This window comes from Mesorhizobium sp. M0189 (assembly GCF_040322135.1).
Taxonomy (GTDB): Bacteria; Pseudomonadota; Alphaproteobacteria; order Rhizobiales; family Rhizobiaceae; genus Mesorhizobium.
Genome location: NZ_JAMYSW010000028.1, coordinates 1 through 41,343, shown reverse-complemented (window position 1 = coordinate 41,343; position 41,343 = coordinate 1). Strand labels below are relative to the sequence as shown.

General features: G+C 64.4%; 34 protein-coding genes. 18 read left to right on the top strand and 16 right to left on the bottom strand.

Annotated features, from left to right (window positions below):
* Positions 1–359 precede the first annotated feature (359 nt).
* Both NKJ09_RS30005 and NKJ09_RS30000 read left to right on the top strand, forming a co-directional pair.
* Positions 360–2,387, top strand: a complete 2,028-nt coding sequence (locus NKJ09_RS30005; RefSeq protein ID WP_352495452.1) for a hydantoinase/oxoprolinase N-terminal domain-containing protein — start codon at positions 360–362, stop codon at positions 2,385–2,387.
* A gap of 290 nt (positions 2,388–2,677) precedes the next feature.
* Positions 2,678–4,849 (top strand): malate synthase G, encoded by a 2,172-nt coding sequence (locus tag NKJ09_RS30000; RefSeq protein WP_352495453.1) that lies wholly within the window; start codon positions 2,678–2,680, stop codon positions 4,847–4,849.
* Positions 4,850–5,051: 202 nt separating this feature from the next.
* On the opposite strand, the gene NKJ09_RS29995 is transcribed toward NKJ09_RS30000, so the two are convergent.
* From NKJ09_RS29995 to NKJ09_RS29970, 6 genes are all read right to left on the bottom strand, one after another.
* Positions 5,052–5,339 (bottom strand): GNAT family N-acetyltransferase, encoded by a 288-nt coding sequence (locus NKJ09_RS29995; RefSeq protein WP_352515833.1) that lies wholly within the window; start codon positions 5,337–5,339, stop codon positions 5,052–5,054.
* Complete coding sequence (locus tag NKJ09_RS29990; RefSeq protein WP_352495471.1) at positions 5,243–5,566, bottom strand: hypothetical protein; 324 nt, start codon at positions 5,564–5,566, stop codon at positions 5,243–5,245. Before NKJ09_RS29990 ends, NKJ09_RS29995 begins: the two co-directional genes overlap by 97 nt.
* Positions 5,567–5,658: 92 nt before the next feature.
* On the bottom strand, positions 5,659–7,191 hold the full coding sequence (locus NKJ09_RS29985; RefSeq protein WP_352764391.1) for a YifB family Mg chelatase-like AAA ATPase: 1,533 nt from the start codon (positions 7,189–7,191) through the stop codon (positions 5,659–5,661).
* A 160-nt stretch (positions 7,192–7,351) separates the two neighbouring features.
* Positions 7,352–8,293, bottom strand: a complete 942-nt coding sequence (gene gshB / locus NKJ09_RS29980; RefSeq protein ID WP_352495455.1) for a glutathione synthase — start codon at positions 8,291–8,293, stop codon at positions 7,352–7,354.
* Positions 8,294–8,509: 216 nt separating this feature from the next.
* Positions 8,510–8,884 carry a GtrA family protein gene (locus tag NKJ09_RS29975; RefSeq protein WP_352495456.1) on the bottom strand — a complete coding sequence of 125 codons (375 nt, stop codon included), beginning with the start codon at positions 8,882–8,884 and terminating at the stop codon, positions 8,510–8,512.
* Positions 8,885–8,891: 7 nt separating this feature from the next.
* A complete protein-coding gene (locus NKJ09_RS29970) occupies positions 8,892–9,899 on the bottom strand; it encodes a glycosyltransferase (protein ID WP_352495457.1) in 1,008 nt (335 codons plus the stop codon).
* Between the two features lie 130 nt (positions 9,900–10,029).
* Between NKJ09_RS29970 and NKJ09_RS29965 the strand changes: the two genes are divergently transcribed.
* The 6 genes from NKJ09_RS29965 (at position 10,030) to NKJ09_RS29940 (ending at position 16,413) form a co-directional block, all read left to right on the top strand.
* On the top strand, positions 10,030–11,829 hold the full coding sequence (locus tag NKJ09_RS29965) for a GtrA family protein (RefSeq protein ID WP_352764388.1): 1,800 nt from the start codon (positions 10,030–10,032) through the stop codon (positions 11,827–11,829).
* 132 nt (positions 11,830–11,961) lie between these two features.
* A complete protein-coding gene (locus NKJ09_RS29960; RefSeq protein WP_352495458.1) occupies positions 11,962–12,729 on the top strand; it encodes an SDR family NAD(P)-dependent oxidoreductase in 768 nt (255 codons plus the stop codon).
* Positions 12,729–13,679, top strand: coding sequence for a 2-dehydro-3-deoxygalactonokinase (locus tag NKJ09_RS29955; protein ID WP_352495470.1), 951 nt, complete (start codon positions 12,729–12,731; stop codon positions 13,677–13,679). Before NKJ09_RS29960 ends, NKJ09_RS29955 begins: the two co-directional genes overlap by 1 nt.
* Positions 13,676–14,314: a 2-dehydro-3-deoxy-6-phosphogalactonate aldolase gene (locus NKJ09_RS29950; protein ID WP_352495459.1), complete on the top strand. Its 639-nt coding sequence runs from the start codon at positions 13,676–13,678 to the stop codon at positions 14,312–14,314. Before NKJ09_RS29955 ends, NKJ09_RS29950 begins: the two co-directional genes overlap by 4 nt.
* Positions 14,314–15,195, top strand: a complete 882-nt coding sequence (locus tag NKJ09_RS29945) for an SMP-30/gluconolactonase/LRE family protein (RefSeq protein WP_352495460.1) — start codon at positions 14,314–14,316, stop codon at positions 15,193–15,195. Before NKJ09_RS29950 ends, NKJ09_RS29945 begins: the two co-directional genes overlap by 1 nt.
* Before the next feature lie 159 nt (positions 15,196–15,354).
* Positions 15,355–16,413 carry a D-alanine--D-alanine ligase family protein gene (locus NKJ09_RS29940; protein WP_352481402.1) on the top strand — a complete coding sequence of 353 codons (1,059 nt, stop codon included), beginning with the start codon at positions 15,355–15,357 and terminating at the stop codon, positions 16,411–16,413.
* Here the strand turns inward: NKJ09_RS29940 and NKJ09_RS29935 are convergent.
* The 6 genes from NKJ09_RS29935 to dnaK form a co-directional block, all read right to left on the bottom strand.
* Positions 16,410–16,697 carry a DUF1330 domain-containing protein gene (locus NKJ09_RS29935; RefSeq protein WP_023718908.1) on the bottom strand — a complete coding sequence of 96 codons (288 nt, stop codon included), beginning with the start codon at positions 16,695–16,697 and terminating at the stop codon, positions 16,410–16,412. The two genes, NKJ09_RS29940 and NKJ09_RS29935, sit on opposite strands and share 4 nt — an antisense overlap.
* A gap of 23 nt (positions 16,698–16,720) precedes the next feature.
* A complete protein-coding gene (gene pyrF, locus NKJ09_RS29930) occupies positions 16,721–17,434 on the bottom strand; it encodes an orotidine-5'-phosphate decarboxylase (protein ID WP_023718909.1) in 714 nt (237 codons plus the stop codon).
* Positions 17,431–18,027, bottom strand: a complete 597-nt coding sequence (locus NKJ09_RS29925; protein WP_352495461.1) for an NADPH-dependent FMN reductase — start codon at positions 18,025–18,027, stop codon at positions 17,431–17,433. The genes pyrF and NKJ09_RS29925 overlap by 4 nt, the downstream gene beginning before the upstream one ends.
* A 62-nt stretch (positions 18,028–18,089) precedes the next feature.
* Positions 18,090–18,695 carry a phospholipid N-methyltransferase PmtA gene (gene pmtA / locus NKJ09_RS29920; protein WP_352481404.1) on the bottom strand — a complete coding sequence of 202 codons (606 nt, stop codon included), beginning with the start codon at positions 18,693–18,695 and terminating at the stop codon, positions 18,090–18,092.
* Positions 18,696–18,811: 116 nt separating this feature from the next.
* Positions 18,812–19,942, bottom strand: coding sequence for a molecular chaperone DnaJ (dnaJ, locus tag NKJ09_RS29915; protein WP_023679852.1), 1,131 nt, complete (start codon positions 19,940–19,942; stop codon positions 18,812–18,814).
* 212 nt (positions 19,943–20,154) lie between these two features.
* On the bottom strand, positions 20,155–22,071 hold the full coding sequence (gene dnaK, locus NKJ09_RS29910) for a molecular chaperone DnaK (protein WP_023718912.1): 1,917 nt from the start codon (positions 22,069–22,071) through the stop codon (positions 20,155–20,157).
* Positions 22,072–22,392: 321 nt separating this feature from the next.
* Here dnaK and NKJ09_RS29905 point away from each other — a divergent pair, with 321 nt between their 5' ends.
* From NKJ09_RS29905 to NKJ09_RS29890, 4 genes are all read left to right on the top strand, one after another.
* Positions 22,393–24,600, top strand: coding sequence for a hypothetical protein (locus tag NKJ09_RS29905; RefSeq protein WP_502901327.1), 2,208 nt, complete (start codon positions 22,393–22,395; stop codon positions 24,598–24,600).
* Positions 24,601–24,610: 10 nt separating this feature from the next.
* The gene (locus tag NKJ09_RS29900; RefSeq protein WP_352609574.1) at positions 24,611–28,255 is read left to right on the top strand and encodes a DUF7929 domain-containing protein; all 3,645 of its coding nucleotides are present in this window, start codon (positions 24,611–24,613) and stop codon (positions 28,253–28,255) included.
* A gap of 230 nt (positions 28,256–28,485) precedes the next feature.
* The gene (gene rpe / locus NKJ09_RS29895) at positions 28,486–29,160 is read left to right on the top strand and encodes a ribulose-phosphate 3-epimerase (RefSeq protein WP_352495464.1); all 675 of its coding nucleotides are present in this window, start codon (positions 28,486–28,488) and stop codon (positions 29,158–29,160) included.
* Positions 29,161–29,200: 40 nt separating this feature from the next.
* On the top strand, positions 29,201–30,724 hold the full coding sequence (locus NKJ09_RS29890; RefSeq protein ID WP_352495465.1) for a malonate--CoA ligase: 1,524 nt from the start codon (positions 29,201–29,203) through the stop codon (positions 30,722–30,724).
* Positions 30,725–30,726: 2 nt separating this feature from the next.
* On the opposite strand, the gene nagA is transcribed toward NKJ09_RS29890, so the two are convergent.
* From nagA to NKJ09_RS29870, 4 genes are read right to left on the bottom strand one after another with little or no spacing between them, the layout of a single operon-like run.
* On the bottom strand, positions 30,727–31,899 hold the full coding sequence (gene nagA, locus NKJ09_RS29885) for an N-acetylglucosamine-6-phosphate deacetylase (RefSeq protein ID WP_352495467.1): 1,173 nt from the start codon (positions 31,897–31,899) through the stop codon (positions 30,727–30,729).
* Entirely contained in the window at positions 31,896–32,927 is a 1,032-nt protein-coding gene (locus NKJ09_RS29880) for an SIS domain-containing protein (protein WP_352764382.1), read from the bottom strand. The genes nagA and NKJ09_RS29880 overlap by 4 nt, the downstream gene beginning before the upstream one ends.
* Complete coding sequence (locus NKJ09_RS29875; protein ID WP_023718918.1) at positions 32,924–33,706, bottom strand: GntR family transcriptional regulator; 783 nt, start codon at positions 33,704–33,706, stop codon at positions 32,924–32,926. Before NKJ09_RS29875 ends, NKJ09_RS29880 begins: the two co-directional genes overlap by 4 nt.
* Positions 33,703–34,584, bottom strand: a complete 882-nt coding sequence (locus tag NKJ09_RS29870) for a glucosamine kinase nucleotide-binding domain-containing protein (protein ID WP_023718919.1) — start codon at positions 34,582–34,584, stop codon at positions 33,703–33,705. The genes NKJ09_RS29875 and NKJ09_RS29870 overlap by 4 nt, the downstream gene beginning before the upstream one ends.
* Positions 34,585–34,783: 199 nt before the next feature.
* On the opposite strand from NKJ09_RS29870, the gene NKJ09_RS29865 reads away from it, so the two are divergent.
* The 6 genes from NKJ09_RS29865 (at position 34,784) to NKJ09_RS29840 (ending at position 41,092) form a co-directional block, all read left to right on the top strand.
* A complete protein-coding gene (locus NKJ09_RS29865; RefSeq protein WP_023718920.1) occupies positions 34,784–35,743 on the top strand; it encodes an N-acetylmuramic acid 6-phosphate etherase in 960 nt (319 codons plus the stop codon).
* 2 nt (positions 35,744–35,745) lie between these two features.
* Positions 35,746–37,005, top strand: a complete 1,260-nt coding sequence (locus NKJ09_RS29860; protein WP_023718921.1) for an ABC transporter substrate-binding protein — start codon at positions 35,746–35,748, stop codon at positions 37,003–37,005.
* Between the two features lie 239 nt (positions 37,006–37,244).
* Positions 37,245–38,168, top strand: a complete 924-nt coding sequence (locus NKJ09_RS29855) for a carbohydrate ABC transporter permease (protein ID WP_023718922.1) — start codon at positions 37,245–37,247, stop codon at positions 38,166–38,168.
* A 12-nt stretch (positions 38,169–38,180) separates the two neighbouring features.
* On the top strand, positions 38,181–39,020 hold the full coding sequence (locus tag NKJ09_RS29850) for a carbohydrate ABC transporter permease (protein WP_023718923.1): 840 nt from the start codon (positions 38,181–38,183) through the stop codon (positions 39,018–39,020).
* The gene (locus NKJ09_RS29845) at positions 39,017–40,078 is read left to right on the top strand and encodes a Gfo/Idh/MocA family protein (protein WP_023718924.1); all 1,062 of its coding nucleotides are present in this window, start codon (positions 39,017–39,019) and stop codon (positions 40,076–40,078) included. The genes NKJ09_RS29850 and NKJ09_RS29845 overlap by 4 nt, the downstream gene beginning before the upstream one ends.
* Positions 40,079–40,093: 15 nt before the next feature.
* On the top strand, positions 40,094–41,092 hold the full coding sequence (locus tag NKJ09_RS29840; RefSeq protein ID WP_023718925.1) for an ABC transporter ATP-binding protein: 999 nt from the start codon (positions 40,094–40,096) through the stop codon (positions 41,090–41,092).
* Positions 41,093–41,343: the final 251 nt, after the last annotated feature.

Below are 41,343 nucleotides of genomic sequence, written 5' to 3'. Positions count from 1 at the left end.
CACTCCGCCAACAAGCCGTTCTGCGATGGCAGCCACAAGCGCGTGGGGTTTGTCGGGTAATTGCCAAGGTTGCGATCCGTCACACCCCCCTCTGTCCTGCCGGACATCTCCCCCTCAAGGGGGGAGATTGGCAGCTTCGCCGGCGGCCACCCTGTTTGCAGCGTTGAAAATTTGCGAGAGCGTGGGTGACACCCAATCTCCCCCCCTTGAGAGGGAGATGTCCGGCAGGACAGAGGGGGGTGCTGTCCCGCCGGCATTGGGCGAGCCTGCAGCGTGTTCGCCCGTGGCCCAGCCATCGCGGCTTTATCGATCGGCCGGTATCCGCTAAGGGGCGGAGACGAATTCTCCGGACCCAAAATATGACTGCCAAGACCAAACCCTCCCCCCTGTTCCTCGGAATAGACACCGGCGGCACCTACACCGACGCCGTGTTGTGGTCTGAAGCCGGCGGCCCCGGCGGAAAAGTGCTGGCCAAGGCCAAGGCGCTGACCACCCGTCACGACCTGGCGGTCGGCATATCGGGCGCGGTCGATGCGGTGCTGCAAAAAGCCGGCACCGACCCGGCGGCGATCAAGCTGGTGTCGATGTCGACGACGCTTGCCACCAATGCGCTGGTCGAGGGCCAGGGCGGGCGCGTCGCGTTGGTGATGATCGGCTTTGCCGAAGGCGATCTGGCCCGCGACGGGCTGAAGGCGGCGCTCGGCACCGATCCGGTGGTGTTCTGCCCCGGCGGCCACGATGTCCATGGCAATGCGGCAAAACTCGATCTGTCCGGGCTGGAGGCAGCTTTGCCGGAACTGGAAGAATCGGTGTCCGGCTTTGCCGTCTGCGCCTATTTCGCCACCCGCAATCCGGCGCATGAGCTTGCCGCCCGCGACCTGATCCGCGACAGGACCGGCCTGCCGGTCACCGCCAGCCACGAGCTGTCGGCCAAGCTCGGCGGCCCGCGCCGGGCACTGACGACATTGCTCAACGCCCGGCTGATCTCGATGATCGACCGGCTGGTCGCGGCAACCGAAGGTTTTTTGGCCGCGCGCAAGATCGCCGCCCCGCTGATGGTGGTGCGCGGCGACGGCGCGCTGGTCTCGGCCGCCTTTGCCCGCCAGCGGCCGATCGAGACGATCCTGTCCGGCCCGGCCGCCAGCCTTGTCGGCGCCCGCCACATGACCGGCCTCGACAATGCCGTGGTCTCCGATATCGGCGGCACCACCACCGACGTCGCGGTGTTGGACAAGGGCCGGCCGCGGCTCGATCCGGAAGGCGCCACCGTCGGCGGCTTCCGCACCATGGTCGAGGCCGTCGCCATGCGCACTTTTGGCCTCGGCGGCGATTCCGAAGTGGCGCTGGAGGACGGCGCGCTCAACCCGAAGATCCTGCTCGGGCCGCGCCGCCTGGTGCCGCTGGCGCTGGCCGGCATGATGCATGGCGACGCGGTCACATCAGAACTGGAACGCCAGCTGCGCGCACCCAATCCCGGCCGCATGGATGGCCGCCTCGCGGTGCGCACCGGCGTGCCGGAGCGGCTCGCGGCCGGACTGACCGGTGCCGAAGCCAAGCTTTACGAGCTGATCGGTGCCGTGCCGCAGGCTCTCGACAGATTGCTGACTTCGAATGCCCAGAACGCCACCTTGAACCGGCTGGTGTCGCGCGGGCTGGTGCATGTCGCCGGCTTCACGCCGTCGGATGCCGCGCATGTGCTGGGCAGGCAGGCCAATTGGGATCTGGCTGCGGCGCGTCTGGGTGCCGAGCTGTTCGCGCGCAGGCGTGACGGCCGCGGCCAGTTCATCGCCGCCTCGCCGGAGGCGATCTCGGAACGGGTGCTGACCACGCTGACCCGCCTGTCGGCGGAAGTCATCCTCGAGACCGCCTTCGCCGAGGATGGGCTGGATGGCGCGGCGACCGTCGCCCACGCGCTGGTCCAGCGCGCCGTCGACGCCCATCCCGGCATCGCCCGGCTCAGCGTCGCGCTCGACCGTCCGGTCATCGGCCTCGGCGCCTCGGCGCCGTTGCACTATGCCGGCCTGGCCGAGCTGGTCGGCAATGACTGCGTGGTGCCTGAGGATACCGATGTGGCCAATGCGCTCGGCGCCGTCGTCGGCCAGGTCCGGGTTTCGGCCGAGGCGCGGGTCAGCCAGCCCAAGGAAGGGCTGTTCCGTGTCGCCTCAGGCGAAAGCGTGCGCGATTTCAACGACGAGGCGGCGGCGATCGCCGCGGCGGAGAGAGATGTGCGCGCTATTGCCGCCGGGCGGGCGAAGGACGCCGGCACCGACAGCGCCGAGATCGAAATCGCCAGCGAGTTCCGCGTCTCCACCGTCGAGGGCCAGCGCATGTTCATCGAGGCGCATGTCGTGGCGGTCGCGTCGGGCAGGCCAAGGATGGCGGTGTGATTAGCCGATCTCCCCCCTCGAGGGGGAGATGTCCGGCAGGACAGAGGGGGGCGCTGTCCCGCCAACGTCTCAGTCTTTCGCGGTAACACCTCAGACTTGCGGCTGGTCGTAAATGGCAAGGTCGGCGATCCTTCACGCCCCCCTCTGCCCTGCCGGGCATCTCACCCACAAGTGGGGAGATTGGCAGCTCCTGCAACGGCGAAAACGCCCTACCTTCACCTATGCCGAATTGACCCTGCAACCGCGACATGCCAAAGGCCCGGCCTAGCCTTTCGTCTGGAGAAGCCCTGATGACCGATCGCGTCGAGATCGCCGGATTGCGGATTGCCCGCGAGCTTCACCATTTTGTCGTGAACGAGGCGTTGCCGGGCACCGGCATTGAAGCGGAGGCATTCTGGAGCGGTTTTTCGGCGATCGTCCATGATCTCTCGCCAAAAAACCGGGCGCTGCTCGAAAAACGCGATGCCATGCAGGACAAGCTCGACCGCTGGTACCGCGACAATGGCGCGCCCGTCGACATGGAGGCCTACAAGAGCTTCCTCCGCGAGATCGGCTATCTCCTGCCCGAGGGGCCGGCCTTCAGCGTGACGACCGAAAATGTCGACCCGGAAATCGCGCTGGTCGCCGGGCCGCAGTTGGTGGTGCCGGTGATGAATGCGCGTTATGCGCTGAATGCCGCCAATGCGCGCTGGGGCTCACTGTATGATGCGCTCTACGGCACCGACGCCATCCCGGAGACGGACGGCGCCGAGCGAGGCAACAAATTCAATCCGGCGCGCGGCGCCAAGGTCGTCGCCTGGGCGAAAAGCTTCTTCGACGAGGCGGTGCCGCTCACGACAGGCAAATGGGCCGGCGTGAACGGGCTTTCGGTCGCCAACGGCATGTTGCGGCTGGGCGAGGGCGGCGGCGCCACCACGCTTGCCGACCCCAAGCAGTTTGCCGGCTATCGCGGCGATGCCGCCGACCCCGAAGCCGTCTTGCTGGTCAGGAATGGCTTGCACATCGAAATCGCCATCGACCGCAACAACCAGATCGGCCGCACCGATCCGGCCGGCATTGCCGATGTCGTGCTGGAATCGGCGCTGACAACCATCCAGGACTGCGAGGATTCGGTGGCGGCCGTCGATGCCGAGGATAAGGTGCTGGTCTACCGCAACTGGCTCGGCCTGATGAAGGGCGACCTGGCTGAAGAGATCACCAAGGCCGGCAAGAGCTTTGTCCGAAGGCTCAACCCCGACCGCACCTATACCGCGCCCGATGGCGGCACGCTGACCGTGCCCGGCCGCTCGCTGATGCTGGTCAGGAACGTCGGCCACCTCATGACCAATCCGGCGATATCGGACCGCGACGGCAATGAGGTGCCGGAAGGCATCATGGATGCGGCGCTGACGGCGCTGATCGCGCTGCACGATGTTGGCCCCAACGGGCGCCGCGCCAATTCTCGCGCCGGCTCGATGTATATCGTAAAACCCAAGATGCACGGGCCGGAGGAAATTGCCTTTGCCGTCGAGATTTTCGACCGCGTCGAGGCGCTGCTCGGCATGGCGAAAAACACCATCAAGATGGGCATCATGGACGAGGAGCGGCGCACCACCGTCAACCTCAAGGAGGCGATCCGCGCCGCCAGGGACCGCGTCGTCTTCATCAACACCGGCTTCCTCGACCGCACCGGCGACGAGATACATACCTCGATGGAAGCCGGCCCGATGATCCGCAAGGGCGACATGAAGCAGGCCGCCTGGATTGCCGCCTATGAAGCCTGGAACGTCGATACCGGGCTCGAATGCGGGCTGGCCGGCCACGCCCAGATCGGCAAGGGCATGTGGGCGATGCCCGACCTGATGGCGGCGATGCTGGCCGAGAAAATCGCGCACCTTAAGGCCGGCGCCAACACCGCCTGGGTGCCGTCGCCGACGGCGGCAACCCTGCACGCCACGCACTACCACAAGGTCGATGTCCAGGCCGTGCAGAAGGCGCTGAAAAGCCGGCCCAAGGCCAGGCTCGACGACATCTTGTCGGTGCCGGTAGCAAGGCGGCCGAACTGGTCGCCTGAAGACATCCAGAAGGAGCTAGACAACAACGCGCAAGGCATTCTGGGCTATGTCGTGCGCTGGATCGACCAGGGCGTTGGCTGCTCGAAAGTGCCTGACATAAACGACGTCGGCCTGATGGAGGACCGCGCCACGCTGCGCATCTCCTCGCAGCACATCGCCAATTGGCTGCATCACGGCGTCTGCACGCCCGATCAGGTCATGGAAACGATGAAACGCATGGCGGCGATCGTCGACCGCCAGAACGAAGGCGATCCACTCTACCGGCCGATGGCACCGGACTTCAACAATTCAATCGCGTTCCTCGCCGCCTGCGACCTCGTCTTCAAAGGCCGCGTCCAGCCCAACGGCTACACCGAGCCGGTGCTGCACGCGCGGCGGCTGGAACTGAAGGCGAAGCAAGGCGCCTGAAGCGAAGGCGCGGGAGCCGGCGTCCCCCTCCCCTTGAGGGCAGGGTGACCCGAAGGGCCGGGAGGGGTCCTGCATGAAGTGCGCCAACGCCCATTCTGACGATGCGCCTCAGGAAGAGGATCATCGGGGCCCAGGTTCGATTTCCAAAAATAGGGCAAGTCGAGGGACGCCGCGTCCTCCACACCGCGGACTGCCTCTAACCTCACGCGGGCGAGATCGAGCACGACATGAAAATATCGGTATGTCTGACCGGCTCCGGGGTTTCACGGAAGGGCGGGCAGGGCCTGAAGCCGAACGACTCATACACGGCAATGGCGTTTTTCATGTAGAACGTCGTGTGGATCAATACCGTCCGGATTCGGCCTTTCCGGATCTCCGCCAGCGCGGCCCCCATCAGCGCCCGGCCGATTCCTTTTCCGCGAAACGACGCGTCGACAAAAAACTTGTGAATCTCCGCCGTATGGTCGTCGAACTGGTCAAGGCGAGGCAGCCCGCCGGTAGGTTCTCCGATCGCGCGATAAACGCCATGGCATCTGGCGCGCCGAACTTCGCTGCCAGCGAACTGCCGCTCCTTTCGGGGTGGAAGATGGTCCTCACGTCCTCCTCCGAGACGCCGTAAGGCTGCACGGCGTCGACATCCCATTGTGCAAGCTTGCGGCAAAGCCCGGCCATGGTCTCGAAGTCTTCGGCACTGCGTGCCGGCGAAACAGAAATCATCCCCGCCTCAGCCCCGGTTAGGTGCATGACCGTAACATATGCGATCATCGGGCGCGAACCCGCAACCGTACTTCCAGCGAGCAGCAGAAGCACTACGCCGCCTGTGCCATCCGCTCCGAGCTCATGCGGTAGGAAATCGCCTCGGCCAGATGGATGCGGCCGACCGTTTCGCTGGCCTCGAGATCGGCCAGCGTCCGCGCCACCTTCAAGACGCGGTGGTAGGCTCTTGCCGAAAAGCCGAGCTTTTCGCTGGCGTCCCTCAGTAGCGACAGGCCGGCGGCATCGGGCATGGCGATCTCCTCGATAACCGACGGTGAGCAATGCGCGTTGGTGGTGGCGGAGGTCGCGCCGAGCCGCTCGAAACGCTCACGCTGGATCATACGGGCACGAGCGACGCGCAGTGCCACGGCTGCACTCTTCTCCGCCCGGTCCGGCCGGATCAGATCGCTGGCCGAAACCGCCGGTACCTCGATCCTGAGATCGATGCGATCGAGCAGCGGGCCGGAAATGCGCGCCTGGTAGTCGGTGCGGCAGCGGTCGCCGCGCAGGCAGCGATAGCCTGGCTCGCCGGCCATGCCGCAGCGGCACGGGTTCATCGCCGCGACCAGCTGGATGCGCGCCGGATAGGTGACGCGATGGTTGGCGCGCGCGATCATGCAGTCGCCGGTCTCCAGCGGCTGGCGCAGCGCATCGAGCGCCTGCGGCGAGAATTCGGGAAACTCGTCGAGGAACAGCACGCCGTGATGGGCAAGCGAGGCCTCGCCCGGCCGCACGCGCAAGCCGCCGCCGACCATCGCCGCCATCGAGGCCGAATGATGCGGCGCGCGGAACGGCCGCCGGTCGGTGAGCTTTCCTTCGCCGAGTTCGCCGGCCACCGACGCGATCATCGAGACTTCGAGCAATTCCTTCGGCGCAAGCGGCGGCAGGATCGACGGCAGCCGCTGGGCCAGCATCGATTTTCCCGACCCCGGCGGCCCGACCATCAGCAGATTGTGGCCGCCGGCCGCCGCCACTTCCAGCGCCCGCTTGGCGGTCTCCTGGCCCTTGATGTCGGCAAGGTCGGGCAAGTCGCGCGCCGAGGCGTGGATGCCGGCTTCCGGCCGCGACAGAACCTGCGTGCCGCGAAAATGATTGGCGATGGCGATCAGGCTGCGCGGCGCCAATATGTCGAAATCCTTGCCGGCCCACGCCGCTTCCGGCCCGCAGGCAAACGGGCAGATCAGGCCCTTGCCTTCGGCATTGGCGCCGATCGCCGCCGGCAGCGCGCCGGCCACCGCGGCAATGGTGCCGTCGAGCGATAATTCGCCAAGCACGACATAGCCGGCCAGCATGTCGCCCGGAATGGCGCCGAGTGCCGCCATCAAACCGAGCGCGATCGGCAGATCGTAATGGCTGCCCTCCTTGGGCAGGTCGGCAGGCGCCAGATTGACGGTGACCTTCTTCGACGGCATCGACAGGCCGGATGCATGCAGCGCCGCCTGCACCCGCTCGCCGCTTTCGGCTACAGCCTTGTCGGCCAGGCCGACGATGTGCATGTTGACCTTGCCCGGCGCGATCATCACCTGCACGTCGACCGGCACGGCCTCGATGCCCTGGAAAGCAACCGTGCGAACCCGCGCCACCATGTCTTCACCCCGGCTGCAGGCTTGCCCCAAGCCCTTGCGATCATGCCGCGAACGGCGTCACCGGAGACAACCACAGATTTCCGGCGAAGGCAAGAACATTTGGGGAACGGCTGAACGCAGCGGCTCCAATGGGTTGCAACGCGGCCGCTCCGAAGCGAGACTAGTTACGCTTGCCCTCCACCGCATCCCAGAACAGGCTGCCGATGTCGGCGCCGCCGAAGCGCTTCACTTCGCGTATGCCGGTCGGTGAGGTCACGTTGATCTCGGTCATGTAGTCGCCGATGACGTCGATGCCGACGAGGATGAAGCCGCGCTCCCTCAGCCACGGGCCGATGCGGGCACAGATCTCGCGTTCGCGCTCTGTCAGCTCGGTCTTTTCGGCGCGGCCGCCGACATGCATGTTGGAGCGCGAATCGTGCTCGGCCGGCACGCGGTTGATGGCGCCGACCGGCTCGCCGTCAATCAGGATGATGCGTTTGTCGCCGGCGCGCACCTCCTTGAGGTAGCGCTGCACGATGTAGGGTTCGCGGAACATCTGGCCGAACATTTCGAGCAGCGAGGCGAGGTTGCGGTCGGCCTCGTGCAGGTGGAAGATGCCGGCGCCGCCATTGCCGTAGAGCGGCTTGACGATGATGTCGCCAAACTCCTTGCGGAAGGCGGCGACTTCGAGCGGATCCTTGGTGATCAGCGTGTCCGGCATCAGGTCGGGAAATTCGGTGACGAAGATCTTTTCCGGGCTGTTGCGCACCCAGGCCGGGTCGTTGACCACCAGCGTCTTCGGATGGATGCGCTCGAGGATATGCGTGGTGGTGATGTAGTTCATGTCGAAGGGCGGATCCTGCCGCAAAAGGATGACGTCCATCTCCGAAAGATCGGTACGGATTTCTTCGCCCAGTGAATAATGGCTGCCCTTCTCGTCGCGGACCTGCATCGCCTCGATGCGGGCAAACACCTTGCCGTCGCGCAGCGACAGCCGGTCGGGCGTGTAGTGGAACAGCTGGTGGCCGCGCCGCTGCGCTTCCAGCGACAGCGCAAACGACGTGTCGCCGGCAATCGACACGGTGGAGATGTGGTCCATCTGGACGGCGACTTTCAGGGGCATGGCAGCTCTCCGGCGCACTTGCAGCGATCCACTTGGATGCACAAAGTACGCTCCAACACTTTTGAATCCATGCATCGTGCTGTCCGAAAATCGATTCCGATTTTCGCGCCGATGCATCGACGACAGCGATATAAGGAAATCGGCGGCTTCTGCCAATCGGCCAAGGTCATGATGAGGCTGCGCTTCGTTTGGCGCAGATCCCAATGCGATGTGCCGTCAGCGATCGAAGACCAGCTTGGAATAGCCGAGGAAGGACAGCGCCATGGCAATCAGCGAGGCGACCGCAAGGGCGATGAGCGGCGACACCGTCGGCAGCGCGAACAGGATGGCGCAATAGACGAGATAATTGACGACGCTGGTGGCAATGCCGACGCCGCCATAGCGTGCGCCCTCTTGCGCGATGCCGCGGCTGGAAGGCGAAAACGTCAGATGGCGGTTGATCAACCAGGTGACGGACAGGGCAAAACCGATCGAAATGATGCGAGCCGCGAATGGTCCGAGCGGCGCTATCGTCAGCACCAGCCAAAGCGCCGCCGCGTCGGCGACGAAGCCGATGCCGCCGGCGAAAATGAAGCGGGCGAGGCGTCCCATTCAGGCTCTAGGCCGCGCGCGGGGTCTTGCCCGGTCCGGCCTTCAAAGTCGCGAGGGCGCTTGCACGTTCACGTTCGACGCGACCGGAAGGCATCGACAGATAGAAGATGCGCTTCTGCTCGGCCCGGCCGCGCGACACCGAATCGAGGATTACCCCGGTCACCGCCGCCAGCATCGACAGCAGCAGCAGCCCGACCGACAGCACCCAGGTCGGCATGCGCGGCACAAGCCCGGTTTCGGCGAACTCGATCAGCACCGGCGCCATCAGGAACAGGCTCGATGCCAGGAAGAACACCGAAAAAGCGCCGAAGAAACGCAGCGGCTGTGTCTCCTTCATCAGCATGGCGAACATCCACAGGATCTTCGCGCCGTCGCGAAAGGTCGACAGCTTCGACGAGGAGCCTTCCGGCCGGCGGCCATAGTCGAGCCCGATCTCGCTCACCGGCAATTTGAGCTGCGAGGCGTGCACCGACATTTCGGTCTCGATCTCGAAACCGCCGGAAACGGCGGGAAAGCTCTTGACGAAGCGCCTGGTGAAGGCGCGGTACCCCGAGAAGATATCGGTAAAGTCCGAGCCGAACAGCCGCTTGTAGAGGCTGTTGAAGATGCGGTTGCCGAAGGCATGGCCAGTCCTGCCGGCATCGTCGGCGACGCCGCGCCTGGTGCCCACCACCATGTCGGAGCGCTCGGTCAGCAGCGCGTTGATCAGTTGCGGCGCGTCCTCCGGCGCATAGGTGCCGTCGCCGTCGGCCATCAGATAGATGTCGGCCTCGATGTCGGCGAACATGCGGCGCACGACATTGCCTTTGCCCTGGCGCGGCTCGCGCACCACGATGGCGCCGGCGGCGCGGGCTCGGAGCGCCGTCAGATCGCGCGAATTGTTGTCGTAGACATATATCGCGGCGGCAGGCAGCGTCTCGCGAAAGCGCCGCACCACTTCGCCGATCGTCAGCTCCTCATTGTAGCAAGGCAGGAGCACGGCGATGCTCGGCTCATGGCGCACTTCTTGTGGCATTTTCGTCTCCGGATGCCCTGTGAGGTCCCTGACCGCTCAAACGCCGGCCTCGCTCGGGGCGGCTTTACTATTTATTGAAGCTGTTAAGGCTAGGTTTAAACCGCCCCGTATTCCTTCCAAAGGTCCTGATATGAGCACAGCCGACGATGGCGCCTCCATTTGGAGGTCCGATATCGCGCTGGCGCTGCTTGCCACGCTGCTGGCGCTTGCCGTCAATGCCTTTGCCGGTTTCCCGGAACTGACCAATGCCGGCGGCGACAACGACAATCTGCTGCGCCTTGTCGAAGTTCGCGACATGCTGGCCGGCCAAAGCTGGTTCGATCTGCACCAGTACAGGATGGGCCTGGAAGGCGGCTTCGTCATGCACTGGTCGCGGCTGGTCGATGCGCCGATCGCCGCCATCACGGCCGTGTCGGCCCTGACCGGGAGCACGGTCTTTGCCGAGAATTTTGCGCAAGTGCTGTGGCCGGCGCTGCTCTTTTGCCTGACCGTGTTTTTCACCGCTCGCACCGCGCGCAGCTTTGCCGGTGACGGCGCCGTGCTGCCCGCTGTCGTCGTCGGCGCCGCCGCACTGCACTTCCTCGGCATTTTTTCGCCTGGCGCGCTCGATCACCACAATGTCCAGCTGATGCTGAGCATGGCCAGCCTGAGCCTTCTGCTTGAAGCGCCGTTGCGCAGGCCGGCGGCACTACTCTCCGGCCTGTGCGCCGGATTGATGCTGGCCGTCGGCATGGAAACCGCGCCTTATGTCGCCACCATCGGCGCCTCTGTCGCCACGCTGTTTGCCCTCGACGCCGATGGCGAGAGGCCGATTGCCAGGGATTTCGGCCTCGGCTTTGCCGGCGTGTCCGCTCTCGTCTTTGTCGCCACCATCGCACCGTCCGCCTGGGGTCAGGCGCAATGCGACGCCTTCTCGACCGTGCAGTTCGTCGTCGCAGCGATTGCCGGAACCGGCCTTGCGGCGATAGCGTCGGTCGAGCCCGCTGGCCGCACGCGCCAACGGCGCATCGCCTCGCTTGGCCTGCTTGCCCTGATATTGGCCGCAGTCGTCGTCTTTTTGTTCCCGCAATGCCTGGCAGCGCCCTATGCCAACCTCGATCCGCGCCTCAAGGAGCTATGGCTTGATCACATCGACGAGGCGCAATCGCTGTTCAAGCTTCTCGCTGAAGATCCGGCCGGGGTGGTGGCGCGCTATGCTACGCCGCTCATCGCGCTCGTGCTGATGGCGCTTCGCCTTGGCCGTGGCGGCTGGCGGCGGCAGGACAGCCTTGTCGGCACGCTGCTTGTCGTGGCCTTCATCGTCAGTGCCTGGCAGGTGCGCGGTTCGACATTCTCGATCGCCTTCGCCGTCATCCCGCTTGCTGCCTGGATTGCCAAATGGCGTCAACGGGCCGAGGCCAGCCCGTCGCGCGGCGTGGCGCTGCGCATGGCCGCCGTCTGGCTGGTTTCGGTGAATGCCGTCTGGACTGGGGCTGCCGCGGCGACCTCGGTCGCCTTCGAGGACAGCAATACCGCCGCCGATAATGGCGACGGCGCCGATGTCGCTTGCCAGCGCATGGCCTCCTTTGCGGCGCTTGGCCGCCTGCCCGGCACCACGGTGCTGGCAATTTCCAATCTCGGATCGCCGATCCTGGCCTATTCCGGACACCGCGTCTTCGCCGGGCCTTATCATCGCAGCGTCGCCGGCAACCTGCTGGCGCTCGATGCCTTCCTTGGGTCCGATGCCGATGCCAGGACAATCCTGGCGGATCATCACGTCGGCCTCGTCGCATTGTGCCCCGGCAGCCCCGAAAGCAAGCTCCTCGCCGCCAAGGCGCCGGCAGGTTTTCTCGCCGGGTTGATGCGCGGCAGCGTACCGGAATGGCTTGAGCCGGTTGCCGGGACCAGCGGAGCCGCCGTCGAATTGTACCACGTCCGGCTGGGCGGCTGATCGATCGGGGGCGCGTGCGGCCTTTTGTCGGACATAAGTCCCGACTATCCACTCTTTCGCCCTTGCCCGCCCGACATGGCTGGATAGGATGCGCGCCGGTCAGACCGAGATCGTTGGACCGGGAGAGAATTCATGATGCCATCGGCACACTTTGCCGACCTCGAAGGCGCTTCGGTGCTGATCACCGGTGGCGGCTCCGGCATTGGAGCCGCCTTGACCGAGGGATTTATCCGCCAGGGGGCAAAGGTCGCCTTTATCGATATCGCCGACCGTCCGAGCCTGGCGCTGGCCGATCGGTTAGACAAGGAGCTCGGCCGGCGGCCGCTCTATCTCAAGACCGATATACGCGATATCGAGGCATTGCGGTTATCAGTTGCCAAAGCCGCCGAGGCGCATGGCGACGTGACCGTGCTGGTCAACAATGCCGCGCAGGATGACCGTCATGCCGTCGAAGACCTCACGGTCGAGTTCTGGGACAACAATCATGCCATCAACCTGCGCCCGCATTTCTTCAGCGCACAGGCGGTGGCGCCGGGCATGAAGCGGGCCGGTGGCGGCTCGATCATCAATTTCACCTCGACCTCGTTTCTCATCAACCATCCCGATATGCCGGCCTATACCGCCGCCAAGGCCGGCATCGTCGGCCTCACCAAGGGTCTTGCCGGCAAGCTCGGCGTCGACGGCATTCGCGTCAACGCAATCGCGCCCGGCTGGGTGATCACCGAGCGACAGAGAAAGCTCTGGGTCACCGAACAGGCGCTCGCCGCCCACGTCGCCAAGCAGTGCATCAAAGAGGTGATGCAGCCGGAAGACGTTGTCGGCACCGTGCTGTTCCTGGCGTCGGATGCTTCACGCATGCTGACCGCGCAGATGCTGATCGTCGACGGGGGGTTCCTGTGATCTCATCGAGCAAGGCCCCTTCTGTCGCGGCCGTCGACTGGGGCACCACCCGGATGAGGGCGTGGCTGCTCGACGGCGCCGGCAAGGTTCTCGCCGAGCGGCGCGGCGATGACGGGCTGATCACCGCCCAGGCTAAAGGATTTTCGTCCGTTCTCGAAGGGCATCTGGCTGCCATGGGTGCCCCCGAGGCGCTGCCGGTCATCATTTGCGGGATGGCCGGTTCGCGCCAGGGCTGGCTGGAGGCGCCCTATGTCAGCGTGCCGGCGCCGATCGGCGCTATCCTCGCCGGCGCTGCCCGCATCCCCGGCCAGCGCCGCGACATCCGCATCGTGCCCGGCCTTGCCCAACGCCTTGCCGATGCGCCTGACGTCATGCGCGGCGAGGAAACGCAGCTTGCCGGCGCCGGTTTGCCGGCACAGGGACGCCACCTCGTCTGCATGCCCGGCACCCATTCGAAATGGGTGCTGGTCGAGGACGGTTCCATTGCCGGCTTCGGCACCTGGCCGACCGGCGAGCTGTTTTCGGTGCTGGCTGCGCACTCGATCCTGCGCCATTCGCTGGGCGAGCCGCCGCAGCCGGTTGCCGCCGAAAGTCCGTTTTTCCGGGACTGGTGCCTGAAGGCGTTGGCCGAGGGCGGTGACATCGTTTCAAGACTGTTCTCGATCCGCGCCGCCAGCCTGTTGCAGGACCTGAAGCCCGAAGATGCCGCAGCCTCTCTGTCCGGCCTGCTGATCGGCGGCGAGATCGCTTCGGCAAATAGCCGCTATGGGGCAAGCGCCGTGCCCGTCGTGCTGATCGCATCGGGCGCACTCGGCAGGCTCTATGCCGAGGCGCTCGGCCTTGCCGGGCTCGCTTTCAGGGCGGTCGACGCCGATGAGGCGGTGCGTGCCGGCCTTGCCGAAGCCGCGCGCGAAAATGGCATGATCGCCAAAAATGGAGTTGCCGCATGACCGAAACCGCACCTTTTCCAAAGCTCAAGCGGGGTCTGGTCGCGATCCTGCGTGGCCTCAAGCCAAGCGAGGCGGTGGCGATCGGCCAGGCGATCTTCGGCGCCGGCATCGAAGCAATCGAGGTGCCGCTCAACTCGCCCGAGCCTTTTGTTTCCATCGCCAGTATTGTCGAAGCGCTTCCTCCGACGGCGCTGGTCGGCGCCGGCACGGTGCTCACCGCCGCCGATGTCGACGGTCTGCACAAGGCCGGCGGGCGGCTGCTGGTCAGCCCCAATATCGATGCCGAGGTCATGGGCCGTGCCATGCAGTACGGCATGGTGACGATGCCCGGCGTGTTCACGCCGACCGAGGCATTTCAAGCAATCCGGCTCGGCGCCTCGGCATTGAAATTCTTCCCGGCGAGCGTGCTTAGCGCGGCGGGCATTTCGGCGATGCGCGCGGTGCTGCCAGCCAGTGTGCTGGTCGGCGCCGTCGGCGGCGTTTCGGACAAGGACTTTGCCGGCTACAAAGCGGCCGGCGTCACCGTCTTCGGTCTTGGCTCCAGCCTGTTCAAGCCGGGCATGAGCATCGACGAAGTGGCAGCACGGGCGAAGGCTGCGGTCGTGGCCTGGGACGCGGCGTTTGGAGCGGCATGATGAGCGAGACCATCGTTTCGGTTTTTTCCGACCATGTCTGCCAACTCGGCGAGGGGCCAAGCTATGACCCTGCCACGGACACGCTCTATTGGTTCGACATCGTCAACGGCCAGCTCCTGGAACGGCGCTTGTCCGGCGGTGCGGTCAAAATCCACGAGCTCGGTCAGATGGCCAGCGCCATCGCCATCGTCGACGACCAACGCCAGCTGATCGCCACCGAGACCGGCCTGCATGTCCGCGATGTCGCGACCGGCAAGCTGACGCTGCACACGCCGATCGAGGCCGATAATACGGTCACCCGCTCGAACGATTCCCGCGTTCACCCTTGCGGCGCCCTCTGGGTCGGCACCATGGGTAAGGGCGAGGAGAAGGCCGCCGGTTCTATCTACTGGTTCTTCAAGGGCGAGCTGCGCCGGCTCTATGCGGATCTCACGGTGCCCAATTCGATCTGCTTTTCCGAAGATGGGACCATCGCCCATTATACCGACACCAGCACCGGGCTGTTGATGCGCGTCGGCTGCGATCCTGCGACCGGCCTGCCGGTTGGCGAACCGAAGGTCTTCGTCGATCACCGTTCGGCCAAGGGCTATATCGATGGTTCGGTGCTCGACCGCGACGGCATATTGTGGAACGCTTGCTGGGGCGGCAGCGTCGTCGAAGCCTATGGACCCGACGGCAAGCTTGTCCGTTCGGTGGCGATGCCGGCGACGCAGCCGTCCTGTCCGGCTTTTGTCGGCAGGAATGCCGACCGGATCGCGGTCACCTCCGCCTGGTCCGGCAAGAGCGAGAAGCAGCGCCTGCTCGACCCGCAAGCCGGCATGACGTTTATGCTCGACATTCCAGTCAATGGTCGCTTCGAGCCGCGCGTGCTGATTGGCTAGACCATGGTCCCGAACCTTTGGTTCGGAAAAGATCATGGTCAAACAAGAAGATGGTGCGCTTGCTGTCGTGCAGGCGTCCGATCAACGTCGGTTCCGCGCAAGCCGAATGCGTTCCCCGTGCGATGGTAGGCAATCGTGCTGCCAGGAGCCGTTCCACCCATGTCAAGCCGCAAGCCGAAGCTGATCCTTGTCTACGAGCCGGAAAAGGCCTGCTTCGATCGGCTGGTCGCCGATAACCACGTGCCGGAGCGTGCCGTCGAAATCGCCTCCTATCTGGCGCAATCGACCGACATCGCTGCTGAATTCGACGCACTTGCCGCCGCTTGCCAGAAGCGCGGCTTGTCGTTTGCGCCGGTGACACTCGACGCCGCCGCAAGCGTTCTCGCCGGCGAGGACCCGAAGACCACGCTCGTCTGGACACTGACCGACGGCATCGCCTATTTCCGCGGCGGCGCGGCACCAGCTCTGGCACGGCTGAACGGCCTGAAGGCGATCGGCGCCGACGATGCGCTTTTTGCGCTCTGTCAGGATAAGTTCCGTTCCGGCGCCGTGCTCGGCGCGCTTGGCTTGCCGGTGCCGCGGGCGGGCCTTGCCCGTGACGGAGCCTGGCTGGTCGCGCCGCCGGACTCGCCCGCCGGCTGGTTCGTCAAGCCGAACCGGCTCGGCGCCAAGATCGGCATCTGGCCGGATTCGCGCTGCCACGATCTCGGCCACGCGCTGGAGCTTAGCCGGCGCGTCTTCGCCGCCTATCGCGACGATGTCGTGGTCCAGCCCTATGTCGCCGGCCGCAACGCGCGCGCCAGTTTTCTCGGATTGAAGCCGGATACCGGCGCCGAGGCGATCGGCATCGCCCTTGTCGATTCGGGCAGCGATTTCCAGACCATGCAGGACAGCCTGGCGCTTTACGGCGATACCGGTGTAGCGGCGAAAGCCGCGGGAAATTACGCTGAGCCGTTGCTGCTTCCCGTTGGCGCCAGCCAGCCTCGAGCCGATGCAAGAATTCGTCGCATCGCCGAAAGCCTGATGGTCGGGCTTGGCCTGCGGGATGTGTTTTCCATCGACTTCCGGGTCGAAGCCGACGACAGCGTGCACCTCATCGAGTTCGAGGTCTGCCCCGGCCTGCCCTGCTTCGATTTCCGCGATTACTGTCGCCAGCAATGGGGCCTGAGCCTGGCCAATGCGATGGCCGAGACCGCGATGAACCGACTTCGCGCCTAAATCCCCTCGACCAGCACGATTTCACCATCAGCCACCTTCTGGCGGATCGCGACCGCGCGCTGGTATTCGGGCGAGTGGTAGCAGTCATGCGCCGCCGCAAGCGACGGAAACTCGATGATCACATTGCGGTCGCGGCCCGGCCCCTCGGCCTTCTCATGCGCGCCGCCGCGCGCCAGGAACTTGGCGCCGAAGCGGTCGAAGGCCAGCTTGGCGGCTGCGACATAGTCCTTGTAGCCTTCCGCATCGCGCACGTCGACGCGAGCGATCCAGTATCCCTTGGGCATCGGTTTCTCCTGGTTTTTGGTCCTTATGCCGAGCGCATTTCATCGAGGATGGCTTCAGCTGCCGCCCGCCGGTCGGCCGCGCCGACGATCGGCCGGCCGACCACGAGGTGGCTGGAGCCGTTGCGGATCGCCTGCGCCGGCGTCACCACCCGCTTCTGGTCGCCATGGTCGCTGCCCGTGGGCCGGATCCCCGGCGTCACGACGGCCAGGTCGGGGCCGACGATGCGGCGCACCGCCTCCGCTTCCTCGGCCGAGCAGACGATGCCGCCCATGCCGGCATGTAGCGCCTGCTCGGAGCGCCTCAGCACCAGCGTATGCGGATCATATTCATAGCCGGCGTCGATCACGTCCTGCTCGTCCATCGAGGTCAGCACGGTGACCCCGAGCAGGCAAAGGTCGCTGCCCTTCGCAGCCTCGACCGCCGCCTTCATCGTCTTCGGATAGGCATGGATGGTCAGCATGCTCATGCCCATCCTGACGATGTTGTCGACCCCCTTGGCCACCGTGTTATCGATGTCGAGCAGCTTCATGTCGAGAAAGATCCTGGTGCCGCCGCTGGCCAGCTCGCGGGCGAAGTCGAGCCCGCCGGCAAAGGCGAGCTGGTAACCGATCTTGTAGAAGGAGACGATCCCGTCGAGCTCGCGCACCGCTTTCTCGGCTTCCTTCAGCGTCGGCAGGTCGAGGCCGACGATCAGCCTTTCCTGCATCGTGTCGGCATGCGCGGCGTCCGGGATCATGCCTCGATCCGCGTCGACAGCATGCGCGAGGTTTCGATCAGCGTTCGGCATAGGTGCTCCATCGATTGGCGTAGTCTCTCGTCCCTGAAGTTGCCCTCGTCGTCGAAGGCGTTGCCGCCCTCCGGCACCGAGCATTCCGGTGTCACCACCTCCATCCGGCAGCGCACCAGAACGGCGCGCAGATGGTTGATGCAGCGTATCCCGCCGAAGGGTCCGTTGGAAGACGAGCAGAGGCCGGCAACCTTGCCGGCAAGCGGCCTGAACGTCCGGCCGCCATCCTTGCGCAGCTGGCTTACCCAGTCGATGGTGTTCTTGAGCAGCGGTGGAATGGAGCCGTTATATTCGGGCGTCGCGATCAGCAGCCCGTCATGGGCGGCGATCATCCGGCCGAGCTTGACGGCGTCTTCGGGAATGCCTTCTTCCTTTTCCAGATCCTGGTCGAGGATCGGCAACGGATAGTCGGCGAGCGAGATGCGGGTCACCTCCGCGCCCTGCATGGCAAGTTCCTTCTGCGCAACGTCGGCGGTCCTGGCGCTATAGGCGCCGCTGCGCACCGAACCGGCGACGACGAGAATTTTCGGGATCACAGCCATGGGGTCTGCCTTGTCACCCGATGGGTATAAGACAAGTGCTATTCAAAACCCAACGCTGCAATTCAGGCGGCCCCGCGTCGGTAGATCCAAAGCTGCGTCGGCGGAATGTTGCGGATGACGAAATGGAAATGCTCGACCGTATAGTCGCCGCGGCCCGGCGGGATCGGCGACAGCGGCCCGTAAGTCAGCTGCACGATCGGCCGGCCCGCCGGGATGCGGTCGAGCAGGCTCTCGACATAGGCGATGCGCTGGGCGACCGGGAAGTTGAGCAGCGGCACGCCCGATATCACCGAATCGAAGACCAGATCGCGCTTGTCACCGAGCGTCGCGTCGAGATTGAAGGCGTCGCCCTCGATGACGTTGACGCCTGGATAAAGCTGGCGCAGATGGCGCACGAAATCAGTGGAATATTCGACCGCGTAGAGATTTTCAGGCTTTATGCCCTGAGCGAGGATGGCGCGCGTGATGACGCCTGTGCCAGGCCCGACCTCGAGCACCGGCAGGCCGGATTTCGGATTGACGATCGAGGCCATCTTGCGCGCGGTGATGGAACTGGTCGGGACGATCGAACCGACCGCCTTCGGCTTGTCGATCCAGCCCTTGAAGAACTTCAGTTCGTCGTCGAACTTTTCCGCCAGCGTCTTTCGCAGTCCGGGACTACGCGTCATCGAAAGTCCTCCTCAACGCTCCCTCGCATGCTACTTAGCAGCTACGAGGTGCAAGACAAGGCGAATCCCCGGATAAGGTGTTGATGACGCTCGGGAAGCGTTTCCAGGGATCAGCTTCAATGCTCGCCGAACGTTTCGAAAAAGTCCTTCATGCGGGCGAAAAATCCGCTCGACTGGGGCGAATTGTCCTTTGAGGAAAGCTGCTCGAATTCCTCCAGCAATTCGCGCTGGCGGCGCGAAAGGTTCTGCGGCGTCTCGACCACGGTCTGGATGTAGAGGTCGCCGATATTGGGCTGGCGCAGCACCGGCATGCCCTTGCCCTTGAGGCGGAACTGGCGGCCGTTCTGGGTGCCTTCCGGCACCTTCACCTTCGTCTGGGTGCCGTCCAATGTCGTCACCTCGAACGAGCCGCCAAGTGCTGCCGTCGTCATCGAGATCGGCACCTTGCAATAAAGATCGGCGCCGTCGCGCTGGAAGAACTCGTGCGGCTTGACCGCGAGGAAGATGTAGAGATCGCCCGATGGGCCGCCGCGCAGGCCGGCCTCGCCCTCATTGGCAAGCCGGATGCGGGTGCCGTCCTCGATCCCGGCAGGGATGTTGACCGACAGCGAGCGCTCCTCGGTGACGCGGCCCTGGCCGGCGCATTTCGGACATGGATCCTTGATGGTCTGGCCGCGCCCCTGGCATTGCGGGCAGGTGCGCTCGATCGAGAAGAACCCTTGCGTGGCGCGCACCTTGCCGTGGCCGTTGCACATCGAGCAGGTGACGGGCTGGGTGCCGGGCTTGGCGCCGCTGCCCGAGCATTCCGAGCAGGAGATCGATGCCGGCACGCGGATCTGCGCGGTCTTGCCGGAAAATGCCTCTTCCAGCGTGATTTCCATATTATAGCGCAGGTCGGCGCCGCGCTCGCGACCGCCGGACGAGCGACGCTGGCGCCCGCCCATCATGTCGCCGAAAATGTCCTCGAAAATGTCGGCGAAGCCGCCGGCGCCAAAGCCTTGCGCCCCGCCATTCATGCCGCCGTGCTCGAAGGCGGCGTGGCCGAAGCGATCGTAGGCGGCGCGCTTCTGCGGGTCCTTCAGCGTTTCGTAGGCTTCGTTGATTTCCTTGAATTTGTGCTCGCAGGCATGGTCGCCTGGGTTGCGGTCGGGATGGAACTGCATGGCCAGCTTGCGGAAAGCGCTCTTGAGCTCCTTCTCGTCGGCGCCTTTTTGCACGCCCAGCGTTTCGTAAAAATCAGCTTTCATGTTTTCCCGCAGTCCGGATAGTCAACGTCTTGAAGTATCGTTGCGTCGTTTGCCGGCACGCTGTTCCGATTTAGGTGTGATGGAGCCGGGATGCCAGTGTCTACGAGGCTTTGTCCGCATTTTTTCGGGTAGCTCGGCGTTTTTCCGGCAAAGGGTTGCAAAAAAGCCCGGCTGTGCGCCGGGCTTTTTGCTTACCTGTACCGTCAGGCGGTTCAGGCCGACTTCTTCTTCTCGTCGTCTTCGTCGATTTCCTCGAAATCGGCATCGACCACATCGCTGTCCTTGGCGGCATCAGCCTTGGCGTCGGCCTCGGCGGCTTCCTTCTGCGAAGCCTCGTACATCGCCTGGCCGAGCTTCATCGAGACTTCGGCGAGCGTCTGCGTCTTGGCCTCGATCTCGGTCACATCATCGCCTTCGGCAGCGGTCTTCAACGCCGCGATCGCATCGGCAATCGCCGTGCGGTCGGTCTCCGAGACCTTATCGCCATAGTCCTTCAGCGACTTCTCCGAGGAATGCACCAGAGCCTCGGCCTGGTTGCGGGCCTCGACCAGTGCGCGACGTTTCTTGTCGACTTCGGCATTGGCCTCGGCATCCTTGACCATCTTCTCGATGTCAGCGTCCGAAAGGCCGCCAGACGCCTGGATGCGGATCTGGTGCTCCTTGCCGGTGCCCTTATCCTTGGCCGAAACGTTGACGATGCCGTTCGCGTCGATGTCGAACGTGACCTCGATCTGCGGCACGCCACGCGGCGCAGGCGGGATGCCGACCAGGTCGAACTGGCCGAGCGCCTTGTTGTCGGCGGCCATTTCACGCTCACCCTGGAAGACGCGGATGGTCACCGCCGACTGCGAATCCTCAGCCGTCGAGAACACCTGGCTCTTCTTCGTCGGAATCGTCGTGTTGCGCTCGATCAGCCGCGTGAATACGCCGCCCAGCGTCTCGATGCCGAGCGACAGCGGCGTCACGTCGAGCAACAGCACGTCCTTGACGTCGCCCTGCAGCACGCCGGCCTGGATGGCAGCGCCAAGTGCGACGACCTCATCCGGGTTGACGCCCTTGTGCGGTTCCTTGCCGAAGAACTGCTTCACGATCTCCTGTATCTTGGGCATACGGGTCATGCCGCCGACCAGAACGACCTCGTCGATCTCAGCGGCCTTGAGGCCGGCATCCTTGAGCGCCGCCTTGCAGGGCTCGATGGTGCGCTGGACGAGATCTTCGACAAGGCTCTCGAACTTCGCACGCGTCAGCTTTAGCGTCAGGTGCTTAGGGCCGCTGGCATCGGCGGTGATGAAGGGCAGGTTGATCTCGGTCTGCGTGGTGGACGACAGCTCGATCTTGGCCTTTTCAGCCGCTTCCTTGAGGCGCTGCAGGGCGAGCTTGTCGTTCCGCAGGTCGATACCCTGTTCCTTCTTGAACTCGGCCGCCAGATATTCGACCAAACGCATGTCGAAATCCTCGCCGCCGAGGAAGGTGTCGCCATTGGTCGACTTCACTTCGAACACGCCGTCGCCGATTTCGAGCACCGAAATGTCGAACGTGCCGCCGCCAAGGTCATAGACGGCAATCGTCTTGCCTTCCTTCTTGTCCAAGCCATAGGCAAGTGCTGCCGCCGTCGGCTCGTTGATGATGCGCAGCACTTCCAGGCCGGCGATCTTGCCTGCATCCTTGGTGGCTTGGCGCTGGGCGTCGTTGAAATAGGCCGGAACGGTAATGACCGCCTTCTCGACCTTTTCGCCGAGATAGGCTTCCGCCGTTTCCTTCATCTTCTGCAGGATCATCGCCGAGATCTGGCTGGGCGACTGGTTCTTGCCGCCGGCCTCGACCCAGGCATCGCCATTGTCGCCCTTGACGATCTTGTAGGGGACAAGCTTCTTGTCCTTCTCCGTCACCGGATCGTCATAGCGGCGGCCGATCAGGCGCTTGACCGCGAAAATGGTGTTTTCAGGATTGGTGACCGCCTGGCGCTTGGCCGGCTGGCCGACGAGGCGCTCGCCGTCGCTGTTGATGGCGACGATCGAAGGGGTCGTGCGCGCGCCTTCCGCATTCTCGATGACCTTGGATTCCTTGCCGTCCATGATGGCGACACAGGAGTTGGTTGTTCCCAGATCGATACCGATTACTTTTGCCATTTCTCTAATCTCTCCGCTAAGCAGGCTCTCAGGACCCGTACAGGCGTTCCGACGAAAGCCCCTGTTCACAAGAAATTCCGCTCCGGCAACCGGCATTCGGCGCTGGACGGCTTGGCGCGTATATAAGAACAGGCTGCGTGGCGCGCAAGCATTCTGCGCAAGGCGTTCACCATTCATCGCGGTTGATCGGATTCGGGACCGGCAGGCCCGTATTTTCCGGCCGTGATCCAGCCGGCCCGGCCCCGGTCCATGAACCTTTCCGCCTCACCTCGCGACTGACGCTCAGGTGCCGCGTGGTGCGGCCCCGGAAAGGAAAGCCCCATGACCACAGATCCAGAGGCTCGATGGTCTCCGGGAACAGCAGGAACTCAGCGCGACAGTCGCCTTCGGGACCGGGTCGATGCGCTGGGCTTTCCGCTGGTTCCGTTGACCCTGCGCGGACGCCGGCGTATCATGACGGTGAGGAAAGCAGACAATTCGATCAGGGATGAACGTGCCGGAACGCCGCGCCTTGCCCTGATTTGCGCGCCGAGACCGGATGTTTCTCCCATGACCTGTGGGGGGAGATCCATGTCTTGCGACCATGGCGCGTCCGTGCGCTCTCGTGCCGGCCATTTGCGCCGCGCAATCCAGGCTGCCAGCGGATTATCGGCCTTGGCACTCGCCGCTGGGCTCTGGCTCGGCGGCTCGGCACAGGCCCAGGAAACCCAGATCATCTATCCCGGCTCGATGGCAGTGACCGGATTCTCTGGCACCATCATCCCCAATTTCGAGGAAGGCCTGCCGCCGGGCGTCGATCCGGTCGACGAGACCTTCATCGACACGGCGCGCGCAACCTTGCGCGTCTTCGACGTTTCAAGGCTGGGCGGGCCGGCGTCTGGCCAATTGGTCTTCACCCCGCCACCCTTCGAGGTCACGGCCGAGCAAATCGGCCAGGTGTTCGGCATCACTTATGACGACGGCGTGCGCGACGGCGTTCCCTCGGCCATTCCAAACCTCTATGCCGGCGCTACCTCGCTGCACGGCATCCGCATCGTCACACCAGACGGCGACGCCGACGGCCGGCCGGAGCGGCAGCGCCGCGGCACGGCTGACGCGGTCTTCATGGACGGCCAGTTCGGCACCGAAAACGGCGGCGGCCCCAGAACGATCTGGAAGATCGATGGCATCACCGGCGCCGTCTCGAAATTCGCCGATATCGACGCCAATAGCGGTCCCGGCATCGGCGACGTCACTTTCGACAATATCCACCGCCAGTTCTTCGCCAGCGATCTCGACACCGGCCTTATCCACCGCATCGACGCCAATGGCGCGCTAGTCGACACGTTCGACCACGGCGTCGCCGGCCGCCCGGCGCACGGGCTGCCCCCAGTCGCCGACGACGGCTCGGTGATGGACATCCAGGGTGCTGCCTTCGACAGCGAGGACCCCGATAGCTGGGGCTACACACAGGACGAGCGCCGCGTCTGGTCGGTCGCCTATCGTGGCGGCCGGCTCTATTACTCGGTCGGGGAAAAGGCGGAGATCTGGTCGGTGGGCATTGCCGGCGACGGCAGCTTCGGCGACCCGCGCTGGGAGCTGACCGTCAAGGCCGACAAGGATTACGCGGTCACCGACATCGCCTTTGACAACAAGGGCTTCATGTATCTGGCTCAGCGCGGCCCGGTGGAAAACCGCTACGACTACAGCCAGTTCGCCGATTCCGGCAAGGGTGAGGTCATCCGCTACTGGCGCGAAAATCCGGACGATCCGGCAACGGAATCGGTCTGGGTGGAAGTGCCGCAGGAATATGCGGTCGGCTTCCCGCAAGACAACCGGCAGTCGGCCGGCGGCCTCGACCTGCAATATGGCTACGATTCCGAAGGCAATCTCGATACCGGCATCTGCACCGACACGCTGGTCGATACCGGCGACAAGTTGCGCGACAACCCGGCGCTCGCCGAACAGCTCGCAGCCGGGGGGCCGCTTGCCGTGCACGGCGTGCAGATCACGCCGACGGCGCTGGTCAGGCCGGCCAACGTGCCGCCTTTCGGCTCGTGGTTCGTCGATTTCGACACTTATTTCGAAGACCCGGAAGTGGAAGGCCATGTCGGCGACGTCGAGGTCTGGCGCCCCTGCGAAGGCCGTGCCGGCTATTACGAGCAGGTGCCGGGCGGCTATCTGCCACCGTTCTATCCGCCGGACTTCCCGCCCCCCGGCAATCTGCCTCCTTGCCTTGATGTCGAGGATGTCGAGTATTTCTGCACGCCCTCCGGCCTCGAGGCCGATCTCTATCTTCATGACCATACCGGCTTCGGCGGCGATTCGATCAAGGCTCTGTCCAGGACGCCTGGCGTCGGGGTGACTTCGCCCCTGTCGCATGCGCCCGGCGCGCCATTCACGATCGGTATCACCGGCCATTATCCTGGCGACAGGGTCGATGTCGGGCTCTGCTTCTACAGGCAGTCCGACCGCGACAAGGGTGGCTACTACCCTTGCTGCAAGATGACCTTGCCGCTCAGAACCCCAGCCGTCAGCTGCGAACCGTGAGAAGGGGAAGATGAGCAATCTTGCACAGTCCCCGCTTGCGACGAGCAGCCAATCAACCGGCAAACAATCATTCGTCATGGAGACCATCATGAAACCCCTGTCACTCGCCAGGCGCGGCGCGCGCTGGCTGATGGCGGCCGGTATCGCGGTCGCCATGCTGAGCCCGCTGCAAGGCTTCGCTGAAGACCTTGCTCCGGCCAAGGCCAAGCCTGCCGATGCAGGCACTGTCATTCCAGATCCCAAGCTCGACTTCGACAATCCTCGCATCGTCAACCCGGAGCCGGGCCGGATCGTGCCCTTCTTCACCAAGAAAGGCGGCCAGAGAGGCTGCGACTATGTCGTATACTCGCTGAGCTTTGGCTTGCGCGGCAATCCGCAGGGTTTTGCCGGCCCGGGCCTCGCGGCCATGCTGAAAAAGGTCAGGCTCGACTTCAGGGACCAACTCCCGCACGGCCTGCGGATTGTCGGCGTGCATGTGACCGGCGACGGCACCGACGCATCCGGCGGACCGCTGCCCGGCGCTGCGATCAGCAGTTCGGCTGGCCCGGACGATACGGCGACGGTGTCCGATTTCCGGATTTCCGCCAGCGACCTCGACGGCATCGGCGCTGCGAACGAGCGCGCCATCACCTTCCAGATCACCGCCAAGATCGACCATGCGGCGTTTCCGTCGCCGGCAATCGTCGATAACCAGGGGCTGATCAAGGTGAGCCGCGGCGACCGCGGTGCTGGCGTCGAAATTCCGTCGCAGGACCCGGGCAAGCCGGACGACGGCAACTATCTCACGGGTGCAAAGACGTCGATCAAGATCGACGTCACCGAGTGCAACCCACCGCCTCCACCTCCTGGCAATCGTGAATGCTTCAAGGTGGAGCGAGGCACGGTCGATTGCGTGCCCGGCGGCGGCGCCTTCATCTACCATATGCCGGTCGGCCCAGAGATGGCTGGCAAATGGGTGCAGCTTTCGACGACGACACCCGGCATCACAATCATTCCCGACACCCAATTGGTGCCGGCCGGCGGCGGTGTGCTCAACTGGAAGATCGTCGGTGCTTCACCCGGCGACGTTATCCACATCATCGTCACCGGTATCGAAACCTATGCCGGCCCGAAGGAGGGCTGGGGCCTGTGCTGCACGCAGACCGTCGACATCGTCATCCCGCGTGATCAGCGCTGCCCGCCGAAGGACAAGGAACCGGATCTGAAAGTCGAAAAGCGCGCCGACGTGCAACGTTGCACGATGGGCGGCGGCTGCGACTTCACCATCAGGGTCACCAATGTCGGCGATGCGCCCTACCACGGCAAGATCGTGCTTGACGAAGTCACCCTGCCGGCCGGCTCCACCCTCGGTTCAGGGCCGAACCCGCCCTGGGTCTGCGCGCCTGGAATCACCCCGACGATTTGCACCCATCCGGTGACCACGCTCAATCCGGGTGCCTCTGTCGACCTCAAGCTCGGCTTCAAGCCGGCCGCAGGCTGGCAAGGCAGCGTTTTGCGCAACTGCGCCACCTACAATTACGGCGCCAGCGGCAAGCCGCTTTTCGGCAGCCAGCTAAACGACCGCGGCTGTGCGTCGATCCCGGTCTGCCGCCGTGGCGATCGTGACCGCGACTGCCGGCCACCGGTGGAGAAGAAGGTCGACCTGATCCTGAAGAAGCGCGCCCGCACCGAATTCTGTTCGGCCGATGGCGTCTGCACCTTCGTGATCGACATCATCAACAATGGCAGCGTCCCCTACAATGGGCCGCTGACGGTCGTCGATAGCTATCCGGGCGGCGCGCCGGCATCCTCGACCTTCGGCCCGACGCCGCCATGGACGTGCGGACCGAACGGTTCCGGCAAGTTCCGCTGCGACAATCCCGGCATCGCGCTTATGCCGGGCGCCTCGACGCCGATCTTCGTCAGGGCGGTGATGCCGGCCAACTTCCGGCCCGATAGTGTCGAGAACTGCGCCGAGGTGAAGGCCATTCCCGGTGAGAACGACATCACCAACAACAGGGCCTGCGCCAAGGAACGCATCCGTCATCCGAATGGCGGGCAGCCGGCCATGCGCATCACCAAGGTGTGCAATGGCTCGCTGGCCGGTGCTGCGGTCGTTTCCTGCCGCATTACCGTCATCAGCCTCGGCGCCACAGCCCCGACCGGTCCGGTGCGGGTCAACGATGCCGCGACGCTGATAGCCGGCGGAGCGCCGGTCCAGATCCAGAGCGTCACCCCAGACGGCGCGGAATGGGCTTGCGGACCGGTTCCGGCCAATGCGCTGTCGTGCCAGATTCCCCGCGCCGTTATGACGCCTGGAACCAGCCGCCATTTCGACGTGACGGTTGCCGCGAACGGCGAATTCGAGAACTGCGCACGCGGCTCCTACGGCCCGGCTCCGGGAGACGATATCGTCTATCCGATCGGCCAGGCCTGCGCCAAGGGCGGCGGCGCCTCGACCATCCGCGTCGAGAAGACTGGCGACGCCGAGTGCAAGCCCGGCCAGCCCTGCTCGTTCAAGATCACCATCACGAACGATGGGACGAGCGCCTTCTCCGGTCCGGTTCGCATCGGCGATGCGATCGGCGTCGAAGGCCTCGGCCGGCTGGAAGGCGTTGCGATCACCTCGATCGATCCGCCCTTCGGCTGCTCGCCGGAGCCGGCAACCTTGCCTCTGTCCTGCATCGCCCAACTGACGCTCGGCGCCGGGGAAAGCCATGTGCACAATGTGACCGTGATCATTCCCGACGATGGCCGTCTGACCAATCTGCAGGGCACTGTCAACGGCCAGAACTGCGTCGGCGTGCTGTCTCCGAAGACGCCGGTGCAAGGCGGTGGCGACGTGTTGTCTCGTGGTGCCGCCAATGTGCAGGGCGATCGCGGCAAGGCCTATGCCTGCCATCCCTTCATCATCACGCATGAGGTGAAGAAGGAATGCTCGCAAGGCTTCGTCATGAACGACGCCGGCAACTGCGTCTGCCCGCCAGGCACGACCTTCCGTAACGGCCAATGCTCGTCCGGCGGAGGCACGGTCATCGTGCCGAAGCCAAAACCTTGCGTCCTGCTCAAAGGCCAGATCCGTACCGATGACGGACGCTGCGTCTGCCCGCGCGGGACCGAGCTGGAGAACGGCGCTTGCGTGGGCAACAAGCCGCAGCCCGAGCAATGCATCATTCGGGGTCAGATCCACAACGCCGCTGGCGATTGCGTCTGCCCGAGAGGTACGGAAGTCAGGGGCAATGCCTGCCGGCCAATTCGGCCGCAGCCCAAGCAGTGCACGATCCGTGGTCAGATCCACGACGCCAACGGCGATTGCGTCTGCCCCCGGGGCACGGAACTGCAGGGCAATGCCTGCAGGCGCAAGAAGCCGGTTGTGGTGGAGTGCCCGATACCTGGCCAGATCCACAACAAGCGCGGCGCCTGCGTCTGTCCGCGTGGGACAGAGCTGCGCGACGGCGCCTGCCGCAAACCACGGCTGGAATGCGCACCGGGCGCGCGGCCGATCAATGGCCAGTGCCAGCCGATCATCAAGCGGCGCTGCCCTATCGGAACGGTCGGACGATATCCGGACTGCGTCCCGGTCCGCAGGAAATCGACGCTTGAGCCGAACCTGCTGCTGAATCCGAATGTTCCTCAGCAGGTCGTGCCAAGGCGCAAGCCGCAGCCGGAGCAATAGGATACGGCGCGGGAAATCCAGAACTTCAAACAGTGACCGTACTCGTCACCCAATACCCGCCGGAGCGATCCGGCGGGGTTTTTCTTCAGCGGGCAGATGAGAAGGCAGCGCAAACCTGAAGCCGCTGCATCGGCGGAAGGACAAACCGGCTTCCACTTTCCGGACTCATGGTCTAGGCAGTCGATACAGACAGAGGGTCCGCAAACCGGGGCGTACGGGAAGGCCGCATCATGAGCAAAAAAACCCTGATCGCGCCATCGGTGCTGGCTTCCGATTTCTCGAAGCTCGGCGACGAGGTCGAGGCGGTGACGGCCGCCGGCGCCGACTGGATCCACCTCGACGTCATGGACGGGCATTTCGTCCCGAACATCACGTTTGGGCCACCGGTGATCAAGGCGATCCGCAACCGCACCGAGGCGTTTTTCGACTGCCATCTGATGATCGCGCCGGCCGACCCCTATCTGGCCGCCTTCGCCGAGGCCGGCTGCGACGGCATCACGGTGCACGCCGAAGCCGGGCCACATCTCGACCGCTCGCTGCAGACGATCAAAAACCTTGGCAAGAAGGCCGGCGTGTCACTCAACCCGGCGACACCGGAAACGATGATCGAATACGTGCTCGACCGGCTTGATCTGGTCCTGATCATGACGGTCAATCCGGGGTTCGGCGGCCAGGCTTTCATTCCAACGATCGTCGACAAGGTGAAGCGGGTGAAGGCGCTGATCGGCAACCGGCCGATCCGGATCGAGATCGACGGCGGCATTTCGCCTGAAACTGCGCCCTTGGTCACCGCGGCCGGCGCCAGCGTGCTGGTCGCCGGCGCGGCCATCTTCAAGGGCGGCAGCGTCGAGGCCTACCGGGCAAACATCGAGGCAATCAGGGCGGCGGCGGACAAGGCCGGCTGACCGCCGCCGTCCGGCCGGAAACAACCGCTCGGGGGGACTTATGAGCAACCATCTGTTCGATGCTTTCCGTGCCCGGATGCCCGCGCCCGGACGCCTTTTGATGGAGGCAGAGGATGGACGCTCGATCAGCTATGGCGAAATGCTGGCGCGCTCCGCTCAACTGGCACATGCGCTGTCGCAGCTGGGCGTCGAAGCCGGCGACCGCATCGCCGTTCAGGTCGAGAAGAGCCCCGAAGCCATTTTCCTCTATCTCGCCTGTCTGCGTGCCGGCGCGATCTTCCTGCCGCTCAACACCGCCTATACGCTGACCGAGCTCAACTATTTCTTCAGGGATGCCGAGCCGCGACTGGTCGTCTGCGACCCGGCGCGAGTGGGCGAGATCGGCTCCTTGGCGCCGGCCTCGGGCGCTGTGGTCGCGACACTCGGCAGCAAGGGCGAGGGGTCGTTGACCGATCGCGCCTCTGAGGCGGCCGTGGACTTCCACGATGTGGCGCGCGAACCGGACGACCTTGCTGCGATCCTCTACACGTCCGGCACCACCGGCCGTTCGAAAGGCGCCATGCTCAGCCACGAAAACCTCGCCTCGAATGCGCGGGTGCTGGTCGACCTCTGGCGCTTCACTGCCGCAGACGTGCTGATTCACGCGCTGCCGGTTTTCCACACGCATGGCCTTTTCGTCGCCACCAATGTCGTCCTGATGGCCGGCGCCTCGATGCTGTTCGAAACCAAATTCGACCCGACCCGCATCGTCTCGCTACTGCCGCGCGCCACCGCGCTGATGGGCGTGCCGACCTTCTACGTCCGCCTGCTGCAGCAGGACGGTTTGAACCGGCAAGCGGCGAAAAACATCCGGGTGTTCATTTCCGGCTCGGCACCGCTTTTGGCCGAGACGCACAGAGCGTGGCGCGAGCGCACCGGCCACGCCATCCTCGAGCGCTACGGCATGACCGAGACCAACATGAACACGTCGAACCCGTACGAGGGCGAGCGGCGTGCCGGCACGGTCGGCTTCCCTTTGCCCGGCGTCTGCCTGCGCATCTCCGATCCCGATGGCGGCGAAACACTTGCCCGGGGCGAGGTCGGCATGATCGAGGTCAAGGGCCCGAACGTCTTTTGCGGCTACTGGCGCATGCCGGAAAAGACCAGGGCGGAATTCCGCGACGACGGCTACTTCATCACCGGCGATCTCGGGCTGATCGATGCCGACGGCTATGTCCACATCGTCGGCCGCGGCAAGGACCTGATCATTTCCGGCGGCTACAATATCTACCCGAAGGAAGTGGAGAGCGAGATCGACGCTCTTGCCGGTGTTGCCGAAAGCGCTGTCATCGGCGTTGTCCATCCGGATTTCGGCGAGGGTGTCACGGCGATCGTGGTGAGGGCGCCGGGCTCGACGATCAGCGCCGCCGCGATCATCGAGGCCATCGCTGGGCACCTCGCCAGGTACAAGCATCCGAAACAGGTGATCTTCGTCGACGAACTGCCGCGCAACACGATGGGCAAGGTGCAGAAGAACCTGCTGCGCGAAGCCTACAAAGACCTCTATACGTCCAAAGCCGGCTAACCCTAACAAGCAGGGCTGGCTGCAAAAACCCTGGCGCCGTCGATCCAGACGCTTTTCATGTCCAGATCGTCCGACAACGAAACGATGTTGGCGGCGGTTCCCCTGGCGAAGCGCCCGAGCCGGTGCGACTGGCCGATCGCCTGCGCCGGATAGAGCGAGGCCATGCGCAAGGCTTCGTCGAGGTCGAGACCGACCACGCGATGCACGAAGCGCACCGCGGAAATCATGTCGAGATCCGCGCCCGCCAGCGTGCCGTCGGCAAGTGTCAGCCTGCCATCCTTGCGGTGGATGGTGCGACCGTTCAGCGTGAACGAGTTCATGTCGGTGCCGATCGTCGCCATGGCGTCGGTGACGAGCAGGATCTTGCCCGGCCCCTGCTTGGCGCGCAAGGCGATGGCCATGGTGGCCGGATCGACATGGATACCGTCGGCGATGATGCCGGCATAGAATGTGCCGGTATCGATTGCCGCGCCCGCCAGCCCCGGCTCGCGATTGCCGATCTGGCTCATCGCGTTGAAAAGATGGGTGACCACCGTTGCGCCGGCCTCGGAAAAGGTGCGGGCCGTGGCATAGTCGGTATCGGAATGGCCGATGCTGACGATGACGCCGGCATTGCTGAGCGCCGATACCTGGTCGGGCTCGACGGATTCGGGCGCCACCGTCGTCAGCAGCACCGGCAGGTTTTTCCGCGTCGCGATCAGCATCGCCTGGTCGGGATCTAGCATCGGCCGGATCAAGGCCGGGTCATGTGCGCCCTTGCGGGCGATCGACAGATGCGGGCCTTCGAGATGCAGGCCCAGGAAGCCCGGCACCTTCCGTTGTGCGGCCTCTGCTCCGGCGGCAACCGCCGCGGCGGTGATCTCGGACGTGTCGGTGATCAGCGTCGGCAATAGCGCCGTCGTGCCGAAGGGCGCGTGCGCCCGGCAGATGGTCTCGATCGAGGGGACGTCGGGATGGTCGTTGAGCATGACGCCGCCACCGCCATTGACCTGCAAATCCACGAAACCCGGAACCAGCATACCGCCGCCGGTCTCGATAGGCGCAACACCGGATGGGACGGCGCCGGCGGCAACGATGGCCTCGACGAGGCCGTCGCGCACGACAAGCGCCGCATTGTCGTGCCAGTCATCGCCATCGAATATCCGGGCGCCGGTCAGCGCAAAGCGATCGCTCATAGCGTTTCCGTCACCTTGCGCAGATTGGGCGGCGTGTCTGGGTCGAGGCCGCGATGGCGGGCAAAAGCCTCGACGAAACCATAGAACGACACGATCAGTGTCAGCGGGTCGGTCAGCGGATGACCGGTGGCGACATGCGGCAGAGGCTGCGCCTTCTTTGCCTTGTCCGAAGTCACAAAGACAGCGGCGCCCTTGCCGGCCAGGCTGTCGGCGGCCTCGGCGACGGATGGTTCGGACGCATCGCGGGCAGCCAGCGCCAGCACTGGGAAGCCGGGACCGACTAGCGCCAGCGGGCCGTGCATGACTTCGGCGGCACTATAGGCTTCCGCATGCATGGCGCAGGTTTCCTTGAATTTCAGCGCCGCCTCGTTGGCGATCGCCGCCGACGGGCCCCGGCCAAGGATGAACAGCGAGTTCGGCGTCTCGAGTGCCCCGGCCAGCGCCATCCAGTCGCAAGCGATCGCCTTCCGAAAATGCTCCGGCAAGCGGGCAAGTGCTGCCAGAAGTTTGTCGTCGCCGGTGCAATGCGCCATCAGAGCGAGCCCTGCGACCGCCGAATTGACGAAGGTCTTCGTCGCTGCGACGCTGCGCTCCGGTCCGGCAAGGATGTCGATCGCGTAGTCCGAAGCCCGCGCGAGCAGCGAATCGGCGGTGTTGGTGATGGCGACGGTCAGCGAACCGCCGGCCCGCGCCGCTCGCGCCATCGCAACGATGTCCGGGCTCTTGCCCGACTGCGAGATCGCCAGGCAGGCCGAGCCGCCCAGCTTCAGCTTGGCGCCATAGATCGAGGCGATCGACGGGCCGACCGATGCGACCGCCAGCCCGGCGGTCAGCTCCACGGCATATTTCATGAAGGTCGCGGCATGGTCGGACGAGCCGCGCGCCACTGTGACGATGAAATTCGGATCGCGCTCGCGAATGCCGCGCCCGGCTTCCGTCAGCACCGCGGCCGAGCCGTCGAGCAGGCGGGCGGTGGCCTCGGGGATCTCCTCGATCTCGCGCCGCATATGGGTCATTGTTGCGGTCATGGCCTGCCCTCTTCGCCCGGCCCGCTCAGCCGGAGTTCGGCGACAAAATCATAAGCGTCGCCCCTGTAGATGGAGCGGGTGAACTCGATCACCTTGCCGCTCGCCAGATAGGAGATACGCTCGATGTGCAGGCCGGCAATGCCCGGCGGCACTTCCAGCAGATGCGCGTCGCCATCGCCGAGATTGGTGGCGGAAATGCGCTGCACCGCCCGCACCGGCCTGTTGCCGGTCTTTTCCAGCGCCGCGTAGAGCGACGAACCGATCGCCGCCGGATCGGGCAGCACGCTTGTCGATAGTGAGGCGCGCTCGATCGCCAGCGGCGTGTCGTTGGCAATGCGCAGGCGCGCGACGCGCGCCACCAATTCGTTCGACGCCAGGCCGAGCACCATCATCTCGTCGGGCGATGGCGGATAGAGGCCGCGGTCGAGCCAGGCCGAACGCACCGCCATGCCGCGCCGTGCCATGTCCTCGGTAAACGAGGTCAGCATCGACAGGGACTGCTCGACGCGCTCCATGCGCGGCGCAACGAAGGTGCCGGAACCATGACGCTGGACGAGGATGCCGCCCTTGACCAGGTCCTGCACCGCCTTGCGCACGGTGACGCGCGAAATATCGGCCTTGCTGGCGATGTCGCGCTCGGAAGGCAGCGCATCGCCCGGTCCGATCAGCCCGCGTTTGACGGCGTCCTCGATGCTTTTCCTCAGCTGCAGATAGAGTGGCGCGCCACTCTGCGACGATTGTCTCAGCGCCGCGAAAATCTGGTCGGCGGCGTCGCTCATCGCGCCGCCTCCGCCGCCTTCGTAAAAATCCGAACCGCCATCTGAACCGCGCCGCCCAGCGCGTCGTCGAGCGGCGGCTTCAGCAGCGCCCGGTAGCGCGCCGACAGGCGCGGCGCGTAAAGCGGCGCCAGGCCGCCGAGCAGGCAAAGCGGATCGTCGCCACCAAGGTCGAGCACGCCAAGTGCTGCCTCGACATCGGCCACCGCCTTGTCGAGGATCCAGATAGCGACGACGTCGCCTTTTTCGGCATGTTCGAACACCTTGGGTGCGAAGCCGCCGAAATCGCCGGGCTTGGCATTGGTGGTGAATTCGACCACATCCTCGGGATTGTTGCGGAAGATGGCGAGCATGGCCTGCGTCAGTGGCGATCCTTCGCGGATGCCGTCATAGGCGAGCAGCGTCTGCTCGAGCAGGTCGCGGCCGATGCGGGCGCCGCTGCCCTGGTCGCCGACCTGGAACCCCCAGCCGCCGATGGCACGCGATCGGCCGTTCTTGCGCGCCATATAGGCGGTGCCGGTGCCGAGTATGGCCATGGCGCCGTCACCAGAGCCGACCGCGCCTTCCAGCGCGATCTCGGCGTCGGTCTCGACACGGCTGATGCGGAACGGCAAGATCGCTTCGAGCTGCTGCCTGTAGGTGCCGACATTGGCGCCGGCTAGGCCGAGAATGGCCGGAGTTTGCGGGATCAGTCCGGGATCTCTGCCCGCGGCGACAAAGGCCTGCTGCGCCGCGTCGACGATGTTGGCCCTGGCGCCGGTGAGATCGGTTCGGATGTTGGCGGCGCCGCTTTTGGCGCGGCCGAGGACGCTGCCATCGGCCGTCGCAAGGGCCGCCCTGCAGCTGGTGCCGCCGCCATCGATGCCGAGCACGAATTTCACGCGATTTCTCCTCCAGACGGATAATACCAATAAAATACCAATAGCCAAGGATTAATTTCCGTTTCAAAAAAGTTAAGGCGTAGTTTGTTGGAAAATCAGCTGATTTCGCCCGCAAGCCTGCGCCACCGCAAGGATTTGATTAATGCGTGTGGACAAGTGGTATTTTTTTGGTATGGTTTTCTCGATTGGAGGAAAGCGGATGGCCGAAACGCGCACCGAAGCGCTTCACCACAATGCCGAGGGACTGGATATCCAGGCCCCGGAAGCCGTCCTTTCCTCTTTGGCCAACGCGCAGATCGAGGCCGCCAAGGCCGTTCACGGCGCCATTCCTGCCATTGCCGCGGCAGCCGAAATCATCGCAAGCAGACTGAAAAGCGGCGGCAAGCTCGCCTATGCGGCCGCCGGCAGCTCGGGCCTGATGGCATTGGCCGATGCGCTGGAGCTGCCGGGCACTTTCGGCATCCAGCGCGACCGTATCGCCATCCTGATCGCTGGCGGCGACGAAGCTTTCAAGACACTGGCCGGCGGGCCGGAGGATGACACTGACGAAGCTTCGGCAGCGGTCGCCGCCGCCGGCGTTGGCAAGGGCGACTGCCTGATCGCCGTCTCGGCCAGCGGCTCGACGCCTTATGCTGTCAGGGCGATCGAGGATGCCAGGCGCCGCGGCGCGGCGACCATTGCTGTCGCCAACAACGGGGATGCGCTGCTGCTGCGGCTGGCCGACATCGCCATCCTGCTCGAAACGCCGCCCGAGCTGATTGCCGGCTCGACGCGCATGGGTGCCGGCACCGCCCAGAAGATCGCACTCAACATGCTGTCGACGCTGGCAGCCATCCATCTCGGCCATGTCCATGATGGCTACATGGTCAACCTCACGGCCGACAACATCAAGCTGCGCGACCGCGCCGCACGCATCGTTGCCGCCGTCAGCGGGCGCGACAAGGACGAGGCGGCGCGCCTGCTCGATAAGAGCGGCGGCGTCGTCAAGACCGCTATTCTGCTCGCCGCCGGCGCCGCCAGCGCCGATGCGGCCGAGAAGATACTGGAAGGGACCGGCCACAAGCTGCGGCCAGCCCTTTCCGCGATCGAGGGGAGCAAGGGGCGCAATGCCTCCGTTCTCATCAAAACCGAACCTGAAAAAGGTCAACAGGGAGACTGAGCATGACAACGAAGCTACTGACGGCACTTCTTCTCGGCACCAGCATTCTCGGCACCGCCGGGGTGGCCTATGCCGACGACGTAACGCTCAACATCGAAAGCTGGCGCGGCGACGACCTTGCCATCTGGAAGGACAAGCTGATCCCGGCTTTCGAGGCCAAGAACCCCGGCATCAAGGTGGTGTTCGCACCGTCGGCGCCGACCGAATATGACGCCGCCCTCGGCGCCAAGCTCGCCGCCGGCTCGGCCGGCGACCTGATCACCTGCCGCCCGTTCGACAAATCGCTGGAACTCTTCAAGAAGGGCAATCTCGCCGATATCTCGACGCTGCCCGGCATGGAGAACTTCTCCGATGTTGCCAAGGCCGCCTGGCAGACCGACGACGGCAAGTCGAGCTTCTGCGTGCCGATGGCCTCGGTCATCCATGGCTTCATCTACAACAAGGACGCCTTCGACAAGCTCGGCATCAAGGTGCCGACGACCAATGAGGAGTTCTACGCCGCGCTCGACAAGATCAAGGCCGACGGCACCTACATCCCGATGGCGATGGGCACCAAGGATCTCTGGGAAGCCGCGACCATGGGCTACCAGAACATCGGCCCGAATTACTGGAAGGGCGAGGAAGGCCGCCTGGCGCTGATCAAGGGCGAGCAGAAGCTGACCGATCCGCAGTGGGTCGAGCCCTACAAGGAACTGGCCAAGTGGAAGGACTATCTCGGCGACGGCTTCGAGGCGCAGACCTATCCGGACAGCCAGAACCTGTTCACGCTCGGCCGCGCCGCCATCTACCCGGCCGGCTCGTGGGAAATTGGCCTGTTCAACACGCAGGCGCAATTCAAGATGGGCGCCTTCCCGCCGCCGGTGCAGAAGGCCGGCGACACCTGCTACATCTCCGACCACACCGATATCGGCATGGGCCTCAATGCGGCCTCGAAGAACGCGGATGCGGCCAAGACCTTCCTGTCCTGGGTGGCCTCGCCGGATTTCGCTACCATCTACGCCAACGCGCTGCCCGGCTTCTTCAGCCTGAACAACACGCCGGTGAAGATGGAAGACCCGCTGGCCCAGGAATTCGTCTCTTGGCGCGGCAAGTGCAAGTCGACGATCCGCTCGACCTACCAGATCCTGTCGCGCGGCACGCCGAACCTCGAAAACGAGACGTGGGTTGAATCGGCCAACGTCATCAACGGCACCGACACGCCGGAAGCTGCCGCCAAGAAGCTGCAGGACGGCCTCGACAGCTGGTACAAGCCGGCGAAGTAAGGCGCGGCGAAGCGATATCTCCCCCCTTGAAGGGGAGATGTCGCCAAAGGCGACAGAGGGGGTCGGTCGAGGCAGGCGGCAGCTTGATCGTTGCTGGAAAGCACGGTCGAACGACGATGGCGCGCTGCCTCGGCCGACCCCACCCGCCTCGCTTCGCGAGGCACCCTCCCCTCGAGGGGGAGGGAGGCGCCGTGGCTTTTGACGGCAATAGCAAGACCTGATCGGCGGGGACCGAACGCATGGCCGCAGCACCGAAAAGACCGTTCCGCTGGCATATCGGCGTTTTCCTGGCACCGGCGTTGCTGGTCTACACGGCGATCATGATCTTGCCGCTGGCCGGCACGCTGCAGCTGTCGCTGTTCCGCAACATCAACCAGTCGCAGGTGTTCGTCGGACTGGAAAATTTCCGCATGCTGTTCGGTGATCCCAACTGGTCGGTCAATTTCTGGAACGCGCTGCGGAACAATGTCTGGTTCTTCATCATCCACATGCTGGTGCAGAACCCGATCGGCGTCCTTTTGGCAGCACTTCTGTCCAGCCCCCGATTGCGGTTTTCCGCCTTCTACCGCACGGCAATCTTCGTGCCGACGATCCTGTCCTTCGTTATCGTCGGCTTCGCCTGGAAGCTGATACTGTCGCCGCTATGGGGCGTGGCGCCGCATATGATGGACCTTGTCGGCCTGAAAAGCCTGTTCACGCCCTGGCTCGGCAAGGCGCAATATGCACTGACCGCGCTCAGCCTGATCTCAGTGTGGCAGTTCGTCGGCATCCCGATGATGCTGATCTATGCGGCACTGCTGTCCATCCCCGAAGAGGTGATCGAGGCCGCCGAATGCGACGGCATCACCGGCATGGCGCAATTCTGGAAGATCAAGCTGCCGCTCATCCTGCCGTCGATCGGCATTATCTCGATCCTGACCTTTGTCGGCAATTTCAACGCTTTCGACCTGATCTACACGGCGCAAGGCGCCTTGGCCGGGCCGAACTATTCGACCGATATCCTCGGCACCTTCCTCTACCGCGCCTTCTTCGGTTTCCAGCTGCAGGTCGGCGACCCCAATATGGGCGCGGCGATCGCCACGATGATGTTCCTGATCATCCTCGGCGGCGTCTGCGTCTACCTATTCCTCGTGCAGACGCGCTTGCGTCGCTACCAGTTTTAGGGGAGCGTGACCATGAGCACCGCAACCCGTTCGCTGCCCCGCACCATCGGCGCGCATGCGATCCTTCTGACCTACACCGCGATCGCGCTGTTTCCGGTGATCCTCGTGATCATGAATTCGTTCAAATCACGTGCCGGTATCTTCGGCGCGCCGCTGACGCCGCCGACGCCAGGGACCTTCGACTTGATCGGCTACACCACGGTGATCGGCCAGGGCGACTTCATCCACTATTTCCAGAATAGCCTTGTCGTCACCGTCGCCTCGCTGTTCTTCGTGCTTCTGTTCGGCGCCATGGCGGCTTTCGCGCTGTCGGAATACCGCTTCCGCGGCAATTCGCTGATGGGGCTTTACCTGGCGCTCGGCATCATGATCCCGATCCGCCTCGGCACCGTCGCCATCCTGCAGCTGATGGTGGCGAGCGGGCTGGTCAACACGCTGACGGCGCTGATCCTGGTCTACACGGCGCAAGGCCTGCCGCTCGCCGTCTTCATCCTGTCGGAATTCATGAAGCAAGTCTCCGACGATCTGAAGAATGCCGGCAGGATCGACGGCCTGTCCGAATACACCATCTTCTTCCGGCTGGTGCTGCCGCTTGTGCGGCCATCGATGGCGACGGTCGCGGTCTTCACCATGATCCCGATCTGGAACGACCTGTGGTTCCCGCTGATCCTGGCGCCGTCGGAGGAGACCAAGACGGTGACGCTCGGCGCGCAGCTGTTCCTCGGCCAGTTTGTCACCAACTGGAACGCCATTCTGGCCGCACTGTCGCTGGCGATCATGCCGGTGCTGATCCTCTACGTCATCTTCTCGCGGCAGCTGATCCGCGGCATCACTTCGGGAGCGGTCAAGTGAGTTCGCAAACACCCCTTCGCGTCGTCGTCGCCGGGCTCGGCAATATGGGGCGCAGCCATGCGCTGGCCTATCACACCAACCCGGGCTTCCAGATTACCGCACTGGTCAACCGCTCGGATGTGCCGCTGCCGGAAGGGCTTTCGAGCTATGGCATCCGGCGTTCATTCGACGAGGCGCTGCGTGACGAACGGCCTGACGTCGCCTGCATCGCCACCTATTCCGACAGCCATGCCGATTATGCGGTCAAGGCATTCGAGGCTGGCTGCCACGTCTTTGTCGAAAAGCCGCTGGCAACGACGGTCGCGGACGCAGAACGCGTCGTAGCCGCGGCCAAGGCCAACGGCAAGAAACTGGTGATCGGCTACATCCTGCGCCACCACCCGTCCTGGATCAGGCTGATCGCCGAGGCGCGGAAGCTCGGCGGCCCTTACGTATTCCGCATGAATCTCAACCAGCAATCCTCCGGACACAGCTGGGAGACGCACAAGCAGCTGATGCAAACGACGTCGCCGATCGTCGACTGCGGCGTGCATTATCTCGACGTGATGCTGCAGATCACCGACGCCAGGCCGGTCGAGGTGCGCGGTATGGGGCTGCGGCTGAGCGACGAGATTGCGCCCACGATGTACAATTACGGCCACCTGCAGGTGCTGTTCGACGACGGTTCGGTCGGCTGGTACGAGGCCGGCTGGGGGCCGATGATTTCGGAGACGGCTTTCTTCGTCAAAGACGTGATCTCGCCCAACGGCTGCGTGTCGATCGTCATGAAGGAGGGCGTCAGGTCCGACGACATCGACACCCACACCAAGACCTCGACCATCCGCCTGCACAGTGCTGCAACCGGCGCGGACGGCAAGTTCGCCAAACCGGACGAGATGCTGTCGATGGAAGGCGAGCCCGGCCATCAGGACCTCTGTGACCTCGAACAGGCGTTTGTGCTGAAGGCGATCCGCGAGGACCTCGATCTTGGCCGCCACATGGACGACGCGGTGAAGTCGCTCGCCGTCTGCCTTGCCGCCGACGAGAGCGTGCGCAGCGGCCTCGCCGTGAAACTCTAGAACAGGGACGAAGCCGTGGGCTCGCTGAACATCGAGAACGTGAAAAAGGCCTTCGGGCCGGTCGAGGTGCTGAAGGGCATCAACCTCGAGGTGACGGATGGCGAGTTCGTCGTCTTCGTCGGTCCATCCGGCTGCGGAAAGTCGACGCTGCTCAGGGTCATTGCCGGGCTGGAGGACTCGACCTCGGGCCGCGTGGTGATCGACGGGGCGGACGTTTCCGCAACGCCGCCGGCCAAGCGCGGCATCGCCATGGTGTTCCAGACCTATGCGCTCTACCCGCATCTGACGGTGAAGAACAATATGGGCCTCGGCCTCAAGCAGGCGGGCACGCCGGCGGCCGAGATCGACCGCCGCATCGGCATCGCCTCGTCGATGCTGTCGCTGGAGCCCTACCTCGAAAGGCGCCCGGCCGAATTGTCCGGCGGCCAGCGTCAACGCGTCGCCATCGGCCGCGCCGTGGTGCGCGAACCCAAGCTTTTTCTGTTCGACGAGCCGCTGTCGAACCTCGATGCCGCACTGCGCGTCAACACCAGGCTGGAGATCGCCCAGCTGCACCGTCGGCTGAAGGCGACGATGATCTATGTCACCCACGACCAGGTCGAGGCGATGACGCTGGCCGACAAGATTGTGGTCCTCAACGCAGGCAAGATCGAGCAGATCGGCGGCCCGATGGAGCTTTACAATTCGCCGGCAAATGAATTCGTCGCCGGCTTCATCGGCTCACCGAAGATGAATTTCGTCGACGGCACCAGGCTTGGCGAAACGGCAAAGACCATCGGCGTCCGGCCCGAACATTTGACCGTCGATCCCAAATCCGGCGCCTGGAAAGGCACGGTCGTGCATGCCGAACATCTTGGCGCCGACACCAACCTCTATCTCGACTGCGAGAAGGCCGGCTTGATCACCGTGCGCATTTTTGGCGTCTACAATGCCGAACCCGGCACCACGCTCTATGCGACGCCGGATCCGGTAAAGACCTATCGGTTTGGAGCGGATGGCAAGGTGATGAAGTAGCGCCCCTCTTCCTTCTCCCCTTGCGGGAGAAGGTGGCCGAGCGAAGCTCGGTCAGATGAGAGGTGCTAGACGGAATGAGGCGTTGGAGTTCCTTCCAACACCCCTCAATCGTCTCGGCGCTGCGCGCCGATCCACCTTCTCCCACAAGGGGCCTGTTGCGTAATTCGCTGATTGTGATTCTCTGAGGTGGACGGTCTGAGGGAATCGCGATGGCAGTGAAGCAGACGGGCCAGTTGAGCTTGGCGGAGGCT

Excerpts from the sequence above, each read along its gene's own strand:
- NKJ09_RS29880 (WP_352764382.1), bottom strand. The coding sequence starts at position 32,927 with ATGACCGCAACAATGACCCATATGCGGCGCGAGATCGAGGAGATCCCC.
- NKJ09_RS29970 (WP_352495457.1), bottom strand. The coding sequence starts at position 9,899 with ATGCCACAAGAAGTGCGCCATGAGCCGAGCATCGCCGTGCTCCTGCCT.
- nagA (WP_352495467.1), bottom strand. The coding sequence starts at position 31,899 with ATGAGCGATCGCTTTGCGCTGACCGGCGCCCGGATATTCGATGGCGAT.
- NKJ09_RS29890 (WP_352495465.1), top strand. The coding sequence starts at position 29,201 with ATGAGCAACCATCTGTTCGATGCTTTCCGTGCCCGGATGCCCGCGCCC.
- pmtA (WP_352481404.1), bottom strand. The coding sequence starts at position 18,695 with ATGACGCGTAGTCCCGGACTGCGAAAGACGCTGGCGGAAAAGTTCGAC.
- NKJ09_RS29935 (WP_023718908.1), bottom strand. The coding sequence starts at position 16,697 with ATGCCCAAGGGATACTGGATCGCTCGCGTCGACGTGCGCGATGCGGAA.
- NKJ09_RS29865 (WP_023718920.1), top strand. The coding sequence starts at position 34,784 with ATGGCCGAAACGCGCACCGAAGCGCTTCACCACAATGCCGAGGGACTG.
- NKJ09_RS29860 (WP_023718921.1), top strand. The coding sequence starts at position 35,746 with ATGACAACGAAGCTACTGACGGCACTTCTTCTCGGCACCAGCATTCTC.
- NKJ09_RS29965 (WP_352764388.1), top strand. The coding sequence starts at position 10,030 with ATGAGCACAGCCGACGATGGCGCCTCCATTTGGAGGTCCGATATCGCG.
- NKJ09_RS29985 (WP_352764391.1), bottom strand. The coding sequence starts at position 7,191 with ATGGTGGCGCGGGTTCGCACGGTTGCTTTCCAGGGCATCGAGGCCGTG.
- pyrF (WP_023718909.1), bottom strand. The coding sequence starts at position 17,434 with ATGATCCCGGACGCCGCGCATGCCGACACGATGCAGGAAAGGCTGATC.
- gshB (WP_352495455.1), bottom strand. The coding sequence starts at position 8,293 with ATGCCCCTGAAAGTCGCCGTCCAGATGGACCACATCTCCACCGTGTCG.
- NKJ09_RS29960 (WP_352495458.1), top strand. The coding sequence starts at position 11,962 with ATGATGCCATCGGCACACTTTGCCGACCTCGAAGGCGCTTCGGTGCTG.
- NKJ09_RS29875 (WP_023718918.1), bottom strand. The coding sequence starts at position 33,706 with ATGAGCGACGCCGCCGACCAGATTTTCGCGGCGCTGAGACAATCGTCG.
- NKJ09_RS29855 (WP_023718922.1), top strand. The coding sequence starts at position 37,245 with ATGGCCGCAGCACCGAAAAGACCGTTCCGCTGGCATATCGGCGTTTTC.
- NKJ09_RS29940 (WP_352481402.1), top strand. The coding sequence starts at position 15,355 with ATGTCAAGCCGCAAGCCGAAGCTGATCCTTGTCTACGAGCCGGAAAAG.
- NKJ09_RS29900 (WP_352609574.1), top strand. The coding sequence starts at position 24,611 with ATGAGCAATCTTGCACAGTCCCCGCTTGCGACGAGCAGCCAATCAACC.
- NKJ09_RS29925 (WP_352495461.1), bottom strand. The coding sequence starts at position 18,027 with ATGGCTGTGATCCCGAAAATTCTCGTCGTCGCCGGTTCGGTGCGCAGC.
- NKJ09_RS30000 (WP_352495453.1), top strand. The coding sequence starts at position 2,678 with ATGACCGATCGCGTCGAGATCGCCGGATTGCGGATTGCCCGCGAGCTT.
- NKJ09_RS29950 (WP_352495459.1), top strand. The coding sequence starts at position 13,676 with ATGACCGAAACCGCACCTTTTCCAAAGCTCAAGCGGGGTCTGGTCGCG.
- dnaJ (WP_023679852.1), bottom strand. The coding sequence starts at position 19,942 with ATGAAAGCTGATTTTTACGAAACGCTGGGCGTGCAAAAAGGCGCCGAC.
- NKJ09_RS29975 (WP_352495456.1), bottom strand. The coding sequence starts at position 8,884 with ATGGGACGCCTCGCCCGCTTCATTTTCGCCGGCGGCATCGGCTTCGTC.
- NKJ09_RS30005 (WP_352495452.1), top strand. The coding sequence starts at position 360 with ATGACTGCCAAGACCAAACCCTCCCCCCTGTTCCTCGGAATAGACACC.
- dnaK (WP_023718912.1), bottom strand. The coding sequence starts at position 22,071 with ATGGCAAAAGTAATCGGTATCGATCTGGGAACAACCAACTCCTGTGTC.
- rpe (WP_352495464.1), top strand. The coding sequence starts at position 28,486 with ATGAGCAAAAAAACCCTGATCGCGCCATCGGTGCTGGCTTCCGATTTC.
- NKJ09_RS29850 (WP_023718923.1), top strand. The coding sequence starts at position 38,181 with ATGAGCACCGCAACCCGTTCGCTGCCCCGCACCATCGGCGCGCATGCG.
- NKJ09_RS29905 (WP_502901327.1), top strand. The coding sequence starts at position 22,393 with ATGACCACAGATCCAGAGGCTCGATGGTCTCCGGGAACAGCAGGAACT.
- NKJ09_RS29990 (WP_352495471.1), bottom strand. The coding sequence starts at position 5,566 with ATGATTTCTGTTTCGCCGGCACGCAGTGCCGAAGACTTCGAGACCATG.
- NKJ09_RS29945 (WP_352495460.1), top strand. The coding sequence starts at position 14,314 with ATGAGCGAGACCATCGTTTCGGTTTTTTCCGACCATGTCTGCCAACTC.